Annotated in this window: 50 protein-coding genes and 1 tRNA gene (1 of these 51 running past the window's edge); 35 read left to right on the plus strand and 16 right to left on the minus strand. The window is 64.4% G+C overall.

The window, feature by feature from the left end; genetic code table 11:
- Positions 1-190, plus strand: a 190-nt coding sequence (locus B552_RS29205; RefSeq protein WP_237718211.1) for a hypothetical protein, incomplete at its 5' end; no start/stop codon positions are given.
- A 34-nt stretch (positions 191-224) separates the two neighbouring features.
- Entirely contained in the window at positions 225-1,163 is a 939-nt protein-coding gene (locus B552_RS0113320; protein WP_035879818.1) for a DUF3047 domain-containing protein, read from the plus strand.
- 6 nt (positions 1,164-1,169) lie between these two features.
- Here B552_RS0113320 and B552_RS0113325 read toward each other — a convergent pair whose 3' ends face one another.
- Positions 1,170-2,195 (minus strand): DUF2891 domain-containing protein, encoded by a 1,026-nt coding sequence (locus B552_RS0113325; protein ID WP_019449524.1) that lies wholly within the window; start codon positions 2,193-2,195, stop codon positions 1,170-1,172.
- Between the two features lie 73 nt (positions 2,196-2,268).
- Complete coding sequence (locus B552_RS0113330; RefSeq protein WP_019449525.1) at positions 2,269-3,462, minus strand: M20 aminoacylase family protein; 1,194 nt, start codon at positions 3,460-3,462, stop codon at positions 2,269-2,271.
- 369 nt (positions 3,463-3,831) lie between these two features.
- On the opposite strand from B552_RS0113330, the gene B552_RS0113335 reads away from it, so the two are divergent.
- The 5 genes from B552_RS0113335 (at position 3,832) to B552_RS0113355 (ending at position 9,577) form a co-directional block, all read left to right on the plus strand.
- Positions 3,832-5,439, plus strand: a complete 1,608-nt coding sequence (locus B552_RS0113335; RefSeq protein ID WP_019449526.1) for an ABC transporter substrate-binding protein — start codon at positions 3,832-3,834, stop codon at positions 5,437-5,439.
- A 148-nt stretch (positions 5,440-5,587) separates the two neighbouring features.
- Complete coding sequence (locus tag B552_RS0113340) at positions 5,588-6,565, plus strand: ABC transporter permease (protein ID WP_019449527.1); 978 nt, start codon at positions 5,588-5,590, stop codon at positions 6,563-6,565.
- Between the two features lie 3 nt (positions 6,566-6,568).
- A complete protein-coding gene (locus tag B552_RS0113345; protein WP_019449528.1) occupies positions 6,569-7,498 on the plus strand; it encodes an ABC transporter permease in 930 nt (309 codons plus the stop codon).
- 16 nt (positions 7,499-7,514) lie between these two features.
- Positions 7,515-8,513 (plus strand): ABC transporter ATP-binding protein, encoded by a 999-nt coding sequence (locus B552_RS0113350; RefSeq protein WP_019449529.1) that lies wholly within the window; start codon positions 7,515-7,517, stop codon positions 8,511-8,513.
- Positions 8,510-9,577, plus strand: coding sequence for an ABC transporter ATP-binding protein (locus tag B552_RS0113355; protein WP_019449530.1), 1,068 nt, complete (start codon positions 8,510-8,512; stop codon positions 9,575-9,577). The genes B552_RS0113350 and B552_RS0113355 overlap by 4 nt, the downstream gene beginning before the upstream one ends.
- Before the next feature lie 49 nt (positions 9,578-9,626).
- Here B552_RS0113355 and B552_RS0113360 read toward each other — a convergent pair whose 3' ends face one another.
- Positions 9,627-10,823, minus strand: coding sequence for an ABC transporter substrate-binding protein (locus tag B552_RS0113360; protein ID WP_019449531.1), 1,197 nt, complete (start codon positions 10,821-10,823; stop codon positions 9,627-9,629).
- Positions 10,824-11,132: 309 nt separating this feature from the next.
- Here B552_RS0113360 and B552_RS0113365 point away from each other — a divergent pair, with 309 nt between their 5' ends.
- From B552_RS0113365 to B552_RS0113380, 4 genes are all read left to right on the plus strand, one after another.
- Complete coding sequence (locus tag B552_RS0113365) at positions 11,133-13,238, plus strand: molybdopterin oxidoreductase family protein (RefSeq protein ID WP_026035625.1); 2,106 nt, start codon at positions 11,133-11,135, stop codon at positions 13,236-13,238.
- A complete protein-coding gene (locus tag B552_RS0113370) occupies positions 13,235-14,389 on the plus strand; it encodes an aminopeptidase (protein ID WP_019449533.1) in 1,155 nt (384 codons plus the stop codon). Before B552_RS0113365 ends, B552_RS0113370 begins: the two co-directional genes overlap by 4 nt.
- A 109-nt stretch (positions 14,390-14,498) precedes the next feature.
- Positions 14,499-15,164 carry a TetR/AcrR family transcriptional regulator gene (locus B552_RS0113375; RefSeq protein ID WP_026035626.1) on the plus strand — a complete coding sequence of 222 codons (666 nt, stop codon included), beginning with the start codon at positions 14,499-14,501 and terminating at the stop codon, positions 15,162-15,164.
- Between the two features lie 181 nt (positions 15,165-15,345).
- The gene (locus B552_RS0113380) at positions 15,346-17,028 is read left to right on the plus strand and encodes a long-chain fatty acid--CoA ligase (RefSeq protein WP_019449535.1); all 1,683 of its coding nucleotides are present in this window, start codon (positions 15,346-15,348) and stop codon (positions 17,026-17,028) included.
- A gap of 73 nt (positions 17,029-17,101) precedes the next feature.
- Here the strand turns inward: B552_RS0113380 and B552_RS0113385 are convergent, their stop codons facing one another.
- The 4 genes from B552_RS0113385 to B552_RS0113400 form a co-directional block, all read right to left on the minus strand.
- Entirely contained in the window at positions 17,102-17,596 is a 495-nt protein-coding gene (locus tag B552_RS0113385) for a hypothetical protein (protein ID WP_019449536.1), read from the minus strand.
- Positions 17,593-18,099 (minus strand): MarR family transcriptional regulator, encoded by a 507-nt coding sequence (locus B552_RS0113390; RefSeq protein WP_019449537.1) that lies wholly within the window; start codon positions 18,097-18,099, stop codon positions 17,593-17,595. Before B552_RS0113390 ends, B552_RS0113385 begins: the two co-directional genes overlap by 4 nt.
- A gap of 90 nt (positions 18,100-18,189) precedes the next feature.
- Positions 18,190-19,191 carry a tripartite tricarboxylate transporter substrate binding protein gene (locus B552_RS0113395; protein WP_019449538.1) on the minus strand — a complete coding sequence of 334 codons (1,002 nt, stop codon included), beginning with the start codon at positions 19,189-19,191 and terminating at the stop codon, positions 18,190-18,192.
- A 172-nt stretch (positions 19,192-19,363) separates the two neighbouring features.
- Entirely contained in the window at positions 19,364-20,560 is a 1,197-nt protein-coding gene (locus B552_RS0113400) for a porin (RefSeq protein WP_019449539.1), read from the minus strand.
- Positions 20,561-20,901: 341 nt separating this feature from the next.
- Between B552_RS0113400 and coq7 the strand changes: the two genes are divergently transcribed.
- The 18 genes from coq7 (at position 20,902) to lpxC (ending at position 41,517) form a co-directional block, all read left to right on the plus strand.
- Positions 20,902-21,525 (plus strand): 2-polyprenyl-3-methyl-6-methoxy-1,4-benzoquinone monooxygenase, encoded by a 624-nt coding sequence (gene coq7, locus B552_RS0113405; RefSeq protein ID WP_019449540.1) that lies wholly within the window; start codon positions 20,902-20,904, stop codon positions 21,523-21,525.
- A 473-nt stretch (positions 21,526-21,998) separates the two neighbouring features.
- Positions 21,999-22,427 carry a division/cell wall cluster transcriptional repressor MraZ gene (gene mraZ, locus B552_RS0113410; RefSeq protein WP_026035627.1) on the plus strand — a complete coding sequence of 143 codons (429 nt, stop codon included), beginning with the start codon at positions 21,999-22,001 and terminating at the stop codon, positions 22,425-22,427.
- Between the two features lie 7 nt (positions 22,428-22,434).
- Complete coding sequence (rsmH, locus tag B552_RS0113415) at positions 22,435-23,412, plus strand: 16S rRNA (cytosine(1402)-N(4))-methyltransferase RsmH (RefSeq protein ID WP_019449542.1); 978 nt, start codon at positions 22,435-22,437, stop codon at positions 23,410-23,412.
- A complete protein-coding gene (gene ftsL, locus B552_RS0113420) occupies positions 23,409-23,726 on the plus strand; it encodes a cell division protein FtsL (RefSeq protein ID WP_019449543.1) in 318 nt (105 codons plus the stop codon). Before rsmH ends, ftsL begins: the two co-directional genes overlap by 4 nt.
- Complete coding sequence (locus tag B552_RS0113425) at positions 23,723-25,540, plus strand: penicillin-binding protein 2 (RefSeq protein WP_019449544.1); 1,818 nt, start codon at positions 23,723-23,725, stop codon at positions 25,538-25,540. The genes ftsL and B552_RS0113425 overlap by 4 nt, the downstream gene beginning before the upstream one ends.
- Positions 25,537-27,084 carry a UDP-N-acetylmuramoyl-L-alanyl-D-glutamate--2,6-diaminopimelate ligase gene (locus tag B552_RS0113430; protein ID WP_026035629.1) on the plus strand — a complete coding sequence of 516 codons (1,548 nt, stop codon included), beginning with the start codon at positions 25,537-25,539 and terminating at the stop codon, positions 27,082-27,084. The genes B552_RS0113425 and B552_RS0113430 overlap by 4 nt, the downstream gene beginning before the upstream one ends.
- A complete protein-coding gene (gene murF, locus B552_RS0113435) occupies positions 27,081-28,484 on the plus strand; it encodes a UDP-N-acetylmuramoyl-tripeptide--D-alanyl-D-alanine ligase (protein ID WP_019449546.1) in 1,404 nt (467 codons plus the stop codon). Before B552_RS0113430 ends, murF begins: the two co-directional genes overlap by 4 nt.
- A gap of 15 nt (positions 28,485-28,499) precedes the next feature.
- Positions 28,500-29,669, plus strand: coding sequence for a phospho-N-acetylmuramoyl-pentapeptide-transferase (gene mraY / locus B552_RS0113440; RefSeq protein WP_019449547.1), 1,170 nt, complete (start codon positions 28,500-28,502; stop codon positions 29,667-29,669).
- A 48-nt stretch (positions 29,670-29,717) separates the two neighbouring features.
- A complete protein-coding gene (gene murD, locus B552_RS0113445; protein WP_019449548.1) occupies positions 29,718-31,229 on the plus strand; it encodes a UDP-N-acetylmuramoyl-L-alanine--D-glutamate ligase in 1,512 nt (503 codons plus the stop codon).
- On the plus strand, positions 31,226-32,467 hold the full coding sequence (gene ftsW / locus B552_RS0113450) for a putative lipid II flippase FtsW (protein ID WP_019449549.1): 1,242 nt from the start codon (positions 31,226-31,228) through the stop codon (positions 32,465-32,467). Before murD ends, ftsW begins: the two co-directional genes overlap by 4 nt.
- Positions 32,464-33,534, plus strand: a complete 1,071-nt coding sequence (gene murG, locus B552_RS0113455) for an undecaprenyldiphospho-muramoylpentapeptide beta-N-acetylglucosaminyltransferase (RefSeq protein ID WP_019449550.1) — start codon at positions 32,464-32,466, stop codon at positions 33,532-33,534. Before ftsW ends, murG begins: the two co-directional genes overlap by 4 nt.
- A gap of 10 nt (positions 33,535-33,544) precedes the next feature.
- On the plus strand, positions 33,545-34,960 hold the full coding sequence (murC, locus tag B552_RS0113460) for a UDP-N-acetylmuramate--L-alanine ligase (protein WP_019449551.1): 1,416 nt from the start codon (positions 33,545-33,547) through the stop codon (positions 34,958-34,960).
- Complete coding sequence (locus tag B552_RS0113465; RefSeq protein WP_019449552.1) at positions 34,957-35,940, plus strand: D-alanine--D-alanine ligase; 984 nt, start codon at positions 34,957-34,959, stop codon at positions 35,938-35,940. The genes murC and B552_RS0113465 overlap by 4 nt, the downstream gene beginning before the upstream one ends.
- Before the next feature lie 31 nt (positions 35,941-35,971).
- Positions 35,972-36,919: a cell division protein FtsQ/DivIB gene (locus B552_RS0113470; RefSeq protein ID WP_019449553.1), complete on the plus strand. Its 948-nt coding sequence runs from the start codon at positions 35,972-35,974 to the stop codon at positions 36,917-36,919.
- A complete protein-coding gene (gene ftsA, locus B552_RS0113475; protein ID WP_019449554.1) occupies positions 36,916-38,148 on the plus strand; it encodes a cell division protein FtsA in 1,233 nt (410 codons plus the stop codon). Before B552_RS0113470 ends, ftsA begins: the two co-directional genes overlap by 4 nt.
- A 192-nt stretch (positions 38,149-38,340) precedes the next feature.
- On the plus strand, positions 38,341-39,537 hold the full coding sequence (ftsZ, locus tag B552_RS0113480) for a cell division protein FtsZ (RefSeq protein WP_019449555.1): 1,197 nt from the start codon (positions 38,341-38,343) through the stop codon (positions 39,535-39,537).
- A 402-nt stretch (positions 39,538-39,939) separates the two neighbouring features.
- A complete protein-coding gene (locus tag B552_RS0113485) occupies positions 39,940-40,446 on the plus strand; it encodes a peroxiredoxin (RefSeq protein ID WP_019449556.1) in 507 nt (168 codons plus the stop codon).
- A gap of 153 nt (positions 40,447-40,599) precedes the next feature.
- Positions 40,600-41,517 (plus strand): UDP-3-O-acyl-N-acetylglucosamine deacetylase, encoded by a 918-nt coding sequence (gene lpxC, locus B552_RS0113490; RefSeq protein ID WP_019449557.1) that lies wholly within the window; start codon positions 40,600-40,602, stop codon positions 41,515-41,517.
- 88 nt (positions 41,518-41,605) lie between these two features.
- Here the strand turns inward: lpxC and B552_RS0113495 are convergent, their stop codons facing one another.
- Positions 41,606-42,109: a DciA family protein gene (locus tag B552_RS0113495; protein WP_019449558.1), complete on the minus strand. Its 504-nt coding sequence runs from the start codon at positions 42,107-42,109 to the stop codon at positions 41,606-41,608.
- Between the two features lie 103 nt (positions 42,110-42,212).
- Between B552_RS0113495 and B552_RS0113500 the strand changes: the two genes are divergently transcribed.
- The 6 genes from B552_RS0113500 (at position 42,213) to B552_RS0113525 (ending at position 51,059) form a co-directional block, all read left to right on the plus strand.
- Positions 42,213-43,157, plus strand: a complete 945-nt coding sequence (locus B552_RS0113500) for a M23 family metallopeptidase (RefSeq protein WP_026035630.1) — start codon at positions 42,213-42,215, stop codon at positions 43,155-43,157.
- A gap of 244 nt (positions 43,158-43,401) precedes the next feature.
- A complete protein-coding gene (gene secA / locus B552_RS0113505; protein ID WP_019449560.1) occupies positions 43,402-46,194 on the plus strand; it encodes a preprotein translocase subunit SecA in 2,793 nt (930 codons plus the stop codon).
- 149 nt (positions 46,195-46,343) lie between these two features.
- Positions 46,344-47,570: a bifunctional glutamate N-acetyltransferase/amino-acid acetyltransferase ArgJ gene (gene argJ, locus B552_RS0113510; protein ID WP_019449561.1), complete on the plus strand. Its 1,227-nt coding sequence runs from the start codon at positions 46,344-46,346 to the stop codon at positions 47,568-47,570.
- An 18-nt stretch (positions 47,571-47,588) separates the two neighbouring features.
- Complete coding sequence (locus B552_RS0113515; RefSeq protein ID WP_019449562.1) at positions 47,589-48,500, plus strand: ATP-binding protein; 912 nt, start codon at positions 47,589-47,591, stop codon at positions 48,498-48,500.
- A complete protein-coding gene (locus B552_RS0113520) occupies positions 48,497-48,970 on the plus strand; it encodes an NUDIX domain-containing protein (RefSeq protein ID WP_019449563.1) in 474 nt (157 codons plus the stop codon). The genes B552_RS0113515 and B552_RS0113520 overlap by 4 nt, the downstream gene beginning before the upstream one ends.
- A gap of 58 nt (positions 48,971-49,028) precedes the next feature.
- Positions 49,029-51,059, plus strand: coding sequence for an oligopeptide transporter, OPT family (locus B552_RS0113525; RefSeq protein ID WP_019449564.1), 2,031 nt, complete (start codon positions 49,029-49,031; stop codon positions 51,057-51,059).
- Between the two features lie 66 nt (positions 51,060-51,125).
- Here B552_RS0113525 and B552_RS0113530 read toward each other — a convergent pair whose 3' ends face one another.
- From B552_RS0113530 to ispB, 8 genes are all read right to left on the minus strand, one after another.
- Positions 51,126-51,317, minus strand: a complete 192-nt coding sequence (locus tag B552_RS0113530; protein WP_019449565.1) for a DNA gyrase inhibitor YacG — start codon at positions 51,315-51,317, stop codon at positions 51,126-51,128.
- Positions 51,318-51,325: 8 nt separating this feature from the next.
- Entirely contained in the window at positions 51,326-52,084 is a 759-nt protein-coding gene (zapD, locus tag B552_RS0113535) for a cell division protein ZapD (RefSeq protein ID WP_019449566.1), read from the minus strand.
- Between the two features lie 238 nt (positions 52,085-52,322).
- On the minus strand, positions 52,323-52,946 hold the full coding sequence (gene coaE / locus B552_RS0113540; RefSeq protein ID WP_026035632.1) for a dephospho-CoA kinase: 624 nt from the start codon (positions 52,944-52,946) through the stop codon (positions 52,323-52,325).
- Between the two features lie 72 nt (positions 52,947-53,018).
- Positions 53,019-53,888, minus strand: a complete 870-nt coding sequence (locus B552_RS0113545) for an A24 family peptidase (protein ID WP_026035633.1) — start codon at positions 53,886-53,888, stop codon at positions 53,019-53,021.
- A gap of 18 nt (positions 53,889-53,906) precedes the next feature.
- Complete coding sequence (locus tag B552_RS0113550; protein ID WP_019449569.1) at positions 53,907-55,172, minus strand: type II secretion system F family protein; 1,266 nt, start codon at positions 55,170-55,172, stop codon at positions 53,907-53,909.
- A gap of 29 nt (positions 55,173-55,201) precedes the next feature.
- A complete protein-coding gene (gene pilB, locus B552_RS0113555) occupies positions 55,202-56,926 on the minus strand; it encodes a type IV-A pilus assembly ATPase PilB (RefSeq protein WP_019449570.1) in 1,725 nt (574 codons plus the stop codon).
- 299 nt (positions 56,927-57,225) lie between these two features.
- A tRNA-Pro gene (locus tag B552_RS0113560) sits at positions 57,226-57,302 on the minus strand.
- A gap of 106 nt (positions 57,303-57,408) precedes the next feature.
- On the minus strand, positions 57,409-57,671 hold the end of the coding sequence (gene ispB, locus B552_RS0113565) for an octaprenyl diphosphate synthase (RefSeq protein ID WP_019449571.1). The gene runs 667 nt beyond the window's last position; only the last 263 of its 930 coding nucleotides appear in the window; its start codon lies off the right edge, out of view; it ends in the stop codon at positions 57,409-57,411.

A 57,671-nucleotide genomic window follows, 5' to 3' on the forward strand; every position in this document is an offset into this window, starting at 1 on the left:
TTGCTTTTGCGCGAGCGCAAAAGCATTGCATTCAAATGTCCTGTCCGTTGTATTCAGGGTACCGGAGGATTCCGCCCAGAATACGCATCTGATATGTTTCCCCTCAACCGCCGGAAGTCTACCGGCGCGAAGTAGTCGCAATAGCTACGCCGTGATCGATATCGGCCCGATGCAGGATGTCGGTGCCTGACGAACCGGCAAGCAATACGGGTTCAGGGGGTTACATGGCCATGAAGTTCGGGCCAGCGCTCACGATGATGGTGAGCGCGATGATGCTGACAGGCTGCGCATCAACAGCAACGCAATCAATTGATTCATCGAAGCGGGCTGCCGTCACAGTTGACGGCACTGACGGAGATTGCCGTGCGTTCGCGGCAAAAGCCGTTACGATGGATGCAGTTCCAGAGGCGGCGTCGGATCCGCTTGAGTTGGCCAATCAGCAGGCCAATCAAATGGAGCCTGCCGATGCTGAATCCGGCACTGACGGCGAATCCGAGCCATCCTCCCCGCCACCACTCTCGCAACTCCCCCAGTTCTCCGCCACGAGCGACGGCAGCACATTGCCAGTTGGCTGGCAGCCGTGGACGATCAACAAGAACAAGATCCCCACTCGCTATTCGCTAACTGAAGTCGATCAACGCGTGGTGCTGCACGCCCAGGCAGATAGTTCGGCTTCGGGCCTCTATGTACCGCTCGTCCAGCGCGACGCTGGCACACTGCGCTGGATGTGGAAGACCCGCGACGTCATCCGGACAGCGGACAACGGCGTCAGCCATCGCGAGGACTCGCCGCTACGCGTCTTCGTGGCATTTGACGGCGATCGCTCGACGCTGTCCCTGCGCGATCAGTTGATGTATGAAATGGCCCGTATTACTACCGGCCGCGAGATGCCATATGCCACCCTGATGTACATCTGGGGTGGCCGGCTGCCGCCAGATTCGGTGGTGAACAATCCCCATACCGACCGCGTGCGAATGATCGTTGTCGATTCAGGTACCCGCCATACGGGAGAATGGCGTTGCCACGAGCGAGATCTGCGTGCGGATTACCGCAAGGCATTCGGGGTCGATCCGGGCAAGGTGATCGCGGTTGGACTGATGACCGATACCGATAACACCAGAACCCATGCTGAGTCGTGGTATGGCGACATCGCCATCGAGTAACCAGCCTCAGCCACCAACCGTATCTGTCAGCGCCAGTAACGCGAACGTCGCCAGCCAATGCGTGGCGACGTACTGACCGTCGATGGCCTGAGGCAGTGACGCCTCAAGATGGTCAGACCAGGCACGTACGGCAAGTGGCTGTAGTGCGGACGGCAGAGCGGAGCCCAGCAGGCGCCAGCACCACGCGCGCGAAAGGTTCAGGCCGTCAAGGTGCGACATTTTCGGATCGGTCCGATCCGTAACGGTCACGGGCGTGAGCCACGTCGCCAACTCGGACTGCCCGGGTGAGAACATTTCCCACCAGTCACCAAATGCGCAGTCATCCATGACCTGCCGCATCAGAACCGCTTCGACAAGGCCCCCAGACAGGAATTCGTCGCCGCCGGGTTCGTAGCGCGCCGGGTAGCGCCGGTCATGCCCGAACCAGCGATGCGCTCGTCGCACAATCGACTTGCGCAGCGCCGGGTGCTGATCGGTTCTGGCGTAGAACAGCGCCATGACCAGCGCAAAGGCACTGTTGAAATGTGTACCGCTACGGATCGGGAAATCGGCGACATCGATATAGTCGATCAGCCGTTGCGCAAGGCAATCGGCCAGCGGCGCACAAGCTGCTGCCCAGGCCGCTGCCTGGTTGTCGCGTGTTGCAAGCGTGCCGAGTTCAGCCTGCAGCCGAAGCATCCAGGCCCACCCGTATGGCCGCTCGAAAGTACGAGACGAAGGCCGTTGAAAGTACGCCAATTCTGTCGCAATTGCCTCGGGCCGCAACTGCGCGTCGAGCATCTCGCGAATCCGCCCGGTGATTGGCAGCGTGGGCCGCAGCGCCAACATGCGCACCAGCAACCAGTGCATATGCACCGAAGAATGCCAGTCGTAACTGCCGTAGAACACAGGGTGCATGTCGGCCGGCTCGGACAAGTCGCCGGCTTCGACCATCATGTGATCGACCTTGTACGGATACTGACGCACGATGTTCTCAAGTGCCACGTGAGCGAACCGTTCCGCCGTAGCGTCGTCCAGGTGCATATGCGTCATCGTGCGTAGGCTCAGTGCAAGGGCAGAGGCGAGGGCAGAGGCGAGGTCAGGGGCAACCGCAGTACGTTCAGGTTCAGGCAGTGGCCAGCCATTTCTCCACCAGCTTTACGAAGAACGTCGAACCCACAGGCAGCAGTTCGTCGTTGAAGTCGTAGCTGGGGTTGTGCAGCATGCAAGGGCCCATACCGTGACCGGCCTCGCGGTGCGATCCTTCACCATTGCCGATAAACAGATAGCAGCCGGGCCGCTCCTGGAGCATGAACGAGAAATCCTCGGCCCCCATCGTCGGTTCCACGCTGCCGTCAACATTCGATGCACCCACAAGCTCGCTGGCCACGCCGACGGCGAATTCGGCTTCCGCAGTGCTGTTGATGGTCGGCGGATAGTTGCGGCTGAACTCGAATTCGATCGTGCATTCGAAGGCCTGCGCTACGGCCCGCGCCACCTCTTCCATGCGTCGTTCGATCAGGTCCAGCACAGGCACCGTGAACGTCCGCACGGTGCCGCCAAGCCATGCCGAATCCGGCACGATATTGGTGGCATCGCCCGCGTGGAACTGGGTGACCGAGATCACGGCGGTGTCGATCGGACGCTTGTTGCGCGTGATAATGCCCTGCAGCGCCGAAACGATCTGCGCGCCGGTGAACACCGGATCGAAGCCGTTGTTCGGCATCGCCGCATGCGCACCCTTGCCGCGTATCGTGATCTTGAACTCGTTGCTCGAAGCCATCAGCGGGCCGGCCGTGGTACCGAACGTACCCACGGGCATGCCCGGCCAGTTGTGCATGCCGAATACCGCTTCGCACGGGAAACGGTCGAACAGCCCGTCCTTGATCATTTCCCGCGCGCCTCCACCGCCTTCTTCGGCGGGCTGGAAAATCAGATGGACCGTACCGTCGAAGTTGCGATGCTCGGCCAGATAGTGCGCCGCGCCAAGCAGCATCGCAGTGTGGCCGTCATGGCCGCACGCGTGCATCTTGCCTTCGTGCTGCGAGCGATGGCCGAACGTATTGGCTTCCTGCAGCGGCAGTGCATCCATGTCGGCGCGCAGGCCGATCGTGCGCCCGCTGTTGCCGTTGCGAATCACGCCGACCAGACCCGTCGTGCCAAGGCCGCGATGGACTTCAATGCCCCATGATTCGAGGTTTTTCGCGACCAGGTCGGACGTGCGCTGCTCCTGGAAGCAGAGTTCCGGGTGGGCATGGATATCGCGTCGGATGGTTCGGATTTCGGCTTGCGCCTGCAGGATTTCTGGGATGAGCTTCATGATGCCAGCCTAGGCAGATCGGGCAATTGGATACCCCCGATCATACGATGCCTGTACATAAAGCGCCAAAACGCGGCCTCCGCGCGACTTGCCAGGTTTTCGTGCAGGGCACGAGACATTGCAGACTCCGATGGAAGCCACTGGTGGCGCAGTGCAGCATCGCGGCATGCTTCACAACCGGGTGGGTTTCCCCGCATGGCGTACCCCTTGCAGTGCTGGAACAGTTCATGCTTGAAGTGCCTGGCCGGCCGCGTGCCGGATCGCCATGCAGAACCATCGCACCAAAATGCGGCTTCCGCATGGATGCTAGCGATCAACGCGGCTGATCCTAACCGTCATTTCAAGATTTCCCACAGGGAGAATCGCGCGATGTTCCTTCGAAACGTCAGGAAGGCAATCGGCAAGACGATCGGTACTGTCCTGCTGACCGGCGCCCTCGGCCTTGGTCTGGCCGCGCAAGCTCACGCCACGGATCTGAAGATCGCCATGAGTTCGCCGCCGACCTCAATGGATCCGCATTTCTACAACCTGTTCTCGAATATCAACGTGTCCGAGCATATGTTCGATACGCTGATCAAGCTCGATCCGGACAGCCGCGTGATTCCCGGTCTGGCGGAGTCTTGGAGGCTCGTCAACAACCTGACCTGGGAATTCAAGATCCGCAAGGGCGTCAAGTGGCACGACGGCACCGAGCTGACCACCGACGACGTGGCGTGGTCGCTGGATCGGCCGGCGACGATCGTCAACAGCCCGGGCAAGTTCGACGTGTACACCAAGGCGATCATCAACAAGAAGATCATCGACAAGTACACGATCCAGCTGACCACCAACCAGCCGTACCCGTTGATGCTCAATGACCTGACCGCGGTATTCATCGTGCAGAAGAAGGCCACGCAAGGCCTGTCTTCCGACGACTTCGCGCAGGGCAAGGGCATGATCGGCACAGGCCCGTTCAAGTTCGTCAGCTACGCGCGCGACGACCGGGTAGAACTGGTCAGGAATCCCGACTACTGGGGCCCGAAACCGGCCTGGGACAAGGTCACGCTGCGCTTCATCGCGAACCCGGCCACGCGCCTGGCGGCGCTGCTGTCTGGCGATGTGAACGCCATCGAGAACGTGCCGACGCCAGACCTGCCCAAGGTCCGCAACGATCCCAAGCTCTCGTTCTTCTCGAAGATCTCGCACCGCGTGATCTACCTGTATTTCGATGCCAAGCGCGACAAGTCGCCGTTCGTGACCACGAAAGACGGCCAGCCGATGGACAAGAACCCGCTGAAGGACCCGCGCGTGCGCATTGCCATCAGCAATGCCATTAACCGCCAGGGCATCAAGGACCGTCTGATGGAAGGCCTGGCCGAGCCGACCGACAACCTGGTGCCGCCGACGATGTTCGGCTACAACCCCGCCCTGAAGACGGTCAAGTACGATCCCGAGGCCGCCAAGAAGATGCTGGCCGATGCGGGGTATCCGAACGGCTTCGGGCTGACGCTGCATACGCCGAACAATCGCTACGTCAACGACGAGAAGATCGCGCAGACCATCGCGCAGAACCTGACCCGGATCGGCATCAACACCAAGGTGGAAGGCATGCCGATGGCCACCTACTCGGCGAAGGGCATCAAGCACGAATGGTCGTTTGGCCTGCTGGGCTGGGGCGCCCAGACCGGCGAGGTCAGTTCGCCGCTGCGCGCGCTGCTGGCTTGCGAGGACTCGAAGAAGGGTTTCGGCACCACCAACTGGGGCGAGTACTGCAACCCGAAGATGGATGTGGTGCTGGAGAAGGCGCTGGCCACCGTGGATGACAACGAGCGCTCGAAGCTGCTGCAGGATGCCACGGCCATCGCCATACTCGACGGCGGCATCATCCCGATTCACCATCAGGTCACAACGTGGGCCACGCAGAAGGGCATCGTGTATGTCCCCCGTACCGACGAACGTACGTACGCACATGGGTTCAAGCCGGCCGGCGCGCAGTGAGTTCGCGCGCAGGACATTGACGGCTCCGGTATGATCGCGACCCCGGCTGGCTTGTGCGGCCGGGGCAACTTCCCCACGCATACCCCGTGGGTCGCGAACACGCTGGCGCGCAGTTGGCGGGCGCCGGCGAAAGGATAGTGGTCAGAACATGCTGGTCTTCATCATCCGGCGGCTGATGCAGAGCGTGGTTGTGCTCCTGGTCATGTCGCTGCTCGTGTTTCTTGGCGTTTTTGCGATTGGCAATCCGGTCGACATCCTGATCAGTCCGCAGGCCGACCAGGAGGACATCAAGCGCACCATCGCCGCGCTCGGTCTGGACAAGCCGCTCTGGGAGCAGTACTGGATCTTTCTCCAGAACGCGCTGCACGGTAACCTCGGCACCTCGTTCGCGCATGGCACGCCCGCGCTGAAGCTGATCTTCGAACGGATGCCGGCCACGCTGGAGCTGGCCGTGTGTGCGATCCTGCTGGCCATCGTGCTCGGCATTCCGCTGGGCCTGTGGGCCGGCCTCCGGCCGAATGGCATCGCGGGCAAGTCGATCATGACGGTGTCGATTCTTGGTTTCTCGCTGCCCACGTTCTGGGTTGGCCTGATGCTGATCATGGTGTTTGCCGTCCAGCTTGGCTGGCTGCCATCCAACGGCAGGGGCGAAACCGTAAGCGTGCTTGGCGTGCCGCTGAGCTTCCTGACCGTCGACGGCATCCGTCACCTGATCCTGCCGGCGGTCACGCTGTCACTGCTGAACATCGCGATGGTCATCCGCCTGACGCGCGCCGGCACGCAGGAAGCGATGCTGCAGGACTACGTGAAGTTCGCGCGTGCCAAGGGCCTGTCGAACACGCGCATCGTCGGCGTGCATGTGCTCAAGAACATCATGATCCCGATCGTCACGGTGATCGCGCTGCAGTTCGGCTCGATCATCGCGTTCGCGATCGTCACGGAATCGATCTTCGCGTGGCCCGGCATGGGCAAGCTCATCATCGACTCGATCCAGCTGCTGGACCGCCCGGTCATCGTTGCCTACCTGATGGTGATCGTCACGCTGTTCATCCTGATCAATCTCGTGGTCGATATCATCTACAGCATGCTCGATCCGCGCGTGCGCATTGCCGACAACAAGGGCTGAGCGATGAGTACTTCGACCGTACCGAAGGACGCGGCCAGACCCGCCGGCTCGACGAAGGAACAGACACCGTTCCGCCGCTTCGCGCGTCAGTTCTTCGAAAGCAAGCTGGCGGTGCTGGGGCTGGTGGTCCTGGGCCTGATCATCCTGATCGCGATCTTCGCGCCGTGGCTGGCGCCACAGAACCCCTATGACCTTGCCACGCTGGACGTGCTTGACGCGCGCCTGGCGCCGGGCGAGCAGGCTGGCAGCGGCATGACGTTCCTGCTTGGCTCGGATGAGCAGGGGCGCGACATCCTTTCGGCCGTGATGTATGGGCTGCGCATCAGCGTGGGCGTGGGCGTGGTCAGCACCGTGATCGCACTGCTGCTGGGCGCCACGCTTGGCTTGCTGGCCGGTTTCATCGGCGGACGCACCGAAGCGTTCATCATGCGCGTGGCCGACCTGCAGCTGTCGTTTCCGCCGATCCTGCTGGCGCTGATCCTGCTGGCGTTCCTGCGGCCCGGCATCGGCAACATCGTCATCGCGCTGGTGGCCGTGCAATGGGCCTACTACGCGCGCACCACGCGCAGCGCGGCGCTGGTCGAACGGCGCAAGGAATATATCGAGGCGGCCACCTGTCTGGGCCTGCCGCCGGGGCGCATCATGTTCCGCCATCTTCTGCCGAACTGCCTGCCGCCGCTGATCGTGATCGCAGCGCTGCAGGTGGCCTCGGCCATCACGCTGGAAGCCACGCTGTCGTTCCTGGGCCTTGGGGTGCCGGTGACGGAGCCTTCGCTGGGCATGCTGATTGCCAACGGGCAGCAGTACATGTTGTCCGGCAAGTACTGGATCAGCTTTTTCCCGGGCATCGCGCTGGTAATCACGATCGTCGCGATGAACCTTGTGGCGGACCAGTTGCGCGACGTGCTGAACCCGCGCCTGCAGACGCAATGACGGACCAGGAGCCAACATGACGCAGCCAACCCTGGTCGTCGAACACCTGAAAACGCAGTTCTTTACGCGCGGCGGCGTGGCCCGTGCCGTGGACGATGTGTCGTTCACGGTCGGCCGTGGAGAGATCATGGGCCTGGTCGGGGAATCGGGCTCGGGCAAGTCAATGACCGGCTACTCGATCATGGGCCTGATCGATTCGCCCGGCCGGGTTGTGGAAGGCCGCATAGCGCTGACCAGCCGCGACGGCGTGACGCGCGACCTGCGTGCGCTGACCGCTGCCCAGCAACGCAACGTGCGCGGCAACCGCATCGCGATGATCTTCCAGGACCCGATGATGACGTTGAACCCGGTCCTGCGCATCGATACCCAGATGATCGAGGCCGTTCGCGCCCACGACCACGTCAGCAAGGCCGCTGCGCGCGAGCGTGCGCGCAATGCGCTGGCGCGCGTGGGGATTCCATCGCCGGATGAACGCCTGCTGGCCTACCCGCACCAGTTCTCTGGCGGCATGCGCCAACGCGTGGCAATCGCCATCGCATTGCTCAACAAGCCCGACCTGATCATTGCCGACGAGCCGACCACTGCGCTCGATGTCACGATCCAGGGCCAGATCCTCTACGAGATGCAGACGTTGTGCCGCGAATCCGGCACGGCGCTGATCTGGATCACTCACGATCTGTCCGTGGTGGCCGGGTTGGCTGACAAGGTCTGCGTGATGTATGCGGGCAAGATTGTCGAATCGGGCGATGTGCGGCAGGTGCTCGAACGTCCTAGGCATCCCTATACGCACGGGCTGATCGACTCGGCGCCGTCGCGGAATCCGCGCGGTGCACCATTGCGGCAGATTCCGGGCATGACGCCGTCGCTGCTGAACCTGCCCGGCGGCTGCTCGTTCCGCGAGCGTTGTCCGTATGCCACCGATATCTGTGCATCCGAGCCGCCGATCGAAACATCGCCAGATGGCCGCCAGTTGCGTTGCTTCCACCCTGTGCACGTCCAGCAGGAGGCCGCATGAATACGCCCGTGATCGAGACCCCGAACACCGCTGCGTCCGGTGCATTCACGGACGCAGACACGCCGCCGTCGGCGCCGCTGCTGGAACTGCGTGGTGTGTCCAAGCGCTTTGTTAAGACCCTGGACGTAGCTGCCAAGATCGCCAACGTATTCGGCGCGAAGCAGAAGACGGAGGTTGTGCATGCCGTCGACAAGGTCGACCTGGCGATTCGCACCGGAGAAGTCGTCGGCCTCGTGGGGGAATCCGGCTGCGGCAAGTCCACGCTCGGCCGCATGGCCGTTGGCCTGCACACGCTGACGGAAGGCGAGCGGTTCTGGCGCGGTGCCGATCTCGATCGTCTACCGCCGGAAAAGAAGCGTGAGCGGCAGCTCGCCATCCAGATGATCTTCCAGGACCCGTATGCGTCGCTGAACCCGCGCATGCGTGTGCTCGATATCGTCGGCGAGGCACCGGTCGTCCACGGCATCGTGGAGAAGGGCGCCCAGAAGGACTACGTGGAAGACATGCTCGTGCGAGTGGGGATGGACCCCACCGTGCTGCGCCGCTTTCCGCACCAGTTTTCGGGCGGGCAGCGTGCGCGCATCGGCATCGCCCGCGCGCTTGCGGTGAGGCCGGAGTTCCTGGTCTGCGACGAATCGGTGGCCGCGCTCGATGTATCGATCCAGGCGCAGGTGCTGAACCTGTTCATGCGGCTGCGCGAAGAACTGAACCTGACCTACCTGTTCATCAGCCATGACCTTGGCGTGGTCAAGCACATCAGCGACCGCGTGGTGATCATGTACCTGGGACGTGTGGTGGAATCGGCGCCCACCGAGGAAGTGTTCGCCGCCCCGAACCATCCCTATACGCAGGCCCTGCTGGCCGAGGCGCCGAAGCTGGAAGTCGGCAAGAAGACGTATGTGGCGATCCGCGGGGAGATCCCGTCGCCGCTGAACCCGCCAACGGGCTGCCATTTCCATCCGCGCTGCCCGCATGCGATGCCGCGCTGCAAGACCGAGCAGCCGCAGCTGAAGGAGATCGCGCCGCTACGGTTCTCGGCGTGCCATCTGAACGACAAGAGCTAAATGTGTGCTCCCCTCTCCCGCACTGCGGGAGAGGGGAGCAAGGAGGCCATCAGCGAATCACCACGCCCCGTGAATTGATGATCGTCATCTCGACGAACTTCGAACCAACGTGGCTCTCTGGCGAAAACTGGACGATGAAACCGCCAAGATCGACGTTGCGCATGCTTTCAAGTGATGCCACGAAGCGGTCGCGCGTCAGGTCGTGGCCGGTGCGGCGCAGCCCTTCCACGAATGCCTTGGCGGCGATGAAGCCTTCGATGCTGGCGTAGTCGAATTCATTCTGCTTGCCGGCTGCCTGCAGCAGGCGCAGGTATTCGCGCACTACGGGCATCGTGGCGTTGCCGGGGTGAGGCATCACCTGCGAGATGATCACGCCGCTGCCCTGCGGGCCGACTTCCTTGGCCAGCGCCTGCGTACCGACAAAAGACACGTTGTAGAACTGGCCGGCATAGCCGCGCCGCAGCGCTTCCTTCACGAACGCGCCCACCGTGCGATAGGCGCTGATCAGCACGATTGCGTCGGGCTTGGCCTTCAACGCCGTCTGCATGGCGTCGCCGATCTCCACCGTATTGCGGATCACGCTTTCCTGGGCCACGAGCTGCACGCCGCTGTCGGCCGGCAGCCTCTTGATGGCATGCTCGACCCCGCCGATGCCGGCGCGGCCGTACGCGTCATCGTTGTAGACCACGGCGATGCGCTTGAGGCCCGTGGTGCGGATCTGGCGCACGATCGCGGAGGTTTCCTCCTCGTAGCCGGCGCGCACATGGAATACGTAGCGGCTTTGCGGGTCGCGCAGCGACTGCGCGCCTGTGAACGGGGCGAAGAACGGCACATGCGCCTGGTTGACCAGTGGCAGCACGGCCTGGCTGGTCGGCGTGCCCACGTAGCCGAACAGTGCGAAGACACGGTCTTCGTCGATCAGCTTCTTCGTGTTCTTGACGGCCTCGTCGGGCTCGTACATGTCATCGAGCGCCTTGAGTTCGATCTTGCGGCCGAACACGCCGCCCTGCTTGTTGATGTAGTCGAAGTAGAGACTGGCGCCGGCGTTCATCTGCTTGCCGAGCACAGCCGTGGGGCCGGTCAGCGCGGCCGATTGGCCCAGCAGGATGGTGTCGGCGGTGACGCCCGTTTCGCCGGCCGTGGTGTTGGCGGCAAAGGCGGCGCCAGGTACGCCGCATGCACCGATGGCGCACGCCACCAGCACGCCGGCGAAATGCCGGCGCTTGACCCTTGATTGCAAAACCATGTGAATCCCCGTTCAAAAAAACCGTAAAACTTTCTTGTGGCTTCTATGCGGCTTTTCGGACCCGCGACCCCTCCACGGTCTGACGCCGCTACGGGGGCCCGGCCGAGGGCCGGACTGCGCCGGCACATCATAATCGAATACAATCGGAGCCAAACAATTTCTCCCGGTTGGGAATGTTCTGCGAGGCCGTTGCGCCACAGTCGCGCGGACCAGGCGATGTTCAGCTTGCCTGGTGCATGGCCGCCTTGCCGCCCCTCATTGCCCAGGCCGGGCGCCCCACTGATGTCTGATCTGCCTGCCGATACCGCCATGGCCACCCGCATCGTCCGCGCCGCTTGTCCCCACGATTGCCCCGATACCTGTGCACTGCTCGTCACCGTCGAAGACGGCCGGGCGGTCAAGGTAGCCGGAGACCCGGAGCATCCGGGCACCCAGGGCGTGCTGTGCACCAAGGTATCGCGCTACACCGAGCGCACCTATCACCCGGACCGCCTGCTGACGCCGCTGCGGCGCGTAGGCAAGAAGGGGGAGGGGAAGTTCGAGCCGATTTCGTGGGACGAGGCGCTCGATGAAGTCGCCACCCGGCTGTCGGCGATCGCTGCGCGCAACGCGGAGGCGATCGTTCCCTACAGCTACGCGGGGACGATGGGCCTGGTGCAGGGCGAGAGCATGGCGGCTCGCTTCTTCCACAAGCTCGGGGCCTCGCTGCTCGACCGCACGATCTGCGCCAGCGCGGGCGCCACGGCGCTGCGCCATACCTATGGCGGGAGCGTCGGCATGGACATGGAACATGTGGTCGATGCCAGGCTGATCATTATCTGGGGTAGCAATCCGATCACGTCGAACCTGCACTTCTGGACGCGCGCGCAGGAAGCCAAGCGCCGCGGCGCGACGCTGGTGGCAATCGATCCATACCGCTCGCTGACGGCCGAGAAGTGCCATCGCCATATCGCGCCGATGCCGGGCACCGATGCCGCGCTGGCGCTGGCAATGATCCACGTGCTGATCCGCGACGACCTGCTCGACCACGACTATATCGAGCGCAACACGGTCGGCTTCGACGCGCTGCGCGAGCGTGCCATGCAGTACCCGCCGCAGACCGCGGCGCAGATCTGCGGAATTTCCGTCGACGATATCGAGTGGCTGGCAGGCCTCTACGGCAAGCTGGCCGTGCGCGAACGCCAGCCCGTGGCGATCCGCCTGAACTATGGCATGCAGCGCGCGCATGGCGGCGGCCAGGCGGTGCGCGCGGTGGCGTGCCTGCCGTCACTGGTCGGCGCATGGCGTCAGCCTGCCGGCGGCCTGCTGCTGTCGACGTCGGGCTTCTTCCCGATCGACAACGCCGCGCTGCAACGTCCAGACCTGCTGCCGGCCTGGCCGACGCTGCCGCGCACGGTGAACATGAGCACGATCGGCGATGCGCTGCTCGATGACGGCACCATCGGCAACGGCCCGAGGATCGAGGCCCTGGTGGTCTACAACAGCAACCCGGTGGCCGTGGCGCCCGATTCCAGAAAGGTGGCGGCCGGGTTTGGCCGTGAAGACCTGTTCACGGTGGTGCTCGAGCATTTCCGTACCGATACGGCTGACTATGCAGACATCGTGTTGCCGGCCACTACGCAGCTGGAGCACGTCGATGTGCACAAGGCGTACGGCCACACGTACTTCCTGGCCAACAACCAGGCAGTCGAGCCGCTTGGCCAGGCGCTGCCCAACACGGAGATTTTCCGGCGGCTGGCGGCCCGCATGGGGTTCACCGAGCCATGCTTTGCCGATAGCGACGAGACCATCGCGTCGCAGGCCATCCTGCGTGGCGACACGCGTGCCGATGGCATCAACTGGGATTCGCTCAAGGCCCGTGGCTGGCAGAAGCTGAATATCGCAGAGGCGCCGTTCGCCGATGGCGGCTTCCCGTCGCCTTCGGGCAAGTGCGAGTTCTATTCGGAATCGATGGCGCGCGAAGGGCTCGAACCCGTGCCGGCCTACGTGCCGCCGTACGAGGCCCCGTCGTCGGCCCCTGAGCTGGCCGCAAGATACCCGCTGGCGATGATTTCGCCGCCCGCGCGCAACTTCCTCAACAGTTCGTTCGTCAATGTCGACAGCCTGCGCGCCACCGAAGGCGAGCCGCACCTGGACATTCATCCGGCCGACGCGTCGGCGCGCGGCATCGTCAACGGGGCACTCGTGCGTGCCTATAACGATCGCGGCAGCATGCAGGCACGCGCCCGCGTGACCGATCGCGCGCGGCAGGGCCTTGTCGTCGGGTTGTCGATCTGGTGGAAGAAGCTGGCACCGGACGGCAAGAACGCCAACGAACTGACCAGCCAGCGCCTGACCGACCTGGGTCGCGCACCGGTCTTCTACGACTGCCTTGTCGAAGTGGAACCGGTGCCGGCGGAGGCGCTTGCGTCATGACCCGCTGGCCGGCACGCCGGCGCGTGACGAGTGCCCTTGCGGTGCTCGGCGCGGCGTTGCTGGTGGCCGGCTGTGACACGCTAGGCTATTACTATCAGTCGATCGGCGGCCATCTCGGTGTGATGGCGCAGGCGCAGCCGATCGACGATGCCATTGCCACGGCCAACGGCGCCAACGATGCGCGCCTTGCCCAGCGCCTGACGCTTGCGCGCCATATCCGCGACTACGCCTCGCACGAGTTGAAGCTGCCCGACAACGGCAGCTATCGGCGCTACGCCAACCTGCATCGTCCCTATGTGGTGTGGAGCGTGTTTGCCACGCCGGAGCTGTCGATGGAACTGCGCAAGTGGTGCTTTCCGATCGCCGGCTGCATTACCTACCGCGGCTACTACGACCAGCACGACGCCGAGCACTACGCCCAGGGGCTGCGCCACGATGGGCTGGAGGCCTACGTGGCAGGCATCCCCGCGTATTCCACGCTTGGATATTTCGATGACCCGCTGCTCAACACCTTCGTCTACCTGCCCGAGGGCGAGCTGGCGCGGCTGATCTTCCACGAACTGGCGCACCAGGTGGTCTACGTGCGCAACGACACCGCGTTCAACGAATCGTTTGCCACGGCCGTGGAGACAGCCGGCGTGGAGCGCTGGCTCGCGCAGGAAGGATCGCCCGAGTTTCGCGCGACCTATCAGGTCTATGACAAGCGCCGCCGCGAGTTCCGCGCCATGCTGCTGGATACGCGCGACAAGCTGGTCGCGCTCTATCGCTCGCCGCTCGACGACGACGCCAAGCGACAGGCCAAGGCACATATCTTTGACGAACTGCGTCAGACCTATGCGGGTCTCAAGGTGGAGTGGGGAGGCTACAGCGGCTATGACCGCTGGTTCGACCAGCCACTGACCAACGCCCACCTGGCTGCCGTGGCCACCTATCAGCAGTGGGTGCCCGCCTTTACCGCGCTGCTGGCCCAGTGCGGTGGCGACTGGGAGCGCTTCTATGCCGCCGTGCGCAAGATTGGCGACCTGCCGCCGGCCGAACGCGATGCGGCATTGCGCAAGCTGGCGCCGCCTGCCACCGAGGTGACGCCGCTGACCGCGCAACATGCGACTGACGCCGTGCCCGCGGCGTCTGGAAGCGGGCGCGGCCAGTAGCGGCCGGGTTGGCGGGGCTTTGGCGGGGTAGCGCAAGCGCTCGCAAGTATCGGCCAATAGCGGGAGTTTCCCAATGGTGGTGCGCGTACAGCATGCGAAAATCGAGGCCATGTCTCATGCCCCCAGAAAACACGGCCATACGCCTCGCGCTGCCGTAGCCGCCACGCTGGCTGACGATGGTCCAGCCCGCACGCACGTGGCCGAGCGTCAGGAAGCGCGCCGCCGCCAGATCCTCGACGCCGCGGCCCAGCTGTTCTACACGAAGGGCTACCCGGGCATGACGATGAACGACCTGTGCCGGGCGCTCGGTGTCACCAAGCCCGCTGTCTACTATTACTTCGCGGACAAGTACGAGATTTTCGACATCCTGTGCCGCGAATCGGCCCAAACCTGCCTGCCCGTGATCCGCGAGACCGCCGATCCGGCGCTGCCGGTTCGCGAGCGCCTGACCACGTGCCTGCTGGAGATGGCGCGCCGCTGCGTCCGCTGCCATGTGGCCGCCGCCTTGAGCTTCCGTGACAACCAGTACCTGAAGCCGGAAACGGTGGCATGGCTCAACACCATGGCGCGCGATTTCTATCGCGACCTGTACGAACTGTTGGAGGAAGGGCGTTCGACCGGCGTGTTCGAATTCGGTGACGCGCGCGTGACCGCCCATTCCATAGGCGGTGTGATCGGATTCATGTACACCTGGCACGAACCGGGACGCATGGACCCCGAGGCGCTGGCCCAGGAACTGGCCGGGAACATGATGAAGCTGGTCCTGCCGAATTGACCCTGGTCACGCTTTGTCGAGTGTCTTGGGGTATTCCCTTGGTCGCCATGTCAGGTGACGCATAATCCATCATTTCGCGATCGTATTCGTGGAGGACTTCGTCTAACGTGTTGTCTCGATGGAGTCGCACGTTTAGCATTGCGAAAAAATCGAACGACCATTCAGAAATTCAGGAGACGGTATGGAAAAGCTGTGGCTGAAAAACTATCCGGCAGGCGTTCCCGCGGAGATCGACGCCAGCCAGTTCCGTTCGCTGGCCCAGTTGCTCGAGGAATCGTTCCATACCTACGCCGACCGCCGCGCCTTCATTTGCATGGACCGCGCCATGACCTATGGCGAGCTGGACCAGCTTTCCGGCGCGTTTGCCGCCTGGCTGCAGTCGCGCGGACTGCGCCCCGGCGCGCGCGTGGCGCTGATGATGCCGAACGTGCTGCAGTATCCGGTGGTGCTGGCTGCCGTGCTGCGCGCCGGCTACGTGGTGGTCAACGTCAATCCGCTCTATACCCCGCGTGAACTCGAGCACCAGCTCAAGGACAGTGGCGCCGAAGCCATCGTCATCCTTGAGAACTTCGCGTCCACGCTGCAGGCCGTGCTCGCGGCCACCCCGGTCAAGCATGTGGTGGTGGCCAGCATGGGCGACCTGCTTGGCACGCTGAAGGGTGCCATCGTCAATTTCGTGGTCCGCAACGTCAAGAAGATGGTGCCGGCCTGGGAACTGCCGCACTGCGTGCGCTTCAACGACGTGCTGGCCGAAGGCCGCAGGATGACGCTGAAGCCGGTCAGCACCGGCCCGGACGACGTTGCGTTCCTGCAGTACACGGGCGGCACCACTGGCGTGTCGAAGGGCGCCACGCTGCTGCACCGGAACGTGGTCTCGAACGTGCTGCAATCGGAGGCGTGGATGCAGCCCGCGCTGAACAAGGGCGCGCATATCGACCAGGTGGTCACGATCACGGCGCTGCCGCTGTATCACATCTTCGCGCTGACGGTCTGCTGCCTGCTGGGCATGCGCAGCGGCGGCCTGAGCATCCTCATCCCGAATCCGCGTGACATCCCCGGCTTCATCAAGGAACTGCAGAAGTACAAGTTCCACATGTTCCCGGCCGTCAACACGCTCTACAACGCGCTGCTGAACCACCCGGATTTCGGCAAGATCGATTTCTCGGGCCTGCGCGTGGCCAACGGCGGCGGCATGGCCGTGCAGGAAGCCGTGGCCAAGAACTGGCTGTCGAAAACGGGCTGCCCGATCATCGAAGGCTACGGCCTGTCCGAGACCTCGCCGTCGGCCACCTGCAATCCGACCGATACCAACGCATTCTCGGGCACGATCGGCATGCCGCTGCCGTCGACCGAAGTGTCGATCCGTGACGACGACGGCAACGAACTGCCGCTTGGCCAGCCGGGCGAAATCTGCCTGCGCGGTCCGCAGGTGATGGCCGGCTACTGGAACCGCCCCGACGAGACCGCCAAGGTCATGACCCCGGACGGCTTCTTCAAGACCGGCGATATCGGCGTGATGGACGATCGCGGCTACACGAAGATCGTCGACCGCAAGAAGGACATGATCCTGGTGTCGGGCTTCAACGTGTACCCGAACGAAGTGGAAGGCGTGGTTGCAGAATGCCCGGGCGTGCTGGAGGTTGCGGCCGTGGGCGTGCCGGACCAGCACTCGGGCGAGGTGGTGAAGCTGTTCGTGGTCAAGAAGGACCCGGCATTGTCCGAGGCCGACGTGATCGCGTTCTGCAAGGATCGCCTGACCGGCTACAAGCGTCCGAAGTACGTCGAATTCCGCACGGAACTGCCCAAGACCAACGTCGGCAAGATCCTGCGTCGCGAACTGCGCGATAGCCGCAAGGCGGCCTGAGGATCAAAGATGGTGTTCTCCCTCTCCCGCACAAGTTGGAGAGGGGAGCCTGTCAGCAGCCCTTTACACCCTTTCAACACTCGTTCGAAGGCGCCATCTGTGGCTGCGCAGATCCGTCAGGATAGATCAGGCGCACGCATGTGCCGGGCTCCAGCCCCGGCGCGGCGGGAGCGTTGACCTGCGCAACCGTCCCATCCATGGCCTGCACCTTGTACTGGTAGAGATCCATCTGCTGCGGCGGTTGCGGCGGCTGCCGGTTCAGCAAGTGCGTCAGGTCTACTGAAAATCCCACTCCCACGCTACCGCCACCGCCGCTCGCACCGGCGGCGCCTACGCCCACGCCATAGCCACCACCATAGCCACCGGAGCCACCGTAGTTCGCATTGTTCGGAACGTCGATGCGCGTCAGGAATGTCTTTTCGGTGACGCGGCCCAGCTTGATCGTCGCGTTGACTGGCGTGATCTGCGGACCGGCCGGCGCAGTGCTGCAGCCCGTTACGGCTAACACTGCACTAACGGTACTTGCTGCGGCCAGCAACGGAATCAGGCGAATCGGGTTGCGGGTCATGGCGTGGTCAGGCTGGTCTTGAGTCGGCCGAGCAGACGGAACAGCGCGCGGCGGTCGGATTCGGCCAGGCCCGAGAACAGTTGTTCGATCCATGCCTCGTGCGCGCGCGCCATGCGTGAGAAGGCCTCGCGGCCATCCGGCGTCAGGCGGATCAGATAGGCGCGGCGGTCCGTGGGCAGCGCCTCGCGCGTGACCAGGCCTTCCTGCTGCAACTGATCCGTGATCCCGGTGACGTTGCCGCCCGTCACCATCATCCGTCGCGACAACTCGCCCATCTTGAGGCCTTCGGGATGGCGGTCAAGTTGCGACATCAGGTCGAAGCGCGGCAGCGTGACCGCGAAGTCCTGCCGCAGGCGCGAGCGGATATCGCCTTCGACCATGTTGGTGCAGGTGAGCAGGCGCAGCCAGAGCCGCAGCGCTTCATGCTCCGATTCGCCAGCGCTGGTCTCCAGGTCGACCGGCGTCGTGTCGGCTGCGCTGCTGGCGGTGGAAAGATTGGGCATCGTTGTTTGGACAGCCAAAAACTTGATACCTCAAGTATATGCGCTGTCCGGCCACGATCGGCTGGCGATCGGTTGGAGCTGAGTTGAAGTTCAGTCTACCTTCGCGCCGGAATCCTTGACCACCTTCGCCCATTTGGTGTGCTCGGCCCGGATGAACGCGGCGAACTGTTCGGGCGTGTTGCCGACGGGATCGGCGCCCTGGGCCATCAGGCGTTCGCGTACCGCTGGCGAATTCAGGCTCTTGGACACTTCCTGCTGGATACGATGGATGATCTCGGGGGACGTGCCGGCCGGCGCCAGCAGGCCGAACCACGAACTTGCCTCATAGTTCGGCAGGTTTGCAGCGGCCGCCACAGTCGGCACACCGGGCAGCGCCGGCGACGGCTTGGCGCTGGTCACCGCCAGTGCCTTGAGCTTGCCACCCTTGATCAGCGCCATGGAGGAGGGCAGGTTGTCGAACATTACCTGCATCGTGCCGCCCGTCAGGTCGGTCAGTGCCGGACCACTGCCGCGGTACGGGAAATGGACCATGTAGGTATTGGTTTGCGTCTTGAACAGCTCCCCGGCCAGATGGATCGACGTGCCATTGCCGCTGGATGCCATATTGAGCTTGCCCGGATTGGCCCGCGCGTAGGCAATCAGGTCGGTGACGGTGTTGATCTTGTTCTGCTGCGCGAAGGCCGGATTGACCACCAGCACGTTCGGCACCGCCGCTACCTCGGTAATCGGCGCGAAGTCCTTGATCGGGTCGTAGGGCAGCTTGCCGTACAGCGACTGGTTGATGCCATGTGTGCCGACGGTGCCCATCAACAGCGTGTAGCCGTCTGGCGCGGACTTCGCCACGATGTCCGAGCCGATGTTGCCGCCTGCGCCGGGTTTGTTGTCGACCACCACGTTCCAGCCTGGCAGCTTCGACAGCTCGGCCGAGACGGCACGCGCCATGATGTCCGTGGTGCCGCCGGCCGGGAATGGCACGACCAGGCGGATCGGCTTGGTCGGATAGGCATCGGCGGCATGGGCCGATGCGGCAGCCAGCGGACTCAGGGCGATCGACAGAAGCAGCGCGACGGTGCGCCGGCGTTGATGGTGCATGACGATGTCTCCATGTAAGGCGGCCGGCTATCCCGGTCTCGGGGCCATTCTAGTCTCGCAATCGCCACTTCGCGGATGGGGTGAAGCCCTTACACCGTTATCAGGCCTTACGCTTCGGGCCATGAAAAAAGGCGCCCGCGGGCGCCTTTAAAGGAACGATGATTCAGGCTGGTCAGAACTTGTGGCGCATACCCACTGCCACGCCCACCTGGCTGTTGCTGCCTTGCGACAGGAAGTATCCGTTGGCAAAGCTGACCGCCGAGGTGTCGAAGTTCAGGCCCGAGTTCTTCACGTAGGCCATCGTCAGATAGACGTCGGTGCGCTTCGACAGGTTGTAGTCGGCCACGAGGCTGATCTGCCACGGATTGGCGGGATTGTTCGAAGCCAGCGCAGGCCCGCCTGCCACCGGATTCGGTGCACGCAGTTGGGTGATGTCGTCGTAGGCATATTCCAGCGTCAGGCCCAGCGGCGCGGTGACCTGGTAGTTCATGCCGATCCAGTAGTAGTTGTCGCGCTGGAGTTCGGTGCCGTCGGAACCCGTGACACGGCCATAGCGGTAGCCTGCCATGATCTTCGCCGGGCCGTAGGTGTAGCTGCCTGCCAAACCGGCCTTGCGCGAGCGGCCAGGCGAGCCGATCGTGACGGTCGGACGCCATTCGTCATAGGCGGCTGTCAGGCCGAGGGGGCCGGCCAGGTACAACAGGCCGGCGCCACCGCCCGCGTTGTTGTTGAAGTTGCCCGGGACTTCGCCAGCACCGGCGCCGGCCAGCGGCGTCAGACCGATCGCCGATACGCCGGTACCAAAGCTCCAGTGGGCCTCGGCAGTGACGGGGCCAATCACGGCCGTGTACTTGACGGTGTTGTCCGAACGGAAGTTGGTGCCAAGCTGGGCCACCACCGGTTCGTACAGCGTCGCGTAGCCGGTCGGCGAGAAGTTCGCGAACATGTCGAACATCGTGGTGTACTGGCGACCGAAGGTCACGCGACCCAGCGTATCGCTCTGCATACCCACGAAGGCCTGACGACCGAACAGGCGGCCGCCTTGCTGCGACTTGCCATCGTCAAGGCCAAAGCCGCTTTCCAGCACGAACAGTGCCTTCAGGCCACCGCCCAGATCCTCCGTGCCGCGCAGACCCCAACGCGAACCAGACAGGCCGCCACCGGTCTGCAGGCCGACCCGGCTACCGCCGCCAGGCAGCGACTGCGGGATGCCACTGGCATTGACGTTGGCGGGATTCAGGCCGGGAGCCAGGTGGTTGTTATATTCGATCGGCAGGTCCACGACGCCATACAGGGTCACGCTCGATTGCGCATTTGCAGCAGTGGCAAACGCGCTCATCGCGGCAAGCGCGAGAAGCGACTTTTTCATGCTGGGTGATCTCCACTTAAGAATTATTAGTTGAAGCCCGGAAGGGACCTCCAAGTCAGCCCTCTACACCCTTCCGTTCTTGACTTCCTGGGAAGCTGCCGACCACTCTAGCAAAAGCCCACTTCTTTTGACCTTGAGGTAAACGTCTTGTCTTGTTTTCACAACTCAGGGTTTTTAAGTACCGAACGTTCGTGCGGAAAGTGCCGATGCGGGTGACGAGGACGGCCTGCGCAAGGCAGCGCGGGTACAATGCGGGAAATCCCGAGGGCGCGTTTGAAGCGACACCTACCTCTTCAGTGGGGCACAGGCTCGATGCACACGCCGATCATCCATAGACAGACATGGACACGCTGATCCGAGAATTCGATGTCGCGCTGCGCGCGATTGCCGGTGCGACCCGAGCGGGCCGTGCCAATCCCGCAGACCGGCTGGCCCCGGACACCGAGCAGATGAGCGCGGAGGAGCGCCGTCATGTAGCCGGGCTCATGCGCATCAACCATGTTGGAGAAGTTTGCGCCCAGGCCCTCTACCAGGCGCAGAAGCTGACCGCGCGCAGTGCGCCGGTGCGTGCGCAGATGGATGCCGCCGCGCGCGAGGAGGAGGATCACCTGGCCTGGTGCGCGGACCGCCTGCACGAACTCGGCTCGCGTCCGAGCCTGCTCAACCCGGTCTGGTACGCGGGTGCGTTCGCCATCGGCGTTCTGGCCGGCCGCGCGGGTGATCGCGTCAGCCTTGGTTTTGTCGCCGAGACCGAGCGCCAGGTCGAACATCATCTGACCGGCCATCTGGACCGCCTGCCTGCGGCGGACGGACGCTCGCGCGTAATCCTCGAACAGATGCGTGATGACGAAGTCCGTCACGGCGATGCCGCGCGTGACGCCGGTGGCGTGCCGCTGCCCGGCCCGGTTCGCGCGTTGATGCGCGCTGCGTCGCGCGTCATGACCACCACCGCCTACCGCATCTGACTGGATGCAAGTCTCCTCATTTGCGATACGTCTGAACGCTGCCTGAGACAGCTGTGGAAAAGTACCGCGAGCCCTTGCCTGAACGGGGCTGAAAGCAAAACGTTGTATCCTTCCCGACGGCGCGAGAGCGAAAGGGATTCGCGCTGTCGGCAGTACTCCCTCCGGTAGTTCTCAGGTGGTTTCTCTGCTTTCCTCCCCAAGTTCTTCATTTCATTAAGGATTCACTTTTACAGTGCGTGAAGTTGGCGCGCTAAGTCTTTGTTCTGATTAAAAAAAGCCCTTTTATTGCCCCTTAACGAGCCTTGACCGCCCAAAATGCTTCCTCTAAAGTGGGAAATAGTGTGAGGAAGTGTATTTTTGTGTGAAGAACCGGGTCGGCTCTGCGATGATTTGTCCCAGGCCGAACTCGTAGCGGATGGGATGAACCGACCTGCCGGATGGTGTTTAAGCCAACGGCTACCAGGGGGGCGAGCTTGTTTCAGGGAGCATCGGCGTTGTCGCTGGATGCCAAGGGCCGGATGTCCATTCCGGCCAGGCACCGCGAAGCGCTGCAAACACAGGCCGAGGGCCGGGTTACGCTGACCAAGCACCCGGACGGATGCCTGTTGCTCTTTCCCCGGCCCGAATGGGAGGTTTTCCGAGGCCGCATTGCGGCGCTGCCGATGGACGCCCATTGGTGGAAACGGATCTTTCTCGGTAACGCCGCCGACGTGGATATGGACGGCGCAGGCCGTGTGCTGATTGCACCGGAGTTGCGCAGTGCCTCCATGCTCGACAAGGAAGTGATGCTGCTCGGAATGGGCAGCCACTTCGAAGTTTGGGATGCCGCAACCTACGCCGCCAAGGAACAGGCAGCGATGGCGCAAGGCATGCCGGAAGCATTGAAGAATTTCTCTTTCTGACGAGGTCATGACCCCTACCGAATTGCCGGGGACCACCGCCCTGCGCCATCGCACCGTGCTGCTGGACGAGGCCGTCGACGCGCTCGTCTGGCGGCCCGACGGCGCCTACGTGGACGGCACGTTCGGCAGAGGTGGCCACAGCCGGGCAGTATTGGCCCGGCTGGGGCCGGCCGGCACCCTGGTCGCCTTCGACAAGGATCCGGCAGCAATCGCAGAAGCGGGCACCATCAAGGATGCCCGCTTCTCCATTGAGCACGCGAGCTTTGCCGAGATGGGCGAACGGCTGGCCGGCCGTAGCCCTGTGGCTGGCGTGCTGCTTGACCTGGGGATCAGCTCGCCCCAGATCGACGAGGCGGCGAGGGGGTTTTCCTTTCGTTTCGAGGGCCCGCTGGACATGCGCATGGACACCACGCGCGGCGTCACTGCCGCCGAGTGGCTTGCACAGGCGGACGAGCATGAAATTGCCAGGGTGATACGAGACTATGGGGAAGAACGGTTTGCTGTACAGATTGCAAAGGCGATTGTTGCTCGCCGGCGCGAACCCGGCGATGGCGGAGCACTCGCCACTACTTCAGACCTTGCCGCGCTCGTGGCGAAAACCGTCAAAACACGCGAGAAGGGCCAGGACCCTGCGACCCGCACCTTTCAAGCTCTACGGATTCACGTCAATCAAGAGCTTGAGGACCTCGAAAGGGGTCTGAAGGCGGCGTACGAATTGCTTCAGGTCGGAGGCCGGCTCGTGGTGATCAGCTTTCACTCGCTCGAGGACCGCATCGTCAAGCGGTTCATGCAGGCGCATGCGCGTCCCCAGCAGGATGCCGATCCGGCCCTGCGCCGCGCGCCGCTGCGCGCCGCCGACCTGCCGCAGCCGACGATGAAGCTGCTGGGCCGCTACAAGCCCGGTGCCGACGAGGTGGCAGAGAACCCGCGCGCACGTTCCGCCGTGATGCGTGTGGCCGAGAAACTCGGAGCGCCGACGGCATGAACCGCCTGACCTTCTTCCTCCTTGCCGCCCTGTTGTTCTGTGCGCTGTCGCTGGTCAGCGCGCAGCACCAGGCTCGCACGCTGTTCGTGGCGATGGAGCGCGCGCAGTCCGAGGAGAAGCAGCTCGATATTGACTGGTCGCGCCTGCAGTACCAGCAGAGTTCGCTCAGCAAGAGCGCGCGCATCGCCGAAGCCGCGCGCACGCAGCTCAAGATGTCGCCGGCGCTGGCCGGGCGTACCCAGTACCTGCAAGGTGTTGTATTGCCCTCCACGCCGCCGGATGCCGAGCAACCCGCGGAAGGGGCTGCCAAATGAGCATGGCCCGCCCGACCATGAACCGCGCCCGCGCCGACAACAAGTCGCGCGGGGAAGCAGCGCGCCCGCGCACCGGCCAGTTCTCGGCCAGCCCGGTGCTGGGCCTGCGCCTGCCGATGTGGCGGTCCAAGTTCGTGGTGTTCCTGATGTTCGCCGCTTTCGCGGCCCTGGCCGGCCGCGCGCTGTGGATTCAGGGTCCGGGCAACCAGTTCTATGAGATGGAGGGCAAGAAGCGCTTCCAGCGCACGCTGGAACTGCCCGCCACACGCGGCAAGATCCTGGACCGCAATGGTCTGGTGCTGGCCACCAGCCTGCCGGTCAAGGCGATCTGGGCCGTGCCCGAAGACGTGCCGAACGACACCGACCCCCAGCGCATCCGCCAGCTCGCCAAGCTGCTCGACATGTCCGAGAAGGAATTGCGCGCCAAGCTGTCCGAGGACAAGAGCTTCGTGTACCTGAAGCGCCAGGTGCTGCCGGACGCCGCCGACAAGATCGCCGCGCTCAAGGTCGAGGGTGTCCATCAGACGCGCGAGTACAAGCGCTTCTACCCGGAAGGCGAAGCGATGGCGCACATCGTCGGCTTCACCAACGTCGAGGACAAGGGCCAGGAAGGCGTGGAACTGGCGCGCGAGAGCGTGCTGGCAGGCCGGGCCGGCGCGCGCCAGGTGATCAAGGACCGCCTGGGCCGCGTGGTGGAGGACGTCGGCATCCTGAAGACACCGCGTGACGGCGAGGACATGCAGCTCTCGATCGACGCGAAGATCCAGTACCTGGCGTACAACGAGGTCAAGGCCGTGGTCGAGCGTAGCAAGGCCAAGGCCGCCAGCGCCGTGGTGCTGGACGCGCAGACCGGCGAGGTGCTGGCGCTGGCCAACTGGCCGACCTACAACCCGAACGATCGCACCCGCCTCTCGGGCGAGCAGTTGCGCAACCGCGTGCTGACTGACACGTTCGAGCCCGGCTCGATGATGAAGCCGATCTCGATCGGCCTGGCGCTGCAGCTTGGCCGCGTGACCCCGACAACGCAGATCGTGACGACCGGCAAGTTCAACTTCGAAGGCGCGACGATCTCCGACACCCACAACTACGGCACGCTCACGGTGGGCGGCGTGATCCAGAAGTCGAGCAATATCGGCACGACGAAGATCGCGATGATGATGAAGCCGCAGGAAATGTGGGATATGTATACCAGTGTCGGCCTGGGCCAGGCGCCGAAGATTGGCTTCCCGGGCGCCGTGGCCGGCCGCGTGCGGCCGTGGAAGAGCTGGCGGCCAATCGAGCAGGCGACGATGTCCTATGGTTATGGCCTGTCCGTGTCGCTGTTCCAGATCGCACACGCCTACACGATCTTCGCCCATGACGGCGAGCTGATCCCGGTGTCGATCTTCAAGACCAATGGCCCGGCAACCGGCGAGCGCATCCTGTCGCCGCAGATCGCCCGCGAAGTGCGCGGCATGCTGGAAACCGTGACCGCACCGGGCGGCACCGCGCCGGAGGCCCAGGTGATGGGCTACCGCGTCGGCGGCAAGACCGGTACCGCATACAAGCACGTAGGCCGTGGCTATGACCGCAGCAAGTATCGCGCGTCGTTCATCGGCCTGGCGCCGATGTCGAATCCGCGCGTGATCGTCGCCGTCAGCGTCGACGAACCGACCTCCGGCAGCCACTACGGTGGCGCGGTGGCCGGCCCGGTTTTCTCGGCCATCACCGGCGGCGCGCTGCGCGCACTGAACGTCCAGCCCGACTCACCAATCCGCCAGCTCATGGTCACCGACAAGGTGCCGGAAAGCGAACCATGGAGCGCCACGCCATGACGGGCAAGCCGCTGCTCCCGCTAGAAGTCTCCGCCCAGGCCAGCAACGCGCTGGCCTGGCTGCGTACGCATGCCCCGGAAAACGCGCGACTGACCGGCGATACGCGCCGTCTGCAACCGGGCGACGTGTTTTTTGCCTACGTGCTCGGCAACGAGCGCCTTGCCACCGATGGCCGCCCGCATATCGACAAGGCAATTGCCGCCGGTGCGTCGGCCATCGTCTATGAAGCCGACAACTTTACGTGGGCCCACGGCGACCGCGTGCCGCACCTGGCCGTATCGCAACTGCACGAGCTTGCCGGGCCGATTGCGGCCGGCTGGCATGGCATCGCCGCGCGCAAGATGGCGGTGACCGGCATCACCGGCACCAACGGCAAGACCTCGTGCTCGCAATGGCTTGCACGTCTGCTGCAGGCCACCGGCACGCCATGTGCGACGATCGGCACGCTTGGCTCGGGCTTCCCTGATGCGCTCAAGCTTACTGGCTTCACCACGCCAGACGCCGTGCAGCTCCAGGCCAGCCTGGCCGAGCTGAACGACGCCGGCGCGCGCGCGGTGGCGATGGAAGTCTCCTCGCACGGCCTGGAGCAGGGCCGCGTGGCCGGCACCGAGTTTGCCGTGGCCGTGCTGACCAACCTGACGCAGGATCACCTCGACTACCACGGCACGATGGCCGAGTACGAGGCGGCCAAGGCGCGCCTGTTCATGTGGGACGGTCTGAAGACCGCGGTGATCAACCGCGACGATGGCATGGGGCAGCGCCTGCTGGCCGGTAACGCGGCCGCCGTCAGCGCGCCACAGGTTATCGAGTACGGCATCGACGGCAAGACAGGTGCCTCGGCAGCGCGCGGCCAATGGCTGCGTGCCACCGGCGTGCGCGCCACGGGCACCGGCACCGCATTCCATATCGATGGCAGCTTCGGCAGCGCCGGCGTGACCACGCCGATGATCGGCGCGTTCAACGTCAGCAACCTGCTGGCCGTGCTCGGCGCCGCGCTGGCGCAGGGCGTGGCCTGGGATGCCGCCATCGGCGCGCTGCGCAACCTGACGCCCGTAGATGGCCGCATGGAACTGTTCGGCGGCCACGATGCGCCGCTGGCCGTGGTCGATTACGCCCATACGCCAGACGCGCTGATCCAGACGCTGACCGCGCTGCGGCCGGTCGCGCAAGCGCGCCAGGGCAAGCTCTGGTGCGTGTTCGGCTGCGGCGGTGACCGCGATGCCACCAAGCGTCCGCTGATGGGCGGCGTGGCCGAGCGGCTGGCCGACGAAGTGGTCCTGACCAGCGACAACCCGCGCAGCGAAGATCCGCGCGACATCCTCGAGGCGATTGCCGACGGCATGCAGGACCGTGCCCGCGCCAGCCTGATCGAGGACCGCGCAGCCGCCATCCTTTATGCAATCAGGCACGCGGCCCCGGCCGACGTGGTGCTCGTTGCCGGCAAGGGCCACGAAGCCACGCAGGAGATCCAGGGCCGCAAGCGTCCGTTCTCCGACCGGGAGCATGTGCGCCTGACCCTCGGCACGCGGGGGGTGTCGGCATGAACCAGCAGCAACCGATGACGAATCTGCAGCAAGCCGCCGGCTGGATTGCCGGCGCAAGTATTTCCGGAGATGCTACGCGCTCGTTTTCGCGCGTGCATACCGACAGCCGTACCGTCGAGCCCGGCGACCTGTTCGTCGCGCTCAAGGGCGAGCGTTTCGATGCCCACGATTTCCTGGCCGATGTGGTGGCGCGCGGCGCCGCTGCCGTCATGGTGAGCCGTGAAACCGGGCTTGATGTGCCGGCGCTGGTCGTGCCCGATACGCGCATCGGCCTTGGCGAGCTGGCCGCGGGCTGGCGCCGTGAGTTCACGCCGCCCACGGTGGCCGTGACCGGCAGCAATGGCAAGACCACGGTCAAGGAAATGATCGCGGCCATCTTTGCCGCAGCCGTGGGCGAAGGCGACCGCCTGGCGACGGGCGGCAACCTGAACAACGATATCGGCCTGCCGCTGACCGTGCTGCGCCTGCGCGCGCACCACAAGCTGGCCGTGCTCGAACTGGGCATGAATCATCCGGGCGAAACGGTCTATCTGGCCGGTATCGCCCAGCCGACCGTGGCCGTGATCACCAACGCACAGCGCGAGCACCAGGAGTTCATGGTCAGCGTGGAAGCAGTGGCGCATGAGCACGCAAGCGCGATCGCCGCGCTGCCGGCCAACGGCGTGGCCGTGTTCCCGGTGGATGCCGAAAGCGGCGGTGCGCATGCAGCCATCTGGCGCCAGGCCGCCGGCACGCGCGCCGTGCTGTCGTTCGGCACGGACGCATCGGCCGATGTGCGCGCCACGGTAACGCTCGATGACGGCGTGCAGGTGCTCGACGTCACGGCGCCGGGCCGGCGCTTCACGCAGCGGCTGCAGCTTCTGGGCGCCCACAACGTGCGCAATGCGCTGGCCGCCACGGCGTGCGCGCTGGCTGCCGGTGTCGAGGTGGCGGCGATCCAGGCAGGCATTGCCGGCTTCACTGCCGTGAAGGGCCGCCTGCAGGTCAAGCACACACCGGCCGGCACGGTTGTCATCGACGACACGTACAACGCCAATCCGGATTCCATGCGCGCCGCGATCGACGTGCTGGCCGGGTTTGCAGCCCCGCGCCTGCTGGTGCTGGGCGACATGGGCGAAGTGGGCAACCAGGGTCCGGCGTTCCACGCCGAGATTGGCGCCTACGCGCGCGATCGCGGTATCGACGCGCTCTGGGCAACCGGTGAACTGGCACCGCACGCGGTGCAGGCGTACGGCGCCGGCGCACGGCATTTCGCTCGCGCGGAAGAGCTGGCGCAGGCGCTGAGGGAAGACAAGGAGGGCACGGTGGCCAATGCAGCGGCCGTGCTGGTAAAGGGATCGCGCTTCATGCGCATGGAACGGATTGTCGATGCGCTTGTCGCATCACCTTCCGCTCATTAACGAAACTGACGAACGATGTTATTGGCACTGGCCCAGTGGCTGCAAAACGATTACAGCTTCCTGCGGGTCGTCAACTATCTGACTTTCCGCGCGGTGATGGCCAACCTCACCGCGCTTGTGATCGGCCTCGGTTTTGGGCCGTGGGTGATCCGCCGCCTGACCGAACTGAAGATTGGCCAGGCCGTGCGCACGATCGGCCCGCAGACTCACCTCGTGAAATCCGGCACGCCGACCATGGGCGGCGTGCTCGTGCTGATCTCGATCGCCATTTCCACGTTGCTCTGGTGCGACTGGGGCAACCGCTTCATCTGGGTGGTGCTGCTGGTGACGCTTGGCTATGGCGCAATCGGCTGGGTCGATGACTATCGCAAGGTCGTCTATCGCGACCCGCGCGGGATGTCCAGCCGCGAGAAGTTCTTCTGGCAGACGCTGATCGGACTGATCGCCGCCGTGTATCTGGCGTTCTCGGTGTCCGAGGCCAGCAACGTGCGCATCTGGAGCCTGTTCCTGGGCTGGATCGAAGGCGGCATGTTCGCGGACGTGCCATACAAGATGAACCTGATCGTGCCCTTCTTCAAGGAAGTGAGCTACCCGCTCGGCGTGACTGGCTTCATCGTGCTGACGTATTTCGTGATCGTTGGCTCGAGCAACGCGGTGAACCTGACCGATGGCCTGGACGGCCTCGTGATCATGCCCGTGGTGCTGGTGGGCGGCGGCCTCGGCGTGTTCGCCTATGTGATGGGCAATGCGGTCTACAGCAAGTATCTGCTGTTCCCGCATATTCCCGGTGCGGGCGAGTTGCTGATCTTCTGTTCGGCGATGGCCGGCGCGGGTCTGGCGTTCCTCTGGTTCAATGCCCACCCGGCGCGCGTGTTCATGGGTGACGTCGGCGCGCTGGCGCTGGGCGGCGCGCTTGGCACGGTCGCGGTGATCGTGCGCCAGGAGATCGTGCTGTTCGTGATGGGCGGGATCTTCGTGGTGGAAACGCTGTCCGTGATGCTCCAGGTTTCGTGGTTCAAGTTCACGAAGCGCCGTTACGGCGAAGGCCGCCGGCTGTTCCGCATGGCGCCGCTGCACCACCACTTCGAGCTTGGCGGCTGGAAGGAAACGCAGGTCACCGTGCGCTTCTGGATCATCACGATCTTGCTGGTACTGATCGGGCTGTCGTCGCTGAAGCTGCGGTAACCCGGACTGACATTCATAACCCACGGACTCTAAAGGCAGGAAATCGAAGTGTTTGGCGTGTTGCAAAAACCTCATGTGCTGGTACTTGGCCTCGGCGAATCGGGGCTGGCCATGGCACGCTGGTGCGGCCTGAACGGCTGCCGCGTGCGCGTGGCCGACACGCGCGAGGCGCCCGCCAACCTTGTATTCCTGCAGGCCGAGCTGACCTCGGCCCTGTTCGTGGGCGGCCGCTTCGCCGAAGGCCTGCTCGACGACATCGGCCTGGTGGCGATCAGCCCCGGCCTGTCGCCGCTGGAGCCAGATACCAGGGCACTGCTCGAAGCGGCCCAGGCGCGTGGCATCCCAGTCTGGGGCGAGATCGAACTGTTCGCCCAGGCGCTCGGCTACCTGGAAGCGACGTCGGGCTACGCACCGCGCGTACTGGCGATTACCGGCACAAACGGCAAGACCACCACCACCGCGCTGACCGGCCGGCTGATCGAGCGCGCGGGCAAGACCGTGGCCGTGGCCGGCAATATCAGCCCGTCCGCGCTGGACAAGCTGTCGGCCTGCATCGCCAGCGCCACGCTGCCCGATGTCTGGGTGCTGGAACTGTCGAGCTTCCAGCTTGAATACACGTTCTCGCTTGCGCCGCATGCTGCCACCGTGCTCAATGTCACGCAGGATCACCTCGACTGGCACGGCAGCATGGAAGCCTATGCCGCCGCCAAGGCGCGCATCTTCGGCCCGGCCGACAAGGGTTGCCTGCAAGTGCTCAATCGTCAGGACCGGCTGACGATGGACATGGCCCGTGGCGGCGCACCGCTCGTGACCTTTGGCACCGACCTGCCGGAGACCGTTGGAAGTTATGGTGTCATGCGCGATGGCGGCATGCCATGGATCATCTTGGCTGAACCAGATACCGAGGCTGACGTCGAGCAGAAGCCCCGCCGCCGCAAGAAGGGCGAGGCGGCCGAGGAAGCCGTGCCGGTGCGCCACAAGCGCCTGATGCCGGCTGATGCGCTCCATATCCGCGGGATGCACAACGCCACCAACGCCATGGCCGCGCTGGCGCTCTGCCGCGCGATCGACCTGCCGCTCAATGCACTGCTGCACGGCCTGCGCGAGTATCGCGGCGAGCCGCACCGCGTGGAATGGGTGGCGACGATCGACGAAGTCGAGTATTTCGACGACAGCAAGGGCACCAATGTGGGCGCCACCGTCGCCGCGCTGAACGGACTGGACAAGCACGTGGTGCTGATCGCGGGCGGCGAAGGCAAGGGGCAGGATTTCTCGCCGCTGGCCACGCCGGTGGCGCAGTACGCGCGTGCCGTGGTGCTGATCGGCAAGGACGCCGGCGCGCTGCGCGCGGCGCTGGAGAGCACCGGCAAGCCGCTGGTTGACGCCGGGTCGCTGGAAGAAGCGGTGGAGAAATCGGCCAGCCTGGCCGAGGCGGGCGATGTGGTGCTGCTGTCGCCGGCCTGCGCCAGCCTCGACATGTTCCGCAACTATGTCCACCGGGCGCAGGTGTTCCGCAGCGCGGTGGAAGAACTGGCCCTGTCCCGGGGGATCATGCCATGAGCGACTCGCAGGTCAAGCGCAGCGGATTCATCGGCGCCACCATCGGCAATGCCTGGGGTGGCCTGCGTGATGCGGTGTCCGGCGTCAAGCCGACCCGCTCCCGCATGATGGAGTACGACCAGCCCCTGCTGTGGGTGGCGATCGTACTGCTGACGTTCGGCCTGGTGATGGTCTACTCGGCATCGATCGCGCTGCCGGATTCGCCGCGCTACGCGAACTACCGCGAGGCGCATTTCCTGGTGCGTCACGCGTTCGGCCTGGTGATCGGCCTGTCGGCGGGGCTGGTTGCGTTCCAGATCCCGGTCAAGGTCTGGGATCGCTACGCACCGAAGCTGTTCATCGTCGCGCTGGTGCTGCTGGTGATCGTGCTGGTGCCGTTCGTCGGCAAGGGCGTGAACGGTGCGCGGCGCTGGATCCCGCTCGGCGTGATGAACTTCCAGCCGTCCGAACTGATGAAGCTTGCCGTGGTGCTGTACGCGGCCAACTACACGGTGCGCAAGCAGGAATGGATGCAGAACGTGTCCAAGGGCTTCCTGCCGATGGGTGTGGCCGTGGTGGTGGTCGGCATGCTCCTGCTGCTGGAACCGGACATGGGTGCGTTCCTCGTGGTCGCGGCCGTGGCGATGGGCATCCTGTTCCTCGGCGGCATCAACGGCAAGCTGTTCGCCGGCCTGGTGGGCGTGGCCGTGGGCGCGTTCGCGCTGCTGATCACGGCATCGCCATGGCGCCGCGAGCGGATCTTCGCGTACCTGAACCCGTGGGAAGAGAACAATGCGCTCGGCAAGGCGTACCAGCTTACGCACTCGCTGATCGCATTCGGCCGTGGCGAATGGACCGGCGTTGGTCTGGGCGGCAGCATCGAGAAGCTGCACTACCTGCCTGAAGCACATACCGACTTCATCCTGGCCGTGATCGGCGAGGAGTTCGGCTTTGTCGGCGTGCTGGTGATGATCGTCCTGTTCTACTGGCTCGTACGCCGCTGCTTCAACATCGGCCGCACCGCGCTGCAGCTTGACCGCACCTTCGCCGGCCTCGTCGCCAAGGGCATGGGTGTCTGGTTCGGCTGGCAGACCTTCATCAACATGGGCGTGAACCTGGGCCTGCTGCCGACCAAGGGACTGACGCTGCCGCTGGTCAGCTATGGCGGCTCGGGCATCCTGATGAACTGCGTGGCGTTGGCCATCGTACTTCGGGTCGATTATGAAAACCGAGTGTTGATGCGCGGAGGGAAGGTATGACCGCACGCACGCTGCTCGTGATGGCTGGCGGCACCGGGGGCCATGTGTTCCCGGGGCTGGCGGTCGCGCGTGCATTGCGCGACGAGGGCTGGCGCGTGGTCTGGCTGGGCAATCGCACGGGCATGGAAGCCACGCTGGTGCCGAAGTACGACATCCCGATGGAGTACATCCAGTTCGGCGGACTGCGCGGCAAGGGCCTGGTTACCAAGTTCCTGCTGCCGCTGAACCTGCTGCGCGCGTTCTGGCAAAGCATCGGCGCGCTGCGCCGCGTAAAGCCGGACGTGGTGCTCGGCATGGGTGGCTACATCACGTTCCCGGCCGGGATGATGGCGTCGCTGCTCGGCCGTCCGCTGGTGCTGCACGAGCAGAACTCGATCGCCGGCCTGGCGAACAAGGTGCTGGCCAAGGTTGCGGATCGCGTGCTTTGCGCGTTCCCCAATGCGCTGCCGAACAGCGAATGGACAGGCAACCCGGTGCGCGCCGAGCTGGCGCACCTTCCCGCACCGGAATCGCGCTACGACCATCGCACCGGTCCGCTGCGCGTGCTCGTGGTGGGCGGCAGCCTTGGTGCGGCCGCGCTCAACGACGTGGTGCCCAAGGCGATCGCGCTGCTGCCGGAAGGCCAGCGCCCGGTCGTGCGGCACCAGGCGGGCGCAAAACAGATCGATACGCTGCGTGCGAACTACGCGGCGGCGGGCGTGGCCGGCGAGACCGTGCCATTCATCGACGACATGGCGGCGGCTTATGCCGACGCAGACCTGGTCATCTGCCGCGCAGGCGCGATGACGGTTTCGGAAGTGGCTGCCGCAGGTGTGGCGGCGCTTTTCGTGCCGTTCCCGCACGCGGTGGACGACCACCAGACCACCAACGCGAAGTTCCTGTCGAAACAGGGCGCCGCGTTGCTGGTGCAACAGAACGAACTGACCGCGGAAGGTCTGGCAAGGACCATCGCCAGCCTGTCGCGGACGCAACTGAAGGACATGGCGCGCGCTGCGCGCGACCTGGCCAAACCGGAGGCAACCCGGCGCGTCGCCGAGATCTGCCGCCAGTTGGCGGGTAAAACGTGATACAGATTCAATGAAGCATATAGTCAAGAACATCCACTTCGTAGGTATCGGCGGGGCCGGCATGAGCGGCATCGCCGAGGTCCTGCTGAACCTGGGCTACAAGGTCTCGGGTTCCGACGTGGGCAGCAACGCTGCCACGCGGCGCCTGGCTTCGCTCGGTGCGCGTGTGGCCCATGGCCATGACGCGGACAACGTCACGGGCGCCAACGCCGTGGTGGTATCCACCGCGGTCACCAACGACAACCCCGAGGTGCTGGCCGCCCGCGCGCGGCGCATCCCCGTGGTGCCGCGCGCCGTGATGCTGGCCGAGCTGATGCGCCTGAAGCAGGGCGTGGCCATCGCCGGCACGCACGGCAAGACCACCACGACGAGCCTGGTGGCTTCGGTGCTGGCCGAAGGCGGGCTTGACCCGACCTTCGTGATCGGCGGCCGACTGAACTCGGCCGGCGCCAACGCGCGGCTGGGCACGGGCGATTTCATCGTCGCGGAAGCCGACGAATCGGACGCGTCGTTCCTGAACCTGTTCCCGGTGATGGAGGTCATCACCAATATCGACGCCGACCACATGGACACCTACGGGCACGACTTTGCCCGGCTCAAGCAGGCGTTCGTGGAGTTCACGCAGCGGCTGCCGTTCTACGGCATCGCCGTGCTTTGCGTCGACGACCCGAACGTGCGCGAGATCCTGCCGTTCGTGTCCAAGCCGATCGTCCGCTACGGTTTTGCCGAGGATGCACAGATTCGCGCCGTCAACGCGCGCGCCGTCGACGGCCAGATGCACTTCACCGTGCTGCGCCAGCTCAACGGCCACGCCGAGCCGCCGCTCGACATCGTGCTGAACCTGCCGGGCATGCACAACGTGCAGAACGCGCTGGCCGCTATCGCCATTGCCACCGAGCTGGAAGTGCCGGACGCCTCGATCGTCAAGGCGCTGCGCGAATTCCACGGCGTGGGCCGCCGATTCCAGCGCTATGGCGAGGTGGCAACGCCCGATGGCTCCGGCACGTTCACGCTGGTGGACGACTACGGCCACCACCCGGTGGAAATGGCCGCAACGCTGGCTGCCGCCCGTGGCGCGTTCCCCGATCGCCGTCTGGTGCTGGCCTTCCAGCCGCACCGCTTCACGCGGACGCGTGATTGCTTCGAGGATTTCGTCAAGGTGCTTGGCACCGTCGACGCGCTGCTGCTGGCCGAGGTGTATGCCGCCGGCGAAGCGCCGATCGTCGCGGCCGATGGCCGCGCGATGACGCGCGCGCTGCGCGTGGCGAACAAGGTTGAACCCGTTTTTGTCGAGCAGATCGAGGACATGCCCCAGGCCATCCTGAATGCCGTGCGGCCCGGCGATGTGGTCGTGACGATGGGCGCCGGCTCGATTGGCGGCGTGCCGGGACAACTGGTATCGCATCAACTGGGAGGCCAGCAATGAGCTTCGTCGCCCATCCCAATATCGATCCGAAGTCGCTGGGCAAGGTTGGCGTACTGCTGGGCGGCAAGTCGGCCGAGCGCGAGATCTCGCTGATGTCCGGCAATGGCGTGCTGGCCGCGCTGAAGTCGCGTGGCGTCGATGCCCATCCGTTCGATCCGGGTCTGCAGCCGATCGCGGAACTGGCTGCGGCCGGTTTCGACCGTGTCTTTATCGCGCTGCATGGCCGCTACGGCGAGGACGGCACGATGCAGGGCCTGCTCGAACAGCTTGGCGTGCCATACACCGGCAGCGGCGTGCTGGCGTCCGCGCTGGCCATGGACAAGCAGGCCACCAAGCGGCTGTGGATGACGCACGGCCTGCCCACGCCGCGCTTCGCGATGCTGCATGCGGACACCGATTTCAATGCCGTGGTGGCCGATCTGGGCCTGCCGCTGATCGTCAAGCCGGCGCGCGAGGGTTCGTCGATCGGCCTGACCAAGGTCACCGCCGCCGACCAGATGCGTGCTGCCTTCGAGAAGGCTGCGGGGCTCGATGCCGACGTGATCGCCGAAACGTTCATCGACGGCGCGGAGCTGACTTGCCCGGTCGTGGGCGAGGGCGCAGCGGCCGAAGCGCTGCCGGTCATCAAGATTGTTGCGCCTGAGTCGAACTACGACTATCAAAATAAATACTTTACTGACGTTACCCAATACCTGTGCCCGTCAACATTGCCCGAGGCGGTGGAGCGCGAAGTGCGTGCGCTGGCCGTCGAGGCGTTCCGCGTACTGGGCTGCCGAGGCTGGGCCCGCGCCGACGTGATGCTGACGCGCGACGGCAAGCCTTACCTGCTGGAAATGAACACGTCCCCGGGCATGACCGGCCATTCGCTCGTGCCGATGGCGGCGCGTGCGCAGGGCATCAGCTACGAGGACTTCGCAATGCAGGTACTGGCGGCAGCCACGCTGGACCTGCATCCGAACGAGCACTGGAAACCCGAGTAACCGAAGTACTTGACGCCTGACCTGACCAAACATGTGGCATAACGCGCGCCTGCTCAACCTGATCGCCTCAGCGTTCTACGCGCTGGTGGCGCTCTTGGCGCTCGGGGCTGGCCTGCTGTGGCTGGCCCAGCGGCCTGTGTTCGCCATCACGCATGTCGAGCTGACGTCGATGGACGGTGAGCCGCTGCGTCACGTGAACGCGCCCAGCGTGCGCGCCAACGCGCTGGGCAAGCTGGCAGGCAACTTCTTCACGCTTGACCTGAACACGGCGCGCCAGGCGTTCGAATCGGTGCCATGGGTGCGCCATGCGAGCGTGCGGCGCGAATGGCCGAACGGCCTGGCGGTGCAGGTAGAAGAGCACGAAGCCCTTGGCACCTGGGGCACGGCGGACAGCGGCAGGCTCATCAATACCTATGGCGAGGTATTCGTGGCCAACACCGCCGAAGCCGAAGAGGATGCCCAGCTGCTGGCGCTTGACGGACCGCCGGACAGCGAGGAGGACGTGGTCGAGAAGCTCGAGATCATGCGCGAATGGTTCAAGCCGCTGAAGCTCGAACCGCTAGCCGTGGCGCTGTCGGGCCGCTATGCGTGGCGCGCCAAGCTGTCCAACGGCATGGTCGTCGAATTTGGCCGAGAGCAGACCGACGAGGACCGCGCCGCCATGGAAGCACGGGTCAAGCGCTTCGTGGCGTCGTGGCCGCAGGTGACGGAGCAGGTGGGCAAGCAGATCGAGTATGCCGACCTGCGCTATCCCAATGGCTTTGCGATCCGCGCGGCCAGCGTGCGCTTCCTGACCGATGCCCAGGCTGCTGCTGCAGCCAAGGCGGCGGCCAAGGCAGCCGCGCCAGCAACCGCCGTGGCAACCGGCCCGGCGACGGGTTCGGCAGCCGGCGCGGCAACCCCTCAGGCGGCTTCGGCCGGTAATACCAACAACAATCCGACGCGACTCAAGAGTAAGAACGCGGAGAAAACTCGATGAGCAAGGAATACAAGGACCTACTGGTCGGTCTCGATATCGGCACCTCGAAGGTGGCGGCCGTGGTGGCGGAACTGCGCCCCGATGGCAGCTATGAGGTGATCGGGATGGGCCAGTCCGAGTCCAAGGGTTTGAAGAAGGGGGTCGTAGTCAACATCGAGGCCACCGTGCAGTCGATCCAGCGCGCGCTGGAAGAGGCCGAACTGATGGCCGACTGCAAGATCGCCGAGGTCTTTACCGGCATCGCCGGCAGCCATATCCGCAGCTTCAATTCCAGCGGCATGGTGGCGATCAAGGACAAGGAAGTCACCCAGACGGACGTGGCGCGCGTGATCGAAACCGCCAAGGCGGTCAACATCCCGACCGATCAGCAGATCCTGCACATCCTGACCCAGGAATTCATCATCGACGGCCAGGAGGACGTGCGCGAGCCTATCGGCATGAGCGGCATCCGCCTGGAAGTGAAGGTGCATATCGTCACCGGCGCGGTCAGCGCGGCGCAGAACATCGTCAAGTGTGTGCGTCGCTGCGGCCTGGAGGTGCACGACCTGATCCTGCAGCCGCTGGCGTCAAGCCTGGCCGTGCTGACCGAGGACGAGAAGGAACTGGGCGTGGTGCTGGTCGATATCGGCGGCGGCACGACGGATATCGCCATCTTCAGCGAAGGCGCGATCCGCCATACGGCCGTGATTCCGATCGCCGGTGACCAGATCACCAACGACATCGCCATGGCGCTGCGCACGCCGACGCCTGACGCCGAAGACATCAAGATCCAGTACGGCATTGCCAAGCAGGCGATCGCCGATCCGGAAGACATGATCGAGGTGCCCGGCGTGGGCGACCGCGGCACGCGGACGCTGAGCCGCCAGGCGCTGGCCGCGGTGATCGAGCCACGCATCGAGGAACTCTATTCGCTGGTGCACCAGGTGGTGCGCGAGTCGGGCTATGAGGAACTGCTGTCGTCAGGCGTGGTGATCACCGGCGGCACGGCAATGATGCCGGGCATGGTGGAACTGGGCGAAGATATCTTCCTGAAGCCGGTGCGCGTTGGTGTGCCCGAGTATCGCGGCAACCTGCACGAGGTGGTGAAGAGCCCGCGCTACTCCACGGTGATGGGCCTCCTGCAGGAGGGTTGCGTGCAACGCATGCGTGGCCGAAAGGTTGCGGTGCAGAGCGGGTCCGTGAAGCAGGTGTGGGGACGTATGAAGGAATGGTTCGTCGGCAACTTCTGACGAGCCTGACGGTCAGGATTTCTTCGACGTGACGCGCTGCCAGGCGTCAGCGAATTGGCAGATCGCACGTTGAGCAGTTTTGTTGCAGTGTTTTCCGGTTAGCGATTTTTTTTGACGGTTTCTTGTTCAGGAACCAAGGGCTGCGGCGGGGAGGCCGCAGCGTTTGGGGACTGATTACTTTCGGAGGCAGTGATGGACTTTGACATGATCGAGACGGAGATTCAGGACGGCACCATCATCAAGGTGGTGGGCGTGGGCGGCGCGGGCGGCAATGCCGTGCAGCACATGATCAGCCGTGGCGTGCAGGGTGTGGAATTCATTTGCATGAATACCGACGCCCAAGCGCTCAAGCGCTCCTCGGCATCGCGCGTGCTGCAGCTCGGCAACACCGGCCTGGGTGCTGGTGCCAAGCCGGAAGTGGGCCGCAACTGCGCCGAGCAGGCGCGCGAGCAGATCGCCGATGCCCTGCGCGGTGCGCACATGGTCTTCATCACTGCCGGCATGGGCGGCGGTACCGGTACGGGTGCCGCGCCGATCGTGGCGCAGGTGGCCAAGGAAATGGGCATCCTGACCGTGGGCGTGGTCAGCAAGCCGTTCGACTTCGAAGGCGCGCGCCGTGCCAAGGTGGCCGAGCACGGTTCCGGCGAACTGGAGTCGTCGGTGGACTCGCTGATCGTGGTGCTCAACGAGAAGCTGTTCGAAGTCATGGGCGACGACGCCGAGATGGACAAGTGCTTCCAGTGCGCCGATGACGTGCTGCACAACGCCGTGGCCGGCATCGCCGAAATCATCAACGTGGACGGTCTGGTGAACGTCGACTTCGAAGACGTGAAGACGGTGATGGGCGAACAGGGCAAGGCCATGATGGGCACGGCAACCGTGTCCGGCGTGGATCGCGCCCGCCTGGCCGCCGAGCAGGCCGTGGCCAGCCCGCTGCTCGAAGGCGTGGACCTGTCCGGCGCGCGCGGCGTGCTGGTCAACATCACGGCCAGCCGCTCGCTGAAGCTGTCGGAAACCAAGGAAGTCATGAACACGATCCGCAGCTATGCCGCGGAAGACGCGACCGTGATCTTCGGTACGGTGTACGACGATTCGATGAGCGACGCACTGCGCGTGACCGTTGTGGCCACGGGTCTGGGTCGTTCGGCCAAGAAGCAGCAGCCGATGACGCTGCTGAAGACCGGTACGGACAACATCCCGGTGCAGATGATGGCTGGCCTGACCGCTGCTGCTGCCCCGGCGCATGCATCGCCGGACTACAGTGGCCTGGACACCCCGGCTGTGTGGCGCAGCTCGCGCGAGTCGGCGTCCGCCCACGTGGCGGCGCTGCAGGAGAAGGGCGTGGATACGTACGATATCCCGGCCTTCCTGCGCAAGCAGGCAGACTGAGCTGGGCTCCGGCAGGGCAGCGGCCGCGGCCGCGCGCCTGACGGGTTGCAGGCAGGTTCCTAACGCGTCGCCTGAGCGCTCCCTATCCGCTCGACGATTGCAGGGCCTGACGTGATCCGTTAGTGCGCCCGGCTGCGCCGCACCCGCGCCGAAAGCAGTCCGTCCGCATCCCGTTGCCGGGCAGGCAGGCCATCGGCCGCCTCCCCGGACTGGTTTCCCGCCTCCCAGCGGCGGGATGTGTCCTTGTCCGCGCGGCGCGTGCATACGACGCGCCGCGCGGCGTTTATGCACCATGCTGATTGCCCTGCACCTGAAGCGAGGATTCGCGAATGCGGCGCTTGGTTGTGGCGGCATCCGCCCCTATGATGCAGGCAGGGTTTCTACCGAGAGGATGAGGCTTCCATGATCGCCGTAGGTCAACGCGTCCCTGACGCCACGTTGTATGAGTATTTCGAAACCGAATCCGGCGGCTGCGCGCTCGGTCCGAACGCGTTTCCGGTGGCCGAACTGATCAAGGGACGCAAGATTGTTGTCTTTGGCCTGCCTGGCGCCTTCACGCCAACCTGCTCGGCGAAGCACGTACCCGGCTATGTGAAACAGTACGACGCGCTGCGCGCCGCCGGCATCGACGAGATCTGGTGCCACGCGGTCAACGACGCCTTTGTGATGGGTGCGTGGGCGCGCGAGCAGCAATCGGCCGGTAAGGTCCGCATGATGGCCGACGGTGCGGCGCAATGGGCCAGGGCCCTCGGCCTGGATCAGGACCTGACGCAGCGTGGCCTGGGCGTCCGCGCCAAACGCTATGCGATGGTGCTCGACGACGGTGTGGTTACCCACCTGTTCGTCGAAGAACCCGGCGAGTTCAAGGTCAGCAGTGCCGAATCGGTGCTTGAAGCGTTGCGCGCGTGACACGCAATATTGGGCGGAAGTGCACGATGAGCATCATTCGTAACGCTGCCTAACACCCCGAAACAAAGTGGTGCAGCGCAATATACCGAGTGGTGGTAGAATCGCATTATTAGAATTTACGCCCAATAGCTTTTTATAATAGTTGAGGCCGTCATGCTCAAACAGCGCACAATCAAATCCCTTGTGAAGACGGTTGGTATCGGTTTGCACTCGGGCCGCAAAGTGACGCTGACCCTGCGACCGGCCCCGGCTGATACCGGCATCGTCTTTACGCGTGTCGATCTGCCCGAAGCGGTTGAGATCCCCGCGGCGGCTTCGGCCATCGGCGATACCCGCCTGGCTTCGGTACTGCAGAAGAACGGCGCACGCGTTTCCACCGTCGAACACCTGATGTCGGCCTGCGCCGGCCTGGGTGTGGACAATCTTTACGTGGACGTCGACGCCGAGGAAATCCCGATCATGGACGGCAGTGCTGCGTCGTTCGTGTTCCTGCTGCAGTCGGCCGGCATCGAAGAACAGCCCGCCGCCAAGCGCTTTATTCGTGTGAAGAAGGCGGTGGAAGTCCGCGAAGGCGACAAGCTTGCCCGCCTGGAACCGTACTTCGGCTTCAAGCTCGCATTTACGATCGACTTCCGTCATCCGGCCGTCGACAAGACCGGCCAGACCTTCTCGATCGACTTCGCTGACACCAGCTACGTCCGCGAGATCGCACGTGCCCGCACATTCGGCTTTGCGCACGAAGTGGAAGCACTGCGCGAGATGGGCCTGGCCCGTGGCGGCAGCCTCGACAATGCGATCGTGCTCGACGAGCACCGCATGCTCAACAACGAGGAACTGCGCTATGGCGACGAGTTCGTACGCCACAAGATCCTCGACGCCATCGGCGATCTGTACGTGGTTGGCCATCCGCTGATTGCCTCGTACGTTGCGCACAAGTCGGGCCACGGCCTGAACAACCAGTTGCTGCGTGCACTGCTGGCGGATCAGGAAGCGTTTGAGTTTGTGACGTTCGACAAGGTCGAGGAAGCGCCCGCTGCGTTCCTGCCGCAGATTCAGCCGGCATTTGCCTGATCGGCAAGCCCCGCAAGACAAAACCCCGCGTTCGACAGACGCGGGGTTTTTTCATTTGTGTCCGGATTCAGGCCCAGGCTAGGTCACGCTACCGATGATGCGCCAGCAGTGCCTCCACGGCATCCTTCAGTGGCGATGCCTCAAGGCTGTGCGCCAGCGCATCCATGCTCCGCAGGCCCGTCGGTGGAATGTTGGCGGTGCGCGGCTTGCGCTCGACCGGCCCGGTGTCCCAGTCGCCGCGCCCGACCTCCGGTTGTACCCGCACACGGATTGCGGTAACCTGCGAGCCCCGCTGTTGCAGCCGGGAAAGTAGGGTCGGCACCACCTGTCGGACCCGTGCGGCCGCCGCACCATGTGCGGCCAGCAACAGCAGCGTCTGCTCCGTTTGCGGTCCCCGGTTGTCGGTCTTGACGCCGGCCACGGCGATGCCGGCCCGCATGCCTTGCGGCAGGAGCGACAGGACTTCCGCTTCCAGTGACGCCAGTTCGCGCGCCGTCTGCATCAGCGTCGAGACTGGCCCGGCCTTGGCCAGCCAGTCGTTGAGTGGCTTGGCCGATGCGGTCTGGTGAGCGTGGTGGGTAAACATGCGCATGCGCGCATTCTAGCGCGCAATCCTTGCCCGTCCGAGAGCCGGGATGCCTTTGCCCGCGTGCGCACCGGGCCGGATGGCCCTGTTTTTCGGTTGGGGGATGGTCATGCAAATCATCGTGCTGCATCCGCGAGAGCCGCGGGTGTTCCGTTTCCGGCTCACGCGGCTGCGCGTGGTACTGCTGGTCCTCGCACTAAGCGCGCTCGTCGCCGCGGCCTCGTCAGGCGTGACCTGGCTCGTGGCGCGCACCCAGGGCGCGCCCGAGGCCTCGCGGCAGGCGCGCGACAATGCCTATCTGCGTCAGAATCTGGCCGTGCTGGCGACCCGCGTGGGCGAGCTTCAGGCGCAGATGGTCCGGCTCGATGCGCTCGGGGAACGGGTCTCGGGTTTGGCCGGCATCGCTCCGCAAGATTTCGATTTCCGCCATCGCCCCGCACGTGGCGGCCCGGCCGCACCGGCGCTATCGAGCGAACTCACGTTGCCTGAACTGCGCGACGAACTGACGCGCCTTGGCCAGCAGGCCGAGCACCGCGCTGACTACTTCGACGTAATAGAAACCGCACTGATGGATCGCCAGTTCCGTGAGCGGCGCATCCCCAGCGTGATGCCCGTGGCCACCGGCTACGATGGATCGGGCTTTGGCGCGCGCATCGATCCATTTACCGGCCGCCGTACCCGCCACGATGGCGTGGACTTCGTGGCGCCGCCCGGCACGCCGATCCTGGCGGCGGCAGGCGGTGTCGTGGTGGCCGCAGAATGGCACAACGAGTACGGCAACATGATCGACATCGATCATGGCAACGGGCTCAAGACCCGCTACGCCCACGCGTCGAAAACGCTGGTCAGGGTGGGTGATCTCGTCCGGCCCGGCCAGATGATTGCCCGGGTCGGCAGCACGGGCCGCTCAACCGGAGCCCATCTGCATTTCGAGGTCCATGTGAACGGCGTGCCACGTAATCCGGGCGGGTTCCTGAATGCGGCTGCGCCGGCACCGGCACCTGAATCGCTGGCGTCCGCGCCAGTGCCGACCGACCGCACGGCCATTCGCTGATCCCGCCCCAGCGTACGCGGAACATTGAAGTCCGTGGTGTTGTCCCAACCTGACGGCCAGACTGACCGACCGATGTATTTCCAGCCGCCGCCGGGGCATGTTGCGCCCACGCAGAATCTGTGCTGGCAACGGTCCGGTCAGGACATCGGCACATGATAAACTCGGCGTTTCGCGCCAATCTACCCATTACTCGCGCAAGGCTGTCCGGTTTGCTAACGGGCCCTCGCGCAGGTGAAAGCACTCGATGATCACGGGCCTTCTCAAGAAAGTCTTCGGCAGCCGCAACGAACGGCTGATCAAACAATATCGCCGCACGGTCGCGCAGATCAATGCCCTTGAGCCGAAGTACGAAAAGCTCTCGGACGACGAGCTGCGCGGCATGACCGAGACATTCCGCCAGCGCCACGCCGGCGGCGAGTCGCTGGAGTCGCTGCTGCCCGAGGCCTTTGCCGTTTGCCGCGAAGCCAGCAAGCGTGTCATGAAGATGCGCCATTTCGACGTCCAGATGATCGGCGGCATGGTGCTGAATGACAACAAGATCGCGGAAATGCGTACTGGCGAAGGCAAGACGCTGACTGCCACGCTGTCCGTGTACCTCAATGCGCTGACGGGCAAGGGCGTGCACGTGGTGACCGTGAACGACTACCTGGCCCAGCGCGATGCCGAGTGGATGGGCCGCCTGTACAACTTCCTGGGCCTGTCGGTGGGTGTGAACCTGTCGCAGATGCCGCACGACCAGAAGCAGGTCGCCTACAACGCGGATATCACGTACGGCACCAACAACGAGTTCGGTTTCGACTACCTGCGCGACAACATGGTCTACGACCCGTCGCAGCGCGTGCAGCGTCCGCTGCACTACGCGATCGTCGACGAAGTGGACTCGATCCTGATCGACGAGGCACGTACGCCGCTGATCATTTCGGGTCAGGCCGAGAACCAGACCGACCTCTACCAGCGCATGAACGGCATTCCGAAGCTGCTCGATCGCCAGATCGGCGAGGAAAAGGCCGACGGCACGGGCGTAGAGAAGCCGGGCGACTACTTTGTGGACGAAAAGGGCCACCAGGTCTACCTGACCGAGGCGGGCCACGAGAAGGCCGAGCAGATCCTGTCCCAACTTGGGCTGATCGGTGAAGGCGAATCGGTGTATGCGCCGCAGAACATCACGCTGATGCACCACCTGTACGCGGCCCTGCGCGCGCACAGCCTGTTCCACCGCGACCAGCACTACGTGGTGCAGAACGACGAGGTGGTTATCGTCGACGAATTCACCGGCCGCCTGATGACGGGCCGCCGCTGGTCCGACGGTCTGCATCAGGCCGTGGAGGCCAAGGAAGGCGTGACGGTCCAGCAGGAAAACCAGACGCTGGCCACCATCACGTTCCAGAACTACTTCCGCATGTACGAAAAGCTGGCCGGCATGACCGGCACGGCCGACACGGAAGCCTACGAATTCCAGGAGATCTACGGCCTTGAAGTCGTGGTGATCCCGACCAACCGCCAGGCCCAGCGCAAGGACCTGCAGGACCAGATCTACAAGACGTCGAAGGAACGCTACGACGCGGTCGTGCGCGACATCCGCGACTGCTTCGAGCGCGGCCAGCCGGTGCTGGTGGGCACGACCTCGATCGAGACTTCCGAGTACCTTTCGGACCTGCTCAACAAGGAAAAGCTGCCGCACCAGGTGCTGAACGCCAAGCAGCACGCGCGCGAAGCCGAAATCGTGGCGCAGGCCGGCCGTCCGAAGATGATCACGATCGCCACCAACATGGCCGGTCGCGGTACCGACATCGTGCTCGGTGGCAACGTGGAAAAGCAGGCCGGCTTCATCGATGCCGATGCCAACCTGTCCGATGCCGACAAGGCAGCGAAGATCGCGCAACTCGAAGGTGAGTGGCAATCGCTGCACGAGCAGGTCAAGGCCGCGGGCGGCCTGCATATCGTCGGCACCGAGCGCCACGAGTCGCGCCGGATCGACAACCAGCTTCGCGGCCGTGCCGGCCGTCAGGGCGACCCGGGTTCCTCGCGCTTCTATCTGTCGCTCGACGACCAACTGCTGCGCATTTTCGCCGGCGACCGCGTGCGCGCGATCATGGAACGCCTGAAGATGCCCGAGGGCGAACCGATCGAAGCCGGCATCGTCACGCGCTCGATCGAATCGGCGCAGCGCAAGGTGGAAGGCCGCAACTTCGACATCCGCAAGCAGTTGCTGCAGTACGACGACGTTGCCAACGACCAGCGCAAGGAAATCTACAAGCTCCGCAACGACGTGCTCGAATCGCAGGACGTCGGCGAGATGGTGGCGAACCTGCGCGAAAGCGTGCTGGTGGAGATGTTCCGCGAGCACGTGCCCGCCGAGAGCATGGAAGAACAGTGGGACATCGCCGGCCTGGAGCAGCGTCTGCGCGACGACTGGGGCCTGGAAGTGCCGCTGGCCAAGACCATCGAAGGCGCACAGAGTATCGAGGACGAAGAGCTGCTGGACATGATCTTGACCGGCGCGCGCGAACTCTACGACAGCAAGATCGCCCAGGTTGGCCGCGAGTCGTTTGCCGGCTTCGAGCGCTCGGTGATGCTGCAAAGCATCGACACGCACTGGCGCGAACACCTGGCCGCACTCGATCACCTGCGTCAGGGCATCCACCTGCGCGGCTATGCGCAGAAGGACCCGAAGCAGGAATACAAGCGCGAATCGTTCGAACTGTTTGCGCGCCTGCTGGATCTGATCAAGAGCGAAGTCACGCGCGTCGTGTTCAACGTGCGCATCCAGTCCCCCGAAGAGCTGGAGCAGGCGTCCGAACAGATCGAGGAAGGCCTGGCGCACCTCGAGAACGTGCAGTACAAGCATGACGAGTTTGCCGAGGGCCGCGAGCCGGTCGAGCCGGCCGCGCCCCCGCGCAGCAGCACGGCCACCGCGGCAATGGCCGCGATGGGTGGTGATGTGGCGCTTGCCGGCATGCCGAAGGTCGGCCGCAACGATCCGTGCCCGTGCGGATCGGGCAAGAAGTTCAAGCAGTGCCACGGCAAGCTGAGCTGAAGCCTCCGGCCACTGCCATTACCGCCGATGAAGGTGCGACCGAGACCGTCGCGCCTTCGTCGACAAATATCCCGAGCATGCCCGCTTGACCCCGCGTCAAGCGGGCATGTTCGTCAGGAACCAGTCAATTTGCAGTAAAGGAAACGATCATGCCCGTGAACCTGCCCCTGCCTCAGGCAGAAAACCTGAAATCCGTCGCCGGCGTCGAGCTCGGCTGGGCCGAAGCTGGCATCCGCAAGGCCAATCGCAAGGACGTGCTGGTGGTCCGCGTGGCCGAGGGCAGCACCGTGGCGGGTGTGTTCACGCAGAACCGCTTCTGCGCCGCGCCGGTGCAGGTCTGCCGTGAACACCTTGCCGCAGGCGTCGGAATCCGCGCGATCGTGGTCAACACGGGCAACGCCAACGCCGGTACCGGCGAGCCGGGCCTGGCCGCCGCCCGCGCCACGTGCGATGCACTGGCCAAGGCGCTCGCCATTCAGCCGAACCAGGTGCTGCCGTTCTCGACCGGCGTGATCCTGGAGCAGCTCCCGGTCGATCGCCTGACCGCCGCGCTGCCGACGGCCATCGCCAATGCGCGCGCCGACAACTGGCTGGCTGCCGCCGAGTCGATCATGACTACCGATACGCAGCCGAAGGCCGCATCGCGCACGGTGCAGATCGACGGCAAGACCGTGACGCTCTCGGGCATCAGCAAGGGCGCCGGCATGATTCGTCCGAACATGGCCACGATGCTCGGCTTCATCGCCATGGACGCCGCCGTGGCACAGCCGGTGCTGCAGAAGCTGGTGTCGCACGCGGCCGATCACTCGTTCAACAGCATCACGATCGATGGCGATACATCGACCAATGACTCGTTCGTGCTGATTGCCTCGGGCAAGGCCGGTGTGTCGATCGACCGTGCCGAGGGCGCGGGCTTCGAAGCGCTGCGCGATGCCGTGACGGCGCTGGCCCAGGAACTGGCCCAGATGATCGTGCGCGACGGCGAAGGTGCCACCAAGCTGATGACGATCCGCGTGGAAGGCGGCAAGAGCGTGGCCGAGTGCCGCCAGATTGCCTACGCCGTGGCCCATTCGCCGCTGGTCAAGACGGCGTTCTACGCATCGGACCCCAACCTTGGCCGCATTCTGGCTGCCATCGGCTATGCCGGCGTGAACGATCTTGACGTCGACCGCGTGAACCTGTGGCTCGATGACGTCTGGGTGGCGCGCGATGGCGGCCGCAACCCCGAATATCGCGAGGAAGACGGCCAGCGCGTGATGAAGCAGGCCGAGATCACGGTGCGCATCGCACTGGGCCGTGGCGACGCCGAAGCAACGGTGTGGACGTGCGACCTGTCGCATGACTACGTGTCCATCAACGCCGACTACCGTTCGTAATTCCGGAAGAACCGCACCATGTCTGACCTCGCTGCCCGCCTCGATGGCTTCCTCGCCCGTCTCGAACAATGGCTGCCGCCGGAACTGACCGAAGCGGACTGGAAGGAGGCGGTGGCGTTCCGCTGGCGCAAGCGCCAGAGCCTGCTCGGCAACATTGGCTATCTGCAGGCGGTTCGCCAGCTTCCGCCGATCCACCTGGACGATCTCAAGAACATCGATCGCCAGAAGGATGCGATCGTGGCCAATACACGCCAGTTCGTGAACCGCCTCCCGGCCAACAACGTGCTGCTGACCGGCGCACGCGGCACGGGCAAGTCGTCGTTGATCAAGGCCTGCCTGAACGCATTCGTGAAGGACGGGCTGCGTCTGGTCGAAGTGGACAAGGATGACCTGGGCGATCTCGGCGATATCGTCGAGCAACTGGCCCAGCGCCCTGAGCGCTTTGCGATCTTCTGCGATGATCTGTCGTTCGAGGAGGGTGAGTCGGGCTACAAATCGCTGAAGTCGGCGCTGGACGGCTCGGTGGCCGCGCAATCGGACAACGTGCTGATCTATGCCACGTCGAATCGCCGCCATCTGTTGCCCGAGTACATGAAGGACAACGAGACCTACCAGCACATGGCCGATGGCGAGATCCATCCGGGCGAAGTGGTGGAAGAGAAGATCTCGCTGTCCGAGCGCTTTGGCCTGTGGCTGTCGTTCTATCCGCCGAAGCAGGACGAGTACCTGGCCATCGTTGCCCACTGGCTCGCGCACTTTGGCTGCACGCCGGCCGATATCGAAGCGGCGCGTGGCGACGCACTGGTCTGGGCGCTCGAACGCGGTTCGCGCTCGGGCCGCGTGGCGTGGCAGTTTGCGCGCGACTGGGGCGGCAAGCACGGCAAGCCGTTTGTGGCAGACCTGGCGGCGGATGATGGTGACAAGGCATGAGTGGTCAGGCCCAAACCGCAGAATCCGCTGCAACAACCGCTGAAACCGTGAAGACGGCCGACGGGCAGACTCGCAAGGTTACCGAGGTGGCTGTCGGCGTGATGATCCAGCCCGACGGCCGTTTCCTGCTGGCACAGCGCCCGGCGGGCAAGCCATACGAAGGCTACTGGGAATTCCCGGGCGGCAAGCTGGAGCCCGGTGAGTCGGTGGAAGCGGCGCTGGCGCGCGAGCTGCACGAAGAACTCGGGCTCGATATCCTGCGCAGCGAACGCTGGCATACGCTCGAGCACGATTACCCGCACGCCTATGTGCGCCTGTATTTCTGCAAGGTAACCGACTGGCGCGGCGAGCCGGTTGGCCGGGAGGGGCAGGCGTTTTCCTGGCAGGCGGTGCCGGTTGATGTGGGGCCGCTATTGCCGGCGACGATTCCCGTCGTCGAGTGGCTGGCGGAAGAATCCCGCGCAAGCTGAAATCGATGCCCGGCTCCGGCCGGGCAAATTTTTTTCCAACAAAAACTCAGGAGGCTCCATGCAACGTGTCGATCGTATCGATGACGCTGTTTCGCTGCCCGAACTGACGCTACGCGGCATCATCCTTGGTGCCCTGATCACGGTGGTTTTCACCGCCTCCAATATCTACCTCGGCCTCAAGGTTGGCCTGACGTTCTCGTCGGCGATTCCGGCGGCCGTGATCTCGATGGCCGTGCTGCGGCTGTTCCCGGGCGCTAACATCCTTGAGAACAACATGGTGCAAACGCAGGCATCCGCCGCCGGCACCCTGTCGTCGATCATCTTCATCCTGCCGGGCCTGGTCATGCTCGGACACTGGCAGGGCTTTCCGTTCTGGCAGACGCTGGCGATTTGCGCGGCGGGCGGCATGCTCGGCGTGATCTTCAGCATTCCGCTGCGCCACGCGATGGTGGTGCAGAGTGACCTGCCGTATCCCGAAGGGGTGGCCGCTGCCGAGATCCTGCGCGTGGGTAGCGCGGGTCAGGCGGCCGGTGACAAAAAGCAGGCCACCGGACTGGCCGATCTGGTTGCCGGAGGCACTGCGGCCGGGCTGTTCAGCTTCGCAGCAGGCGGCCTGCGACTCCTGGCCGAAGGTGCCAATGCGTGGTTTGCGGCAGGTGCGTCCGTGATCCGGCTCTCGATGGGCTTTTCGCTTGCGCTGGTGGGTGCTGGCTATCTGGTTGGCATCGTCGGCGGGTTGGCCATGCTGCTGGGTCTTGTATTGACCTGGGGAATCGCCGTGCCGTGGCTGACCGCAATTACGCCGATGCCGGCCGGGGCCACGTTGTCGAGCTTCGGCACTTCGGTGTGGAGCACGCAGGCGCGCTTCATCGGCGCCGGCACGATCGGCATCGCGGCAATCTGGACGCTCGGCACGCTCTTCAAGCCGATGGTCGAAGGCGTACGCGCATCGATGGGCGCCCTGCGCGGTGGCGGGCCGGGGCAGGGCGGTGCAATGCCGCGCACGCAGCGCGACATGCCGGTTGCCTGGATTGGTGCCATCACGCTGGTCCTGCTGGTTGTGCTGGCCGTGACGTTCGGCCATTTCCTGGCCCCGGCGCCGCTCGACACCGGCGCTAGCTGGCGGCTGGTTGGCTGTGCGGTGGTGTTCGCCTTTGTGTTCGGCTTTCTGGTGGCGGCGGCCTGCGGCTACATGGCGGGTCTGGTGGGATCGTCGGCCAGCCCGATCTCGGGTATCGGCATTATCGCGGTGATCCTGGTGTCGCTGCTGATTCTCGGGATCGGCACGCTCGACGGCCTGCTCGATACGCCCGAGGGCGGCAAGTTTGCGATTGCACTGGCGATCTTCACGACTTCGGCCGTGGTGGCCGTGGCGTCGATTTCGAATGACAACCTGCAGGACCTGAAGACCGGCTGGCTCGTCGGCGCAACGCCGTGGCGCCAGCAGGTGGCGCTGCTGATCGGCTGTGTCGTGGGTGCAGCGGTGATTCCCCCGGTGCTGGAACTGCTTTACAACGCCTACGGCTTTGCCGGCGCCTTGCCGCGCGCGGACATGGACCCGAACCAGGCGCTGGCCGCACCGCAGGCCACGCTGATGACGGCAATTGCCACGGGCATTTTCACGCACCGGCTCAACTGGACGATGATCCTGATCGGCGTGGCGCTGGGTGTGGTGCTGATCGCCATCGATGAGGTGCTGCGTCGTCGCGGCGGTTCCGCGCGGCTCCCGGTGCTGGCCGTGGGCATCGGCATCTATTTGCCGCCGACGGTCAGTTCGGCACTTGTGGTTGGCGCGGTGCTTTCATGGTGGCTGCTGCGCGCGGAGCGGCGTCGCGCCGAGGCGCGCGGTGACAACGTGGAGTTGGTACTGGCCCATGCCGAACGGCGCGGCACGCTGCTTGCGTCAGGCCTGATCGTCGGGGAAAGCCTTGTGGGCGTGGCCCTGGCCGCGATCATCGGCCTCTCGGGCAAGGAGGCGCCGCTGGCCGTTGTCGGGGCAGGGTTTGGCGCCGCCGCGCAGTGGCTGGGACTGGCCGTATTCGTGCTGGTCTGCGTGGGGTTCTGCCGGCGAGTGTTGACAGCGCGGTGACCGATCAGGGGCCAGAACTGTAGCGATGCGCTCCCTCTCTCACGGGTGTGGAGAGGGGGCAGGAACTCAGTCTTCCGGGTCTTCCGGCAGGTCTGGCGATGGTGTCTCGCCGGGCTTGCCGCCGATCACGTACTTCTCGGATGCCCAGGCCCCAAGGTCGATCTGTTTGCAGCGCTCCGAGCAGAACGGGCGGAATTTGTTCTCCGGCAGCCAGGCAACATCCTTGCCGCAGGTGGGACATTTGACGACGGCTGGCATCGCAGACTTCAGAAATTACAGAGTTTGAGCAGAAAGGGGATGTCGGCATCCACCGAGCGCGGCCGCATGTCGCCGTCCTGCTGCGTGAAGCGTACCCAGAGCATGTACTTGTTGGCGCTCATCTCGGGGATGAAAGCCAGCAGCGATGCGTCCAGGTAGACCTGCATGAGCTGGTAGCTGCGGCCCGACAGCATTTGCTGATAGCTGCCGCCGGTGGCAATGACCTTGCCGCTCTGGCCCGATTCGCGCAGCAGGCGCAGCACGATCGATGCACCCATGCGCAGCGAGGCCAGCGGGCGCGCCCATTTGAGGATATCCGTGCGGCGATCCTCGGCGGGGCGATGCTGCCACGCATAGTAGGCCGGCAAATCGAATTCACAGGTGCCGCCGGGGATGATGGCGCGGCTGCGGATGCTGGTCAGCCACTCGTTGTCGGCCAGAAGCTGGCCAGCCTTGCCAACGGTCTGGCTGAGAGCGGCAATGCCCTGCTCGATCTCGGTGATCACGCTGACAAGTGCATCCTGATCGATCTGCGGATTGGCACGCAGAGGCGCCAGCGCCTGGCGCTGGCGTTCGAGTTCCTTGATCAGATCGGTCTTCAGATCGGCACGTCCCGCCACATCGATGATTTCGAACAGCGTGGTGATGGCAACGTGATGCTGAAGCGGATGTTCCTGCCCGAGGAAATAATCCAGCCGATCGAACAGATCCTCCAGGCGCAGGAGCGTCCTGATGCGTTCGTTGAAAGGATATTCGTACAGGATCAAGTCGGTGTCCGTGCAGCGCGCCGGTTGGCGGTTGTTTCAGTCGGGGGCGCTCTGGCGCTGCCCGTGACGATTTCGCCCATGCGGAGCAACTTGCGTGCGGCTCGAATGCGTCACGCAGCGCATGTATGCTGGCATGTTTCAGCGCATTCTATGCGAGTCGGCGCCCGAGGACAAATCGAATCTGCTCGTATGTACATAGTCGGTACATAGGCGGTACGAGTCGGGGGCGACGATATCGTTACGCAGTTGCTGACGTGTCGGTCAGTGAACGGTATAGCGCATCGAGTCGCGCGACCTGCGCGTCGAGTGCCTCGGGCGACCCGTCGTTATCAATCACATCGTTTGCCACGGCCAACCGCTCGGCGCGCGTGGCCTGCCGGCGCATGATCGCCAGCACCTGATCGCGCGTGAACCCATTGCGTGCGATCACGCGCGCGATCTGGGTTTCCTCCTGGCAATCGACCACGAGCACACGGCCCACGCGTGCGTGCCAAGTACCGGATTCGACCAGCAACGGCACCACGTAGATCAGGTACGGATGCTGGCCCGATTTGCGGATGGCGCCGGCCCGTGTTTCGGTAACCTGCCGGATCAGCGGATGGGTGATGCCTTCGAGGCGGGTCTTGGCTGTGGGGTCGGAAAAGACCCGTGCGCGCATCGCATCGCGATCCATTGCGCCGTCGGGCCGCAGGCAGCCGGGGCCAAAGGCGTCCACCAACGGTGCGATGGCTGCACCACCCGGTGCGGTGATTTCGTGGGCAATGAGATCGGTATCGATCAGCGCGGCCCCGCGTGCGGCAAACATGTCCGCAACGCGGGTTTTTCCGGAGCCGATACCGCCGGTGAGTCCAATTTCCAGCATGGGGCAGGGGTGTCGTCCGTGGCGAATGCCGCCAACGATACCAGCTTTGTGGTTGGGCGCCCTCGGTGGCACCTAGTGGCCGACCACCAGCCCCAGCGGCAACACATCAGCGCCGAAGAACAGGATGATCAGGCCGGCGCCGGCGATATATGGGCCGAACGGGAATGTGGTGTCACTGCTCTTGCGGTGGAACACCAGCATCGCGCCACCCAGCACCGCGCCGACCACCGACGACATCAGAATCAGGGCCGGCAGTGCCTGCCAGCCGAACCACGCGCCAAGCGCACCCATCAACTTGAAATCGCCATGGCCCATGCCTTCACGGCCACGCACCAGTTTGTAGAGCCAGTAGACGCTCCACAGCAGCAGGTAGCCCGCGGCGGCGCCAATGACGGCGTCCGTCAGCGGCACGAACAGGCCCTGCAGATTCAGCAGCAGGCCAAGCCACAGCAGCGGCAGCGTGATCTGGTCCGGCAGAAGCTGGGTGTCCGCGTCAATCATGAACAGCGCGACCAGCGCCCAGATCATCGCGATCGCGGCCACCGCCTGGGCGGTCGGGCCGAAATGCAACATGGCCAGCGCGCTGAGCGCCGCCGTGGCCAGTTCGACCAGCGGGTAGCGGATGCCGATCGGCGCCTTGCAGGACTTGCACTTGCCGCGCAGGAACAGGTAGCTGATGACCGGGATGTTTTCCCAGGGGGCGATCAGATGGCCGCAATTCGGGCAGGCCGAGCGCGGCACCATGAGGTTGTAACGCTCGGGATGCGGCAACGGCTCGCCGCGGACTTCCGCGATGTAGTTGGCCTCGTCGTACTCCATCATCTTCGGCAGACGATGAATCACCACATTGAGGAAACTGCCAACCATCAGGCCGACCACGCCGGCCGCGACAATCAGGAAAGCTGGCGGCAAGGCCGCCAGCGACGACAAGACAGCTTGCATGCGTTACACCACCCGGCTTTACACCACTTGGCCCAGCTTGAAGATCGGCAGGTACATCGCCACGACCATGCCGCCGATCAGCACGCCGAGGATCACGATGATCAGCGGCTCGATCAGGCTGGAGATGGCGGCCACCGCATCGTCGACCTCGCGTTCGTAGAATTCGGCAACCTTGAGCAGCATGTTGTCCAGCGCGCCGGATTCCTCGCCGATCTGTGTCATCTGCAGCACCATGTTGTCGAACACGTGCGTGGCCTGCATCGCATTGGTCAGGCTGGTACCCATGCGCACGGCCTGCTCGACCTGGCGAGTGGCGTCGTAGTACAGCCAGTTGCCCGCCGCGCCAGCCACTGATTCCATCGATTCCACCAGTGGTGTGCCGGCTGCGAACATCGTCGCCAGCGTACGCGTCCAGCGTGCGATCACGGCCTTGCGGAACAGGCTGCCGAAGATCGGCATCTTGAGCAGTACCATGTCGTGCCAGCGCTGCACCTTCTCAGACTTCTTCCTGGCCCGAAAGTAGCCGATGATCGAGAAAACCGGTACGCCGATAACGATGTACCAATACTGCACGAAGAAGTCCGAAATATTGATCACCACCATTGTGGGCGCCGGCAGCGAGGCGCCGAAACTCGAAAACACGCCCTTGAACGCTGGAATCACGAACAGCATCAGCACCACGGTCACGGCGAAGGCCACCGTCAGCACGGCGATCGGGTAGATCATTGCCGACTTGATCTGGCTCTTCAGCGCAATGCTCTTCTCCATGTAGAGCGACAGCCGGTCGAGCAGGGCATCGAGAATACCGCCCTGTTCACCGGCGTCGATCAGGTTGCAATAGAGCGTGTCGAAGTACTGCGGATGGCGCCGGAATGCCGTGGCCATGCTGCTGCCGGACTCGATGTCGGAGCGGATGACGTTGAGCAGTTGCGTGAAGTTCGGGTTGGCGTGGCCGCGCGCGATGATGTCGATCGACTGCAGCAGGGGCACACCGGCCCTGAGCATGGTCGAGAGCTGGCGCGTGAAGTACGCGATATCCTTCTCGATGATCTTCTTGCCGCGCGCGCCCTTGCGCTTCTTCATCTTGACGATGGTCAGCCCCTGCTTGCGCAGCGAGGCGGTGACCTCGGTCTGGCTCTCGGCACGTTGTTCGCCCTTGAACGACTTGCCCTTGCGGTCCTTGGCTTCCCATTCGAAGATGTACTGCGTGGGCGCCTTCCGCCCTGATTTGGCCCGCGACGGCGCTGCCGTCCGGGCGCCCGCCGCTGGTGCGCGCGTCGCCATGATTTGACCCCCGACTAGTTATCTTTGTTTTACGTATTCGTGGTCGCCAGCACTTCTTCGAGTGACGTGACGCCCTGTTTGACCTTGAGCAGGCCGGCTTCCCGCAACGATAGCACGCCTTCCTTGCGGGCCTGTTCCGCAATTTGCAGCGCCGTGCCGTGCGTCAGGATGATCTGTTGCATTGCCTCGGAAATCGGCATGACCTGGTAGATGCCGCAGCGGCCCTTGTAGCCGCTGCCATTGCAGCGCTCGCAGCCAACCGGGTGGTACGGCTTCCAGGTGCCGTCGATATCGGCCTCCCGGAATCCGGCATCGACCAGCACCTGTGGCGCCAGCTCGCCTTCGCGCTTGCAGGTGCAAAGCTTGCGTGCCAGACGTTGCGCGGTGATCAGCAACACCGACGACGCGATGTTGAAAGGCGCCACGCCCATGTTCATCAGACGTGTCAGCGTGGTGGGCGCGTCGTTGGTGTGCAGCGTCGACAGCACCATGTGGCCGGTTTGCGCGGCCTTGATGGAAATGTCAGCGGTTTCCAGGTCACGAATTTCGCCGACCATGATCACGTCCGGATCCTGGCGCAGGAACGACTTCAGCGCGGCGGCGAAAGTCAGGCCCGCCTTGTCGTTGACGTTGACCTGGTTGATGCCCGGCAACTGGATTTCGGCCGGGTCTTCCGCAGTCGAAATATTGATGTCGCCCTGATTCAGCATGTTCAGGCACGTGTAGAGCGACACGGTCTTGCCGCTACCAGTCGGGCCAGTCACCAGCACCATGCCGTACGGGCGCTTGATGGCGTCCAGCAGCAGTTCCTTTTGCTGCGGCTCGTAGCCGAGCTGATCGATGTCGAGCTTGTCGCTCGACGAGTCGAGAATACGCATCACGATCTTCTCGCCGAACAGCGTGGGCAGCGTGGACACGCGGAAATCGATGGCCTTCTCGACGGTCTCCTTGCCTTCCTTGTCCTTCGGCATCGAGATCAGCAGCTTCATCCGGCCGTCCTGCGGCACGCGCTTTTCCGAAATGTCCAGGCGCGACAGCACCTTGATGCGCGTGGCGATCTTGTCGCGAATGTCCTGCGGCGGGCGGGCGACTTCCTGCAGCACGCCGTCCACACGGAAGCGCACGCGATAGAAGAACTCGAACGGTTCGAAGTGAAGGTCCGACGCACCGCGGTGGAACGCTTCGGTCAGCAGCTTCTGCAGGAAACGCACCACCGGCGCATCGTCGATTTCGTTGCTTCCCGGAGCCTTGCGCGCCCCGGCCGCGGCGGCCGGATCGTACTCGATCATCTTCTGCGCGGTGGGGCTGACGGGCAGCGCATTCTTGAGCGTGCCAAGCGCCTCGCCGGCCGAGCGGACATGCTTCATCAGCTTGTCATGCTCGACCACGACGGTTTCCACGGGCAGATTGAACTTCTGGCGGATCGCCTCGACGCCGGCCTGGTTGGCGGGGTCGGACATCGCCACGACCAGCCGATTCTCCCGGCGGCCCAGCGCCAGCAGCCGGTGTGCGTGGAATTCCCGGTTGCCGGCCAGCGCCGGCGGCACGCGGCCAAGGTTGTATTGGGACAGATCGAGCAGCGGAAGCTGGTATTTGTCGGCAGCGAAAACCGCGACATCGTGGGCGGTCATTGTGCCGCTGCCGATGATCTCGTCGATCAGCTGTGTTTGCTTTTCCCGAGCCGATTGCTCCAGCTGGGCTAGCAGCGCCGGAGCGATCCGCCGGCTCTGTGCAAGCGCGAGGCCTAGTGTCATGGCGAAATACTGTGACTGTGCATGGTGCGCGCGTTCGGACAGACGAACAGCGGCGCGGTTGACTGCGGCGGGATCGACGGGGGCATGGGTCCCGGATCGGGGCAGTTTGCCGTCGGGGTCACTTTTTGTAAAGCCAGGCTTCGCGCGCGTTGGCGTTTGTGCGACAGAGGCGCAACCCTACCTGCGCGGGGCGGAGGGCAGGCGGGCAGACCGGCGGGCAATAGGCCAGCGCAACGGCTGGGCGACGGCCCAATGCAAAAAGCCGAATCAACTTTCGTTGATTCGGCTTTTCTGAAATCTGGTCGGGGTGAGAGGATTCGAACCTCCGGCCTCTACGTCCCGAACGTAGCGCTCTACCAGGCTAAGCTACACCCCGATTTGTGTTTGTTGCCAAAACTTGCGTTGTCAGCAGCAAAGAACAAAAGTTTAGCAGCGTTTCTTTCGGATGGGAAGAGGGTGCAAGAAGATTTGCACCGTCTCCATCAGCTCTGACGTTGCAGCGAGAACGCGCAGAGGTCGATCAGCGTCTGCTTCAGTGGCGAATCCGGGAATTGCATGGCGGCTTTCTCGGCAGCTTCCGCTTCGCGCTGGGCGGCTGCAAACGTCACTTCGAGTGCGCCGCTGGCGTGGATGGCCGAGAACACTGCGTCGAAATGCTCGGTCCCGCCTTGCACGATCGCGTCGCGCGCCAGTTCGCGCTGCTGTGCCGTGCCGTGTTCCAGCAGGTGCAGCAGCGGCAGTGTTG

Origin of the sequence: Cupriavidus sp. BIS7, from assembly GCF_000292345.1 — a bacterium.
In the GTDB taxonomy this organism is placed as follows: Bacteria; Pseudomonadota; Gammaproteobacteria; order Burkholderiales; family Burkholderiaceae; genus Cupriavidus.

Bases quoted from the DNA above. Each gene is read 5' to 3' on its own strand.
- ftsA (WP_019449554.1), top strand. From the start codon at position 36,916: ATGAGCAAGGAATACAAGGACCTACTGGTCGGTCTCGATATCGGCACC.
- B552_RS0113530 (WP_019449565.1), bottom strand. From the start codon at position 51,317: ATGCCAGCCGTCGTCAAATGTCCCACCTGCGGCAAGGATGTTGCCTGG.
- B552_RS0113400 (WP_019449539.1), bottom strand. From the start codon at position 20,560: ATGAAAAAGTCGCTTCTCGCGCTTGCCGCGATGAGCGCGTTTGCCACT.
- ftsZ (WP_019449555.1), top strand. From the start codon at position 38,341: ATGGACTTTGACATGATCGAGACGGAGATTCAGGACGGCACCATCATC.
- B552_RS0113520 (WP_019449563.1), top strand. From the start codon at position 48,497: ATGAGTGGTCAGGCCCAAACCGCAGAATCCGCTGCAACAACCGCTGAA.
- B552_RS0113330 (WP_019449525.1), bottom strand. From the start codon at position 3,462: ATGAAGCTCATCCCAGAAATCCTGCAGGCGCAAGCCGAAATCCGAACC.
- B552_RS0113375 (WP_026035626.1), top strand. From the start codon at position 14,499: ATGTCTCATGCCCCCAGAAAACACGGCCATACGCCTCGCGCTGCCGTA.
- B552_RS0113320 (WP_035879818.1), top strand. From the start codon at position 225: ATGGCCATGAAGTTCGGGCCAGCGCTCACGATGATGGTGAGCGCGATG.
- B552_RS0113525 (WP_019449564.1), top strand. From the start codon at position 49,029: ATGCAACGTGTCGATCGTATCGATGACGCTGTTTCGCTGCCCGAACTG.
- mraY (WP_019449547.1), top strand. From the start codon at position 28,500: ATGTTATTGGCACTGGCCCAGTGGCTGCAAAACGATTACAGCTTCCTG.
- coq7 (WP_019449540.1), top strand. From the start codon at position 20,902: ATGGACACGCTGATCCGAGAATTCGATGTCGCGCTGCGCGCGATTGCC.
- argJ (WP_019449561.1), top strand. From the start codon at position 46,344: ATGCCCGTGAACCTGCCCCTGCCTCAGGCAGAAAACCTGAAATCCGTC.
- B552_RS0113470 (WP_019449553.1), top strand. From the start codon at position 35,972: ATGTGGCATAACGCGCGCCTGCTCAACCTGATCGCCTCAGCGTTCTAC.
- secA (WP_019449560.1), top strand. From the start codon at position 43,402: ATGATCACGGGCCTTCTCAAGAAAGTCTTCGGCAGCCGCAACGAACGG.
- B552_RS0113365 (WP_026035625.1), top strand. From the start codon at position 11,133: ATGGCCACCCGCATCGTCCGCGCCGCTTGTCCCCACGATTGCCCCGAT.
- B552_RS0113550 (WP_019449569.1), bottom strand. From the start codon at position 55,172: ATGGCGACGCGCGCACCAGCGGCGGGCGCCCGGACGGCAGCGCCGTCG.
- B552_RS0113515 (WP_019449562.1), top strand. From the start codon at position 47,589: ATGTCTGACCTCGCTGCCCGCCTCGATGGCTTCCTCGCCCGTCTCGAA.
- B552_RS0113395 (WP_019449538.1), bottom strand. From the start codon at position 19,191: ATGCACCATCAACGCCGGCGCACCGTCGCGCTGCTTCTGTCGATCGCC.
- B552_RS0113485 (WP_019449556.1), top strand. From the start codon at position 39,940: ATGATCGCCGTAGGTCAACGCGTCCCTGACGCCACGTTGTATGAGTAT.
- B552_RS0113360 (WP_019449531.1), bottom strand. From the start codon at position 10,823: ATGGTTTTGCAATCAAGGGTCAAGCGCCGGCATTTCGCCGGCGTGCTG.
- ftsL (WP_019449543.1), top strand. From the start codon at position 23,409: ATGAACCGCCTGACCTTCTTCCTCCTTGCCGCCCTGTTGTTCTGTGCG.
- B552_RS0113340 (WP_019449527.1), top strand. From the start codon at position 5,588: ATGCTGGTCTTCATCATCCGGCGGCTGATGCAGAGCGTGGTTGTGCTC.
- lpxC (WP_019449557.1), top strand. From the start codon at position 40,600: ATGCTCAAACAGCGCACAATCAAATCCCTTGTGAAGACGGTTGGTATC.
- B552_RS0113430 (WP_026035629.1), top strand. From the start codon at position 25,537: ATGACGGGCAAGCCGCTGCTCCCGCTAGAAGTCTCCGCCCAGGCCAGC.
- ftsW (WP_019449549.1), top strand. From the start codon at position 31,226: ATGAGCGACTCGCAGGTCAAGCGCAGCGGATTCATCGGCGCCACCATC.
- B552_RS0113500 (WP_026035630.1), top strand. From the start codon at position 42,213: ATGCAAATCATCGTGCTGCATCCGCGAGAGCCGCGGGTGTTCCGTTTC.
- B552_RS0113350 (WP_019449529.1), top strand. From the start codon at position 7,515: ATGACGCAGCCAACCCTGGTCGTCGAACACCTGAAAACGCAGTTCTTT.
- B552_RS0113385 (WP_019449536.1), bottom strand. From the start codon at position 17,596: ATGACCCGCAACCCGATTCGCCTGATTCCGTTGCTGGCCGCAGCAAGT.
- pilB (WP_019449570.1), bottom strand. From the start codon at position 56,926: ATGACACTAGGCCTCGCGCTTGCACAGAGCCGGCGGATCGCTCCGGCG.
- B552_RS0113465 (WP_019449552.1), top strand. From the start codon at position 34,957: ATGAGCTTCGTCGCCCATCCCAATATCGATCCGAAGTCGCTGGGCAAG.
- B552_RS0113355 (WP_019449530.1), top strand. From the start codon at position 8,510: ATGAATACGCCCGTGATCGAGACCCCGAACACCGCTGCGTCCGGTGCA.
- B552_RS0113545 (WP_026035633.1), bottom strand. From the start codon at position 53,888: ATGCAAGCTGTCTTGTCGTCGCTGGCGGCCTTGCCGCCAGCTTTCCTG.
- B552_RS0113425 (WP_019449544.1), top strand. From the start codon at position 23,723: ATGAGCATGGCCCGCCCGACCATGAACCGCGCCCGCGCCGACAACAAG.
- B552_RS0113325 (WP_019449524.1), bottom strand. From the start codon at position 2,195: ATGACGCATATGCACCTGGACGACGCTACGGCGGAACGGTTCGCTCAC.
- murF (WP_019449546.1), top strand. From the start codon at position 27,081: ATGAACCAGCAGCAACCGATGACGAATCTGCAGCAAGCCGCCGGCTGG.
- B552_RS0113345 (WP_019449528.1), top strand. From the start codon at position 6,569: ATGAGTACTTCGACCGTACCGAAGGACGCGGCCAGACCCGCCGGCTCG.
- B552_RS0113380 (WP_019449535.1), top strand. From the start codon at position 15,346: ATGGAAAAGCTGTGGCTGAAAAACTATCCGGCAGGCGTTCCCGCGGAG.
- B552_RS0113370 (WP_019449533.1), top strand. From the start codon at position 13,235: ATGACCCGCTGGCCGGCACGCCGGCGCGTGACGAGTGCCCTTGCGGTG.
- murG (WP_019449550.1), top strand. From the start codon at position 32,464: ATGACCGCACGCACGCTGCTCGTGATGGCTGGCGGCACCGGGGGCCAT.
- murC (WP_019449551.1), top strand. From the start codon at position 33,545: ATGAAGCATATAGTCAAGAACATCCACTTCGTAGGTATCGGCGGGGCC.
- B552_RS0113390 (WP_019449537.1), bottom strand. From the start codon at position 18,099: ATGCCCAATCTTTCCACCGCCAGCAGCGCAGCCGACACGACGCCGGTC.
- rsmH (WP_019449542.1), top strand. From the start codon at position 22,435: ATGACCCCTACCGAATTGCCGGGGACCACCGCCCTGCGCCATCGCACC.
- B552_RS0113495 (WP_019449558.1), bottom strand. From the start codon at position 42,109: ATGCGCATGTTTACCCACCACGCTCACCAGACCGCATCGGCCAAGCCA.
- coaE (WP_026035632.1), bottom strand. From the start codon at position 52,946: ATGCTGGAAATTGGACTCACCGGCGGTATCGGCTCCGGAAAAACCCGC.
- B552_RS0113335 (WP_019449526.1), top strand. From the start codon at position 3,832: ATGTTCCTTCGAAACGTCAGGAAGGCAATCGGCAAGACGATCGGTACT.